This window comes from Salipiger sp. PrR003, from assembly GCF_010500785.1.
Classification (GTDB): domain Bacteria; phylum Pseudomonadota; class Alphaproteobacteria; order Rhodobacterales; family Rhodobacteraceae; genus Salipiger; species Salipiger pacificus_A.
In genome coordinates this window covers 1-44690 of sequence record NZ_JAAGOV010000057.1, presented here as the reverse complement: position 1 = coordinate 44690, position 44690 = coordinate 1, and the positions used below count along the sequence as shown (strand labels likewise).

General features: G+C 66.5%; 45 protein-coding genes and 1 pseudogene. 19 read left to right on the top strand and 27 right to left on the bottom strand.

Going from position 1 to position 44690, the window contains the following annotated elements:
- The 3 genes from G0D83_RS21205 to G0D83_RS21195 all read left to right on the top strand — a co-directional run.
- The coding region (locus G0D83_RS21205; RefSeq protein WP_203595634.1) for a hypothetical protein at positions 1 to 696 on the top strand (696 nt) is incomplete at its 5' end.
- A gap of 183 nt (positions 697 to 879) precedes the next feature.
- Positions 880 to 1281 carry a cytochrome c gene (locus G0D83_RS21200; protein ID WP_164196683.1) on the top strand — a complete coding sequence of 134 codons (402 nt, stop codon included), beginning with the start codon at positions 880 to 882 and terminating at the stop codon, positions 1279 to 1281.
- A gap of 118 nt (positions 1282 to 1399) precedes the next feature.
- Entirely contained in the window at positions 1400 to 1597 is a 198-nt protein-coding gene (locus tag G0D83_RS21195) for a CsbD family protein (protein ID WP_108968524.1), read from the top strand.
- Between the two features lie 71 nt (positions 1598 to 1668).
- Here G0D83_RS21195 and G0D83_RS21190 read toward each other — a convergent pair whose 3' ends face one another.
- Positions 1669 to 2355: a hypothetical protein gene (locus G0D83_RS21190; protein ID WP_203595046.1), complete on the bottom strand. Its 687-nt coding sequence runs from the start codon at positions 2353 to 2355 to the stop codon at positions 1669 to 1671.
- Positions 2356 to 2396: 41 nt separating this feature from the next.
- Positions 2397 to 3101 carry a DUF1194 domain-containing protein gene (locus G0D83_RS21185; protein ID WP_164196682.1) on the bottom strand — a complete coding sequence of 235 codons (705 nt, stop codon included), beginning with the start codon at positions 3099 to 3101 and terminating at the stop codon, positions 2397 to 2399.
- Between the two features lie 194 nt (positions 3102 to 3295).
- Between G0D83_RS21185 and G0D83_RS21180 the strand changes: the two genes are divergently transcribed.
- Entirely contained in the window at positions 3296 to 3634 is a 339-nt protein-coding gene (locus tag G0D83_RS21180; protein ID WP_108968528.1) for a hypothetical protein, read from the top strand.
- Here G0D83_RS21180 and G0D83_RS21175 read toward each other — a convergent pair.
- From G0D83_RS21175 to G0D83_RS21145, 7 genes and pseudogenes are all read right to left on the bottom strand, one after another.
- Entirely contained in the window at positions 3619 to 3840 is a 222-nt protein-coding gene (locus G0D83_RS21175) for a hypothetical protein (protein WP_108968530.1), read from the bottom strand. The two genes, G0D83_RS21180 and G0D83_RS21175, sit on opposite strands and share 16 nt — an antisense overlap.
- 112 nt (positions 3841 to 3952) lie before the next feature.
- Complete coding sequence (parE, locus tag G0D83_RS21170) at positions 3953 to 5911, bottom strand: DNA topoisomerase IV subunit B (protein WP_164196681.1); 1959 nt, start codon at positions 5909 to 5911, stop codon at positions 3953 to 3955.
- Positions 5912 to 6013: 102 nt separating this feature from the next.
- Entirely contained in the window at positions 6014 to 6208 is a 195-nt protein-coding gene (locus G0D83_RS21165) for a hypothetical protein (protein ID WP_235940192.1), read from the bottom strand.
- Between the two features lie 296 nt (positions 6209 to 6504).
- Positions 6505 to 7140 carry an outer membrane protein gene (locus G0D83_RS21160; RefSeq protein WP_235958164.1) on the bottom strand — a complete coding sequence of 212 codons (636 nt, stop codon included), beginning with the start codon at positions 7138 to 7140 and terminating at the stop codon, positions 6505 to 6507.
- Positions 7141 to 7653: 513 nt separating this feature from the next.
- A pseudogene (locus G0D83_RS21155) lies at positions 7654 to 8006 on the bottom strand (transposase); the annotation flags it as partial.
- 81 nt (positions 8007 to 8087) lie between these two features.
- Positions 8088 to 8588 (bottom strand): dihydrofolate reductase, encoded by a 501-nt coding sequence (locus G0D83_RS21150; protein ID WP_108968535.1) that lies wholly within the window; start codon positions 8586 to 8588, stop codon positions 8088 to 8090.
- Complete coding sequence (locus G0D83_RS21145; protein WP_164196680.1) at positions 8588 to 9418, bottom strand: thymidylate synthase; 831 nt, start codon at positions 9416 to 9418, stop codon at positions 8588 to 8590. Before G0D83_RS21145 ends, G0D83_RS21150 begins: the two co-directional genes overlap by 1 nt.
- A gap of 248 nt (positions 9419 to 9666) precedes the next feature.
- Here G0D83_RS21145 and G0D83_RS21140 point away from each other — a divergent pair, with 248 nt between their 5' ends.
- The 5 genes from G0D83_RS21140 to htpX all read left to right on the top strand — a co-directional run bounded on the left by G0D83_RS21140 (position 9667) and on the right by htpX (position 14560).
- The gene (locus G0D83_RS21140; RefSeq protein ID WP_164196679.1) at positions 9667 to 10740 is read left to right on the top strand and encodes a hypothetical protein; all 1074 of its coding nucleotides are present in this window, start codon (positions 9667 to 9669) and stop codon (positions 10738 to 10740) included.
- A 9-nt stretch (positions 10741 to 10749) separates the two neighbouring features.
- Positions 10750 to 12195 carry a hypothetical protein gene (locus tag G0D83_RS21135; RefSeq protein WP_164196678.1) on the top strand — a complete coding sequence of 482 codons (1446 nt, stop codon included), beginning with the start codon at positions 10750 to 10752 and terminating at the stop codon, positions 12193 to 12195.
- Between the two features lie 77 nt (positions 12196 to 12272).
- Complete coding sequence (locus tag G0D83_RS21130) at positions 12273 to 12707, top strand: VOC family protein (protein WP_095883302.1); 435 nt, start codon at positions 12273 to 12275, stop codon at positions 12705 to 12707.
- Positions 12708 to 12711: 4 nt separating this feature from the next.
- Positions 12712 to 13449, top strand: a complete 738-nt coding sequence (locus G0D83_RS21125; protein WP_164196677.1) for a DUF1194 domain-containing protein — start codon at positions 12712 to 12714, stop codon at positions 13447 to 13449.
- 79 nt (positions 13450 to 13528) lie between these two features.
- Complete coding sequence (htpX, locus tag G0D83_RS21120; RefSeq protein ID WP_164196676.1) at positions 13529 to 14560, top strand: zinc metalloprotease HtpX; 1032 nt, start codon at positions 13529 to 13531, stop codon at positions 14558 to 14560.
- A 31-nt stretch (positions 14561 to 14591) separates the two neighbouring features.
- On the opposite strand, the gene G0D83_RS21115 is transcribed toward htpX, so the two are convergent.
- From G0D83_RS21115 to G0D83_RS21105, 3 genes are all read right to left on the bottom strand, one after another.
- A complete protein-coding gene (locus G0D83_RS21115; RefSeq protein ID WP_108969856.1) occupies positions 14592 to 15089 on the bottom strand; it encodes a winged helix DNA-binding protein in 498 nt (165 codons plus the stop codon).
- A 151-nt stretch (positions 15090 to 15240) separates the two neighbouring features.
- Positions 15241 to 15516 (bottom strand): succinate dehydrogenase assembly factor 2, encoded by a 276-nt coding sequence (locus G0D83_RS21110; RefSeq protein WP_108968547.1) that lies wholly within the window; start codon positions 15514 to 15516, stop codon positions 15241 to 15243.
- A 1-nt stretch (position 15517) separates the two neighbouring features.
- A complete protein-coding gene (locus G0D83_RS21105) occupies positions 15518 to 15913 on the bottom strand; it encodes a helix-turn-helix domain-containing protein (protein WP_108968548.1) in 396 nt (131 codons plus the stop codon).
- Between the two features lie 114 nt (positions 15914 to 16027).
- On the opposite strand from G0D83_RS21105, the gene G0D83_RS21100 reads away from it, so the two are divergent.
- Both G0D83_RS21100 and G0D83_RS21095 read left to right on the top strand, forming a co-directional pair.
- Positions 16028 to 17230 carry a pyridoxal phosphate-dependent aminotransferase gene (locus tag G0D83_RS21100; protein ID WP_164196675.1) on the top strand — a complete coding sequence of 401 codons (1203 nt, stop codon included), beginning with the start codon at positions 16028 to 16030 and terminating at the stop codon, positions 17228 to 17230.
- Positions 17230 to 17634 (top strand): hypothetical protein, encoded by a 405-nt coding sequence (locus G0D83_RS21095; protein ID WP_164196674.1) that lies wholly within the window; start codon positions 17230 to 17232, stop codon positions 17632 to 17634. Before G0D83_RS21100 ends, G0D83_RS21095 begins: the two co-directional genes overlap by 1 nt.
- Before the next feature lie 21 nt (positions 17635 to 17655).
- Here G0D83_RS21095 and G0D83_RS21090 read toward each other — a convergent pair whose 3' ends face one another.
- Positions 17656 to 18591, bottom strand: a complete 936-nt coding sequence (locus tag G0D83_RS21090; protein WP_164196673.1) for a LysR family transcriptional regulator — start codon at positions 18589 to 18591, stop codon at positions 17656 to 17658.
- Between the two features lie 178 nt (positions 18592 to 18769).
- Here G0D83_RS21090 and betC point away from each other — a divergent pair, with 178 nt between their 5' ends.
- The 4 genes from betC to G0D83_RS21070 all read left to right on the top strand — a co-directional run bounded on the left by betC (position 18770) and on the right by G0D83_RS21070 (position 23506).
- Complete coding sequence (betC, locus tag G0D83_RS21085; RefSeq protein WP_164196672.1) at positions 18770 to 20293, top strand: choline-sulfatase; 1524 nt, start codon at positions 18770 to 18772, stop codon at positions 20291 to 20293.
- 105 nt (positions 20294 to 20398) lie between these two features.
- Positions 20399 to 22060 carry a BCCT family transporter gene (locus G0D83_RS21080; protein ID WP_164196671.1) on the top strand — a complete coding sequence of 554 codons (1662 nt, stop codon included), beginning with the start codon at positions 20399 to 20401 and terminating at the stop codon, positions 22058 to 22060.
- 223 nt (positions 22061 to 22283) lie between these two features.
- The gene (locus tag G0D83_RS21075; protein ID WP_164196670.1) at positions 22284 to 22616 is read left to right on the top strand and encodes a hypothetical protein; all 333 of its coding nucleotides are present in this window, start codon (positions 22284 to 22286) and stop codon (positions 22614 to 22616) included.
- A gap of 98 nt (positions 22617 to 22714) precedes the next feature.
- Positions 22715 to 23506, top strand: a complete 792-nt coding sequence (locus G0D83_RS21070; protein WP_108968562.1) for an inositol monophosphatase family protein — start codon at positions 22715 to 22717, stop codon at positions 23504 to 23506.
- 117 nt (positions 23507 to 23623) lie between these two features.
- Here G0D83_RS21070 and G0D83_RS21065 read toward each other — a convergent pair whose 3' ends face one another.
- From G0D83_RS21065 to G0D83_RS21045, 5 genes are all read right to left on the bottom strand, one after another.
- Positions 23624 to 24007 carry a GFA family protein gene (locus G0D83_RS21065; protein WP_164196669.1) on the bottom strand — a complete coding sequence of 128 codons (384 nt, stop codon included), beginning with the start codon at positions 24005 to 24007 and terminating at the stop codon, positions 23624 to 23626.
- Positions 23992 to 24768 (bottom strand): rhomboid family intramembrane serine protease, encoded by a 777-nt coding sequence (locus G0D83_RS21060; RefSeq protein WP_164196668.1) that lies wholly within the window; start codon positions 24766 to 24768, stop codon positions 23992 to 23994. Before G0D83_RS21060 ends, G0D83_RS21065 begins: the two co-directional genes overlap by 16 nt.
- A gap of 231 nt (positions 24769 to 24999) precedes the next feature.
- Positions 25000 to 25428: a universal stress protein gene (locus G0D83_RS21055; RefSeq protein WP_164196667.1), complete on the bottom strand. Its 429-nt coding sequence runs from the start codon at positions 25426 to 25428 to the stop codon at positions 25000 to 25002.
- Positions 25429 to 25439: 11 nt separating this feature from the next.
- Positions 25440 to 28091: a TRAP transporter permease gene (locus tag G0D83_RS21050; RefSeq protein ID WP_108968569.1), complete on the bottom strand. Its 2652-nt coding sequence runs from the start codon at positions 28089 to 28091 to the stop codon at positions 25440 to 25442.
- Positions 28092 to 28178: 87 nt separating this feature from the next.
- On the bottom strand, positions 28179 to 29150 hold the full coding sequence (locus G0D83_RS21045) for a TAXI family TRAP transporter solute-binding subunit (protein WP_164196666.1): 972 nt from the start codon (positions 29148 to 29150) through the stop codon (positions 28179 to 28181).
- A gap of 286 nt (positions 29151 to 29436) precedes the next feature.
- Between G0D83_RS21045 and G0D83_RS21040 the strand changes: the two genes are divergently transcribed.
- Positions 29437 to 30168, top strand: a complete 732-nt coding sequence (locus tag G0D83_RS21040) for a MurR/RpiR family transcriptional regulator (protein WP_370457292.1) — start codon at positions 29437 to 29439, stop codon at positions 30166 to 30168.
- Positions 30169 to 30309: 141 nt separating this feature from the next.
- Here G0D83_RS21040 and G0D83_RS21035 read toward each other — a convergent pair whose 3' ends face one another.
- From G0D83_RS21035 to G0D83_RS21010, 6 genes are all read right to left on the bottom strand, one after another.
- Complete coding sequence (locus G0D83_RS21035; RefSeq protein WP_164196664.1) at positions 30310 to 31899, bottom strand: gamma-glutamyltransferase family protein; 1590 nt, start codon at positions 31897 to 31899, stop codon at positions 30310 to 30312.
- 78 nt (positions 31900 to 31977) lie between these two features.
- A complete protein-coding gene (locus G0D83_RS21030) occupies positions 31978 to 32991 on the bottom strand; it encodes an ABC transporter ATP-binding protein (RefSeq protein ID WP_164196663.1) in 1014 nt (337 codons plus the stop codon).
- Complete coding sequence (locus tag G0D83_RS21025) at positions 32988 to 33968, bottom strand: ABC transporter ATP-binding protein (RefSeq protein WP_235940191.1); 981 nt, start codon at positions 33966 to 33968, stop codon at positions 32988 to 32990. The genes G0D83_RS21030 and G0D83_RS21025 overlap by 4 nt, the downstream gene beginning before the upstream one ends.
- The gene (locus G0D83_RS21020; RefSeq protein ID WP_164196662.1) at positions 33965 to 34873 is read right to left on the bottom strand and encodes an ABC transporter permease; all 909 of its coding nucleotides are present in this window, start codon (positions 34871 to 34873) and stop codon (positions 33965 to 33967) included. The genes G0D83_RS21025 and G0D83_RS21020 overlap by 4 nt, the downstream gene beginning before the upstream one ends.
- Positions 34870 to 35823, bottom strand: a complete 954-nt coding sequence (locus G0D83_RS21015; protein WP_235940190.1) for an ABC transporter permease — start codon at positions 35821 to 35823, stop codon at positions 34870 to 34872. Before G0D83_RS21015 ends, G0D83_RS21020 begins: the two co-directional genes overlap by 4 nt.
- Positions 35823 to 37430 (bottom strand): ABC transporter substrate-binding protein, encoded by a 1608-nt coding sequence (locus G0D83_RS21010; RefSeq protein WP_164196661.1) that lies wholly within the window; start codon positions 37428 to 37430, stop codon positions 35823 to 35825. The genes G0D83_RS21015 and G0D83_RS21010 overlap by 1 nt, the downstream gene beginning before the upstream one ends.
- A gap of 220 nt (positions 37431 to 37650) precedes the next feature.
- Between G0D83_RS21010 and G0D83_RS21005 the strand changes: the two genes are divergently transcribed.
- The 3 genes from G0D83_RS21005 (at position 37651) to G0D83_RS20995 (ending at position 39576) form a co-directional block, all read left to right on the top strand.
- Entirely contained in the window at positions 37651 to 38295 is a 645-nt protein-coding gene (locus tag G0D83_RS21005) for a GntR family transcriptional regulator (protein ID WP_108968583.1), read from the top strand.
- Positions 38296 to 38398: 103 nt separating this feature from the next.
- A complete protein-coding gene (locus tag G0D83_RS21000) occupies positions 38399 to 38998 on the top strand; it encodes a HupE/UreJ family protein (protein WP_164196660.1) in 600 nt (199 codons plus the stop codon).
- Positions 38995 to 39576: a hypothetical protein gene (locus tag G0D83_RS20995; RefSeq protein ID WP_164196659.1), complete on the top strand. Its 582-nt coding sequence runs from the start codon at positions 38995 to 38997 to the stop codon at positions 39574 to 39576. Before G0D83_RS21000 ends, G0D83_RS20995 begins: the two co-directional genes overlap by 4 nt.
- A gap of 4 nt (positions 39577 to 39580) precedes the next feature.
- Here the strand turns inward: G0D83_RS20995 and G0D83_RS20990 are convergent, their stop codons facing one another.
- The 3 genes from G0D83_RS20990 to G0D83_RS20980 are packed head-to-tail and all read right to left on the bottom strand — an operon-like array spanning position 39581 to position 43998.
- Entirely contained in the window at positions 39581 to 39973 is a 393-nt protein-coding gene (locus G0D83_RS20990; protein WP_164196658.1) for a response regulator, read from the bottom strand.
- Positions 39954 to 43400, bottom strand: coding sequence for a chemotaxis protein CheB (locus tag G0D83_RS20985; RefSeq protein ID WP_164196657.1), 3447 nt, complete (start codon positions 43398 to 43400; stop codon positions 39954 to 39956). Before G0D83_RS20985 ends, G0D83_RS20990 begins: the two co-directional genes overlap by 20 nt.
- Before the next feature lie 49 nt (positions 43401 to 43449).
- Entirely contained in the window at positions 43450 to 43998 is a 549-nt protein-coding gene (locus G0D83_RS20980; RefSeq protein ID WP_164196656.1) for a PAS domain-containing protein, read from the bottom strand.
- Between the last annotated feature and the right edge of the window lie 692 nt (positions 43999 to 44690).

The following is a 44690-nucleotide window of genomic DNA, read 5'->3' as shown; positions in this document are numbered from 1 at the left end:
GCCTCGAGCATCGACGTGAGCGACATCACGGTGACCGGCCCGGGCGGTGCCCTGTCGGTGACCGGGGTGAGCGTCAATGTCGGCACCGACGGCAGCCCGCGCAGCGCTACCTACACGGTGGCGGCGCCGGGCGGGACCTGGGACACCGCCGACAACGGCGCCTACACGGTGGCGTTGCAGGCGGGGCAAGTGGTTGACACCAGCGGCAACGCCGTGGCGGCGAACGGAGCTCTGACCAGCTTCAACGTCGCGGTGCCGGTCACCCCGCCGCCAAGCGCGGACCCGGTGCGCGTGGAAGCCGAGGCGATGGACCTTCAGGGCTTCCAGGTCCTGAACAACGGCCACGGCTCGAACGACCAGCTGATCCAGGCCACCGGGAGCGGGCCGCATGTGGCGGGCTTCGGCTTCAGCGGCGCAACGGGGCTCTACAACATCAAGATGGGTTATTTCGACGAATCCGACGGGCAGTCGCAGCTCTCGCTGCTGCTGAACGGCGAGGCGGTCGACAGCTTCATCTGGGATGCGGATGCAGGCGCCTCGATCGTCAACGAGACGTCCTACGCCGAACGCGAGATCACCGGTCTCGCAATCGAGGCAGGGGACCGGCTGGAGTTCTCGGGCATGCCGGACGGGGGCGAGCCGCTGCGCATCGACTTCCTGGAGTATGTCTTCGTCAGCGACCTGCCGACGATCTGACCAAGGGCGGGGGCCGCGGGAGCGGCGCTCGCCTCACAACCACAGGCCAAGCCTCTTTCTGGCGCCGGGTTCGCTTCGAGCCCGGCGCCAAGTTCTTCTGCGGCGATCGCGCTGCGGCTTGACGCCGATCAAGGTGGACGCAGCGCCACAGGCGCAGGATCGGGGCAGAGAGGGGGCCCGACCATGCCGATCGTTTTCTTCCGAGCCACGCTCTTGGCCGTCGTCCTGCCGCTTGGCACTGCGCTGGCGCAGGACGCCGACCGCGGGGCGGCGCTCTACACTGAATATTGCGCCACCTGCCACGGGCTTGACGGGCGCGGCGATGGGCCGATGGCGGGGGTGCTGATGATCAAGCCGGTCAACCTGACCGAGCTCGGTGCCGCCAATGGCGGCAGCTTCCCGATGGAGCGGGTAATCAAGCGCATCGACGGGCGCGATCCGCTCGTCAGCCACGGCTCGCCCATGCCGGTTTACGGCCAGTTTTTCGGCTACGACGCCGAGGCGGCGCTGGAGGGCGGCGCATCCACGGTGCAGCCGGTGGCCGATCTCGTGGCCTATTTGAAGGAAATCCAGCGCGCTGAGTGAGTCAGGGTAGCAATTGGGCGGAGTGGCGCTCAGCCGCGCGAAACCTGCGCGGAGGATGCGGAACCCCAGCCCGGCCTCGGGGGTTTCATTTGCAGACGTAACCTCAGGAGGACCCGCTATGAACTGGGACCAAATCGAAGGCAACTGGAAGGAATTCAAGGGCAAGGCCCGCGAGCAGTGGGGCGAGCTGACCGATGACGAGGTTCAGCAGGCCGAAGGCGACCGCGAGCAACTTGCCGGCCTGATCCAGAAGAAATACGGCGTCGCCAAGGAAGAGGCCGAAAGACAGGTCTCTGCCTGGCAGAACGACCTCTGATCGCGCGAGGCGATCGCTAATAGCAACGTCAGCGGGGCCTTACGGTCCCGCTTTTTTGTGCGTCTCCCGGGTCAGTGGCAGATGTTCTCGATTTCGGCCCCCTTCCAGGGGATCACCACGTCGGTGCCACCCAGCGCAGCGTCCAGCCCGCCGATCGGCATGGCCTCCGAGATCATTGCCCGCAGCCGCGCGGTGCGTGGCGCCTCGGGGTCGAGCAATTGGCAGCAGACGTACTCCTCGACGATGGCACCTTGCTGTTCGTAGCCGTGATCGAGGAACCGCGCCGAAGTGTCCGGGTCGATCAGATAGGGATCGACATGGGTCTGGTGCTCGGTGGCGGCCTTCAGCGGCGTGTAGCCGGTGCGCTTGCGGTTTTGCCATTGCCAGACATGGGTCATCTCATGCGCGAAGAGCATCGCGGCGTAGAGATTCACCCGCTCGGGATAGCGGGGCAGGTAATCGTCGAGGTAGACATCCTCTCGGTAGAAGATGTGGTTGAACAGCGTCAGCGCCGCCGGCGAGACGGTGACGGTTTCGCCCGAGGAGGGCGGCCAGATTCGCTCGGTGCAGGCAAGCCGGGGCCGGATCGGCCGCTCGAAGGTCACCGCGCGCGACGCGAGCCCGTCGTGAAAGCGCACCCGGCCCGTGTCGAGCTGGGGCCCCTGCATGGCTTCGAGAAAGCTGGTCTCATTGTCGGTGAGCGGGCGCCCGCAGCCGGAGAGGGCGGACAGGAGCAACAGGCAGAACAGGATACGCATGGACGCAGCGTGCGCTACTTTTCCGCTTTTATGCAAGGGGGTTACTCCGCCGCCGCGAAAGTCTCTCCGGGCAGGGAGGAGATCTCGAGGATGAGCTTCTTCTTCACCGCCTCGGCAAAGCTGTCGCGGGTGTCAGCGGTGACCACGAAGGCGCCCGTGCCGCCGATGATCAGTTCCTCGTAAAGCGTTTCGAGCCCGCCCTCGGCGCGACCCGGATCATCGGGGCGCAGGATGGGCAGGGCATTGATCGTCACTCCGGCCTGCACCACCTGCGCGCGGGCCTGCTCGATGCTCGGGCCGGCCCAACTGTTGGCGCTGTCGCCCGAGAAGTCGATCACCCGGCGCCAGCCGTTGATCTCGTTCTCTTCCATCAACCGCAGCCCTTCGAGCAGTGCCGCGCCGATGGCATTGCGCCCGTAGGCCTGCCGCGGCTGGTCCAGCAGCGCGGCAGCAAAGCCCCGCGCCGCCTCGGGTCCGTCGATCAGCGTCCAGTCCACCACCTGCGCCTGGTTGGCGGCCCATTCCACGTAGGTCACCGCGATATGGCCATATGCGGTGCCGGCAATGACTGCGAGCACCTCGGGGTCGGTGATCGCCTGGGCGTAGCCCTCGCGCTGGAATTGCAGTTCGCCGGGGGTGATCGAGCCGGAAGCGTCGGCCAGCAGCACGAGTTCCAGATCGGTGTCCTGAGCGAGGGCGGGAGCGGCAGGGCAGGCAAGGGCGAGGCTCAGGACCAGGGGACGCATCTACGGCTCCTTGCGTTGCAGGCACGGTCACCAGCCTGCCACCGCTCGGATACAAAAGAAAGTCACAGGCCCGTAGGCCACGGCAAGATTGCACCGTCGCGCCGGATGCGGCACTCTGGCGGTGTGCGGTCTGGCCTTTGGCTCCGACAGGGATGCAGGCCGTCGCACCGGAGGATCACCGTGGGACTCGCCAGATGACCAGCCCCGAGAAATCGCTGCTAGCCGCCGAGCTCGCGCTTGGCCTGCTGCCCGCGAAGGAGCAGGACGAAGGTCTGCGTGCCGTGGCACGCGACCCCGAGCTTCTGCGCGAGATGGATTTCTGGCAGAGCCGCTTCATCGGCTTCATGGGGCCGGTCGAGGACGAGGTTCCGCCGCCCCGGGTCTTCACCGCGCTGCAGGCTCGGCTTTTCGGAGACGCGGAACCGCGCAGCGTCTGGCGCGACCTCCTTGCCCCCGAGAACCGCGGTCTTTTGGTGCTGGTTCTCGCGGTGAAGCTGGGCGTGATTGCGCTGGTGCTCTACGCGCTCTTCTGAGCCGACAGGCTGTCACCGCCGAGCGCGCGGCCGAGCGTCATCCAAATCGCGATCGCGGCGACCACGGTCGCAAGCAGGGCCACCAGCAGCAGCTCGAGGTGGCCCGCGACGCCATTCGTGAGCGCATAGATCACGAGGGCAACGAGAGGGATATGAACCAGCGCGAAGCTGGTGATCTGAAGGCGCAGGAGCGTCGTTTTGGTCATGGGGCTCGGCGTTCGTCTGTCGTGAATGGAACAGCCATAGGGTGTGCCATACGCGGGCGGAAAACAACCACCTTGGGTGCATCTTCCCCGCCGCGCGCGGGCTTGCGCCGGCTCAGACGTCCAGTTCTTCCACGAACCGCGCGTTTTCCTGGATATACTGGAAGCGCAACTCGGGCTTTTTGCCCATCAGCCGCTCCACCAGATCGCCGGTCTCGCCGGGTTCGTCCTCGTCGATGGTGACGCGGATCAGCTTGCGCGTCGCCGGATCCATCGTCGTTTCCTTGAGGTCCTTGGCGTCCATCTCGCCCAGACCCTTGAAGCGCTGCACGTCGATCTTGCCCTTGCCGCCGAGGCCTTTGGCCAGCATGGCCTCCTTCTCGGCGTCATCGGCGACATAGATGCGGCGGGCGCCCTGGGTCAGCCGGTAGAGCGGCGGGCAGGCAAGATAGAGGTGGCCATTGTCGATCAGCGGCCGCATCTGTGTGAAGAAGAAGGTCATCAGCAGCGAGGCGATATGCGCGCCGTCGACGTCCGCGTCGGTCATGATGATGATTTTCTCGTAGCGCAGGTCATCGACGTTGAACTTCGTACCGATCCCGACGCCGAGCGCCTCGCAGAGGTCGCGGATTTCGGCGTTGGAGCCCAGTTTGTTCGAGGCTGCGCCGAGCACGTTGAGGATCTTGCCCTTCAGCGGCAGCAGCGCCTGGGTCTCGCGGAAGCGCGCGCCCTTGGCCGAGCCGCCGGCCGAGTCACCCTCGACGATGAAAAGCTCGGTGCCCTCGCGGCTCTTGGCGGTACAGTCGGTCAGCTTGCCCGGCAGGCGCAGCTTCTTGGTGGCCGACTTGCGGGCGGTTTCCTTTTCCTGACGGCGGCGCAGCCGCTCCTCGGCGCGCAGCACGAGGAAGTCGAGGATCGCGCCCGCCGACTTGGTGTCGGAGGCCAGCCAGTTGTCGAAGTGGTCGCGCACCGCGCCTTCGACAAGGCGCTGCGCCTCGGTGGTGGCAAGGCGGTCCTTGGTCTGGCCGACGAACTCGGGCTCGCGGATGAAGCAGGACACCAGCGCGCAGCCGCCGGTCATCAGGTCATCGCGGGTGATGTTGTTGGCCTTCTTGTTGCTGACCAACTCGCCGTAGGCGCGGATGCCCTTGAGGATCGCGGCCCAGAAGCCCGCCTCATGGGTGCCGCCCTCGGGGGTGGGAACCGTGTTGCAGTAGGACTGGATGAAGCCGTCGCGCGACGGGGTCCAGTTGATCGCCCATTCCACCTTGCCCGGTGCGTTGAACTTCTCGCGGAAGTCGACGGTGCCCGAGAAGGGCTTGTCGGCATAGGTACTGGCGCTGCCGAGGCTCTCGGTCAGGTAGTCGGCGAGGCCGCCGGGGAAGTGGAAGGTCGCCTCCATCGGCGTGTCGCCGTCGGGGATGGCGGACTTCCAGCGGATCTCGACGCCCGAGAAGAGATACGCCTTGGAGCGCACCATCTTCAGCATGCGCGAGGGCTTGAAGCGGTGGTGGCCGAAGATCTCCTCGTCGGCGTGGAAGGTCACCGTGGTGCCGCGGCGGTTCGGCGCGGCGCCAACCTTCTCGACCGAGCCCTGAGGGATGCCGCGCGAGAAGCGTTGTTCGAAGAGTTCCTTGTTGCGCGCCACCTGCACGACCATGGAGTCCGACAGCGCGTTGACCACCGAGGCGCCGACGCCGTGCAGGCCGCCCGAGGTCTCATAGGCGTCGCCCGAGAACTTGCCGCCTGCGTGCAGCGTGCAGAGGATCACCTCGAGCGCCGACTTGCCCGGGAACTTGGGGTGCGGGTCGATCGGGATGCCGCGGCCGTTGTCGCGGATCGAGACGGAATAATCGGCGTGCAGTTCGACCTCGATGCGGTTGGCATGGCCGGCCACCGCTTCGTCCATCGAGTTGTCGAGGATCTCCGCCACCATGTGGTGCAGCGCCCGCTCGTCGGTGCCACCGATGTACATGCCGGGGCGTTTCCGCACCGGTTCGAGCCCCTCGAGAACCTCGATCGAAGAGGCGTCATAGGAAGCGGATTCGGTTGCGGCGAGGAGGTCGTCGGCCATGTGTTGCTGCTCGTTCCCGGATTCTGGTTGCTGCCAACTATGGCAGAGCGCGGCTTGCGGGAAAAGCCCCGCACCCCATCATCATGGGGATGACGCTGAGGATCAGGCCGGATCTTGTGGTTCCATGCGCGACCAATGGGCGCCCATGGCGACAATGCAGGAGGTTCCGGAGGCATAGGTGATGACCATCGTCCAGTTGTCGCGCGGGTCGAGCCAGAGCTCAAGCACTTCGTCCGGGCTGCGCAGGCCGGTGGAGGTAAGCGTCGCGCCCTGCTGGCGTTTCAGGCGCTGCGTCATGCGCGATGAGGGTTCGCAGATCACCTCGGCAATGGGTGAGGTGGCCGCGGCGGGAAGGCCACAGAGGCTGCCGGACAGGGCGGCCGCACAGGCCGCGACAATCGCCGGAAGGGGAATCGAAACGCTGCGCCACATGCGGGAGAGTGTAACGTCTTCATGACGAAATCCCTAATACGGGAGGGGTGGCTGCGAAAAGTTTCGTCGGGCGCAGGAGCCCGCGGGAAAAACGAAATGCCCGGCCTCATCACGAGGCCGGGCATCGGTCGCAGGGCCAGCGGCCCCGCAACGCGTCTGGATCAGAAGCGGTAGTTCAGCGAGACGTTGAACTGGGTGTTCTTCAGTTCCATGTCGTCGGCGTCGAAGTCGGTGAACTCGTTGTAGGTGATCTCGGTGCCGACGGTCCAGTTGTCGGTCAGGAAGGTTTCGGTGCCGATCCCTGCGAAGTAACCGTTGGAGTCGCCTCCGTCGATGTCACCACCGCTGGTGAACGCCTTGGCATAGCCGCCCGTGCCGTACACCATGGTGTTGCCCATGTCGTAGCCGGCGCGAAGGCCTGCGCGCATGATGCCGTCGAGGTCGCCGGCCGCGCCGAGGTCTGCGTCGCTCCAGTCGTACTGGAGGCCGCCGCCCATGACCCAGTTGCCGAAGTCGTAGTCATAGTACGTCTTCAGGCCGTAGGTCATCGCTTCTTCGTAGTCGTCCGGGGTGCCATCGGTGTCGAAGGCGCCGTAGCCCAGCTGAACACCGCCGGAGAAGCCGGTCCAGTCACGGCCAGCTGCGACGGGCACGGGAACCGGGGTCACGACGGGCTCGACAACGGTGGGTGCGATGCTGCCGGCGAACGCCGGAACTGCCACGGTGCCTGCCAGGAGGGCCGGGAGGGCGATGCGTGCGAGTTTCATTGGGTCTGCTCCAATTTCTTCATGTTTCATCATGTGTTGTCCACTCTCGTTTCGGAGCGTGTGACTGAGGATACAACCAAACTTTCGTCCGGAACGATCCACACATAGTGGTCACATGAACGTGCTGTGGCGGAACCACCACGAAAAACGCCCTCTTCGCGGGGGCTCGGCCAAATGCAGCCGTAGCGTGAGCGCCGACAGGCAAAAACTGGCTCATGATTGCAGGGGCTTGGAACCTTTTTTGGCCGGGGGACGCAGCGTCAACGTCAGGATTCACACGGCCCCGTGAGCAGCGCGAGAGCCGGCGACCCGCCCGGCAGCGCATTTCACACGACTCAGGCACCCCCGCAGGCACCGGCCACGCGCGCTTGCGGCTTAGGGGGTCGAGGAAGAGGCGCGGCGGGAGGCGAAGGAATGGGGCGACGGGCGCAAGGGGCCCTTTTGCACATTCGCCTGATGGCTGGGGCTCCCCTTTCCCCGGACGGATATATCCCGCGGCTTGCGTGGCGGAGATGTCCGCTGCCCGGCAGTGTATTGCGAAGCAATGTCACGAGAGGAAATCAACAGATGACGCAGGCCCTTGGACCCGCGATGTGGGATTTTGACAGCCAGAGTCTTCTGAGCGCGCGACCGCGTGCCGAACTCGGGCACCGTCCAATCGAGACCGACCCGCCGCAGCTAGCTTTCCACGAAGCCTGCCGTCTGGCGGAGGGCCATGCCGAACAGCACTTTGATCGAAAGGCAGATCTGGATCGCGGCATCGCTATGTGGTCGCTGGGCCGGTCGGTGCGGCATCCCAGGTCACAGTGGGATCGAACCAAACGGTCAGCGAACCTCGGCGCTTGAACGCTTCAGTAGGGTGGCCGGTCGCTGGTCCTGTAGGTCCGGGGCGTGGGTCATTCCATGCATCTCAGCGAACACGCTGGATTCACGAGATGAATCCTCCACGCGATTTGTGGAGCAGAGCCAGCCCGACGTCATCTGGGTTCGGGGTTGTCTGCAAATGGCCTTACCAACTCTCGCACCACACAGCGCGGCCCCTCACCGCCCAATTCCTTGCACCCCAATTCACGCCACTCCGCCTCGTCGAAGGCCGGGAAGAAGGCGTCCGCCCCCTCGACCTCGAGGTCGACCTCCGTGACGAGCAGCCGGTCGGCCTTGGGCAGCAGCCCCTCGTACACCGTTGTCCCGCCCATGCCGTAGACCCGGAAATAGCCCAACTCGCGCGCCAGATCCAAAGCCTCGTCCAGCGAGCCCACCACGTGCTCGGTCAGCGAGCTGTCCCGAGAGACCACGATATTGAGACGGTTCTTCAGGGGTTTGACCGGCAGGCTCTCCCAGGTGCGGCGGCCCATGATGAGCGCGCCGCCCGAGGTCTCGCGCTGGAACATCTTGAGGTCCTCGGGCGAGAACCAGGGGATGTCATTGTCTCGGCCGATGGCGCCGTTGCGGGCGCGGGCGACGATCAGGCTCAGCATCAGACCGCCACCGGTGCCTTGATCGCGGGCTCGGGCGCGTAGTTCTCGATGATGAAATCGTCGAAGCGGAAGTCGAAGAGCGAGGGCACATCGCGCGCGAGGCGCAGCGTCGGCAGCGCGTGCGGTGTGCGCGCAAGCTGTGTTTCCACCTGCTCGAGGTGGTTGAGATAGATATGCGCGTCGCCGATCGAGTGGATGAAATCGCCGGGTTCGTAGCCGGTCACATGCGCCAGCATCACCGTCAGCAGCGCGTAGGAGGCGATGTTGAACGGCACGCCGAGGAACATGTCCGCCGAGCGCTGGTAGAGCTGCAGGTGCAGCTTGCCGCCGATGATCCGCACCTGCCAGAGCGTGTGGCAGGGGGGCAGGGCCATCTGCCCGATCTCGCCGGGGTTCCAGGCCGAGACGATGAGCCGGCGGCTGTCGGGGCTCGTCTTGATCATCTCGACGAGCTGGGCGATCTGGTCGACCTCGCCGAGCAGAAGGCGGGTCGCGCCATCGTCGCCGATCTCTTCGCGGATGGTCGGGAAGTGGCGCCACTGGTGGCCGTAGACCGGGCCGAGATCGCCGTTCTCGTCGGCCCATTCGTCCCAGATCGAAACGCCGTTGTCCTTGAGATACTTGATATTGGTGTCACCGGCGAGGAACCACAGCAGTTCGTGGATGATCGAGCGCAGGTGCAGCTTCTTGGTGGTCACCAGCGGGAAACCCTCGGCGAGCGGGTAGCGACACTGCATTCCGAAATAGGAGATGGTGCCGGTGCCGGTGCGGTCGGTCGAGCGGGTGCCAAGATCGCGCACGGTGCGCAGGGCGTCGAGATACTGGCGCATGGGGCCTCCGGGCTGGTCGTGTTGCCCCTCCGAGATAGCGGATCAGGGCGGCGAGGCAAAGGCGGATCCGCCGGTTTTTGGCAAGATGTTGGGGAAAGGCGGGACCGGCGGGCGATATGCTGTGGCGGCAGATTTGTCTCACTTCGGCGTCAATGCTGTTTGCATCAGGGGTTGAACGTTGCTCGGTGATCAGGTGGCTCGCTAGAAAATACCAAAGAGTTTCAACGCGCAGTTTACGGGGCAGTTCTATGGAGAAGGTCTGGATCGCGGCGGCTTTTGCCGGGCTTTTGGCGGGCTGTGGAAGCAGCGGCAGCAGCAACGACGATTGCGTCCGGGACAACCCGCTGCAGGCGTGCGAGGACACCAGCAGTGATGGCACCGACGGGACCGACGAGGACGGCACCGACGGGACTGACGACACGGTGGATTCCGGCAGCACGAGGACTCCCGAGGACATTGAGGCCACCGTCGCCAGCTTCAGCTTTGCCTCCGACATGAGCGCGCTCACCGTTCAGATCAACGGATTGGACACCAGCCCGGTCAGTGCCGTCTACGAACGCAACGACCGGCTCACCGAGGTGATGGGGCTCGACGACTACGTGGCCTACTCGGTGCAGGAGGATCCGCTGGATCGATTTTTCCTGGCTCTTGGCGGCATGAGCCCTGACGAGAGTGTTTCGGCGGTTGCCGTAGGTGACGGTGGCCAGTTCAATACGGTCTTCCAGGACGGCTACTATCGCCGTGTCGGAGCTTTTGATCCGCCCGACTTCGAGAGCGATCCTGCGTCGGGGCAGGTCTCCTACGTTGGGAACTATGCCGCGGTGACGAACGTGGTCACCCGCGATGGTCTGGATCTGAAACCGGTCGGCACCCTGCCGGATGATTATGCAGAACTCGACCTGCCGGGGCAGCCGGTTCCGATGACCGGCGTGATCTTCCTCAATGTCAACTTTGCCGAAGCCGCGCTCAACGGACAAATCCTGAACCGGAAGATGTACGATCCGCGCGACGTCCGACCCGAAGGCGTCAGCGGGGTCACCAGTGTCGGCAACATCATCCTCGAAGAGGGGGTGATCGACGAGATCGGTGAGTTTGCGGGCAATGGCGTCTTCACCGACGATTCTGCCGCAGGGACGTTCAGCGGTGTCTTTGGCGGCGAAGGCGCGGCCTATGCAGCGGGCAATACCGAACTCTCGTGGTCGATCTCTTCTCTCTTCGGAGAGGACGGTGATTACGACGTGAAGGAAGTCGGCATGTTTGTCCTGACCCAATGCGGCAAGTCCGGCGCACGCGAAGACATCTGCAGCCTCGTCGCCCACTAAGGCCCGACGTTGGAACTGCATAGCTTGCGCCATGCGGCGATCGCCGTTTCCGCCGCCCTGTTTTTCACCTGTCAGGATGGGGCGCTGGCTGAGCCGTCCGCGCAGACCACCTCCGCGGCCGTCTCCTCCGAAGCGGCCTCGGCGCTTGCTGGCATGACCCTGAGCGCCGCGCAGATGCGCATCGCCGCGCTGCGGGCGGTGCAGACGGGGCATTATGCGCTGGCGGCGGAGCTTGGCGGGCTGCTGCTGCGGGCCGATCCCTCGGACCCCTACGGCCATTTCGTCATCGCCCAGGCCGAGCTGCGCCGTGGCAATACCACCGCCGCGCGCAAGGCGGCCCGGCAGACGCTGCGCTATGCCCGAACCGACGTGCAGAAACACGAGGCGGCGCGGGTCATGGCGGCAGCCTATGCGCAAGACGAGAGTTACTTCCTGTCGCAGCTCTGGATGCGCCGCGCAATGATGGACGTGCCCAGCGAGGCGCTCGGGCGGCGCGCGGGGCGCGAATACAAGGCATCGCGCACCCTGTCGCGGCTCAGCCTGTCGCTCGAGCTCTCGGCCGCTCCCTCGTCGAACGTCAACGGCGGCGCGTCGGAAGAGATCAGCACCGTCGATGGGCTGCCCTTGGTCGGCATCCTCTCGCCCTCGGCACAGGCTCTCTCGGGGTTTTCCGCGCGCGGCGCGCTCTCGCTGGGCTACGCGGTGCAGCGCGGGCCGACGTCCGAGACCACGCTGCGCGGCTACGGCACGCTGCGGCGGGTCTGGCTCAGCGATGAGGCGCGGGACAAGGCCCCGAGCGTCGAGAATTCCGACTTCGGCGCCTCTTCGATGGAGATCGGCCTGCAGCACCGGCGCCGGCTCGGCGACAAGGGGCCGGTGGTGTCTGGCAGCGCCACGCTCGGACGTGCCTGGCAAGGCGGGCGGCACAGCTACGACTACCGCCGCGCCGCGTTCAGTCTCGTGCAGCCGCTGGGAGTGGTCACCGCGCTGACCGCCGGCCTGTCGTGGCAGCACCAGCAGGATGCGGATACCGCTTACAATGATGTCGATACGGTCGGCTACCAGCTCGGGGTGATCCATGATCTGGGAACGCCGGGAACGGTTTCGGCCATGCTGATCGGCGGCACGGCGGAGTCGCAGAATGGCCAGATCACCCGTGACACTCGCGGGCTGCGGCTTGGCTACGAGCCTGGTGCGCCGCTGGGACCGCTGCGCCTGTCCTTTGCTGTCTCGGCCTTCGAACACCGCTACCCCGAGTACCGCGTGCTCTTCCCGGTGCCCGGCGGGCGCGCGGACCAGGTCTGGCGGGCCGAGATGCAGGTCACATTCGAAAAGCTCGATTACGCCGGGTTCGTGCCGGTGCTCGATCTCAGCGCCGAGCGCTCCGAGAGCAACGTGAGCCGGTTCGAGACCGAGACCCTGGCCCTCAGCCTCGGCTTCAAGTCGCGCTTCTGAACGTGAAGTCTCGACAAGTGGGCGCGGCCTGCTAGCCTAGGGGTCAAAGACCCAAGACTAAGAGGAAAGGGCAAGAAATGCCGATCCGCTATCTGCACACAATGGTTCGCGTGAAGGATCTCGATAAATCCATCGCATTTTACGAGTTGCTGGGGCTGAAGGAGCGCCGCCGCACGGAAAGCGAGAAGGGTCGCTTCACCCTGGTCTTCCTCTGCCCGCCCGATCAGGACGATGGCACGGCCGACGTGGAACTAACCTACAACTGGGACGGCGACGAGGGGCTGCCGTCGGATTCGCGGCACTTCGGGCATCTTGCCTATTCCGTGCCGGACATCTACGCGGCCTGCCAGGCGCTCATGGACGCCGGGGTGACGATCAACCGCCCGCCGCGCGACGGCCACATGGCCTTCGTGCGCTCGCCTGACAACGTGTCGATCGAGCTGCTGCAGCAGGGCGATGCCAAGGAACCGGCGGAACCCTGGGCGAGCATGCCCAACACCGGCCACTGGTAAGCGCATGGGCGGGCGTCTTGCCGCGACGCTCACTCTGGGGCTGGGCCTCTGGTCCGGCTCCGCAGCCATGGCGCAGGAGTCGTCCTGCCGGCTTGCACTGCTGCTGGCGCTCGATGTCTCCTCCTCGGTCGATGATCAAGAGTACCGGCTGCAAAAGGAGGGGCTCGCGGGGGCGCTGCGCGATCCCGACGTGCGCCGCGCGATCCTCGAGGGCGGCGGCGGCGTGGCGCTTTCGGCCTATGAATGGAGCGGGCGCAACCAGTCGCAGCTGGTGCTCGACTGGACCATGCTGCGCGACGAGGCGACGATCGACGCTGTGGTGGTGCGGCTCCTCAGCGCGCCGCGCAGCTACAACCGCTATCCCACCGCCATGGGCTACGCGCTTGGCTTCGGCGCTGGCATCCTCGAGGCCGCCCCGGATTGCGAGCGGCAAGTGATCGATGTCTCGGGCGACGGGATCACCAACGACGGATTTCGCCCGCAGCAGGCCTACAGCCATTACCCCTTCGAGGGTGTGACGGTGAACGGGCTGGCGGTGATGGGTTCGGACCCGCGGGTGGTCGAGTATTTCGAGGGCGAGGTGCGGCACGGGCCGGGCGCCTTCGTCGAGGTGGCGTCGGGTTACAGGGATTTCCTGCGCGCCATGTCGCGCAAGCTTTTCCGCGAGCTCAATGACATGATGGTGGGCGAATTGGTGCCCATCCCCGGCCCCGAGGGGCCCCTCGACTCGGCGCTGCGCTGAGCCCGGCTTGGTTCGGCATGGCCGCGGGCCTATATGTCGAGCAAGACGCTCCCCCGATCCAGCCTGACGGAGACACGCCATGGGATATGCGAAGACAGCCCTTCTGATGGCCGCGATGACGGCCCTCTTCATGGGGCTCGGCTACCTGATCGGCGGCAGCTCCGGCATGGTGATCGCGTTGATCTTCGCCGGGGGGATGAACGTCTTCACCTGGTGGAACTCCGACAAGATGGTGCTGCGTATGCACGGCGCGCAGCCGCTTTCGCCGGGTGATCGCTTCGGGCTGCACGACATGGTGGCGCAGTTGGCGCGGAACGCCGGGCTGCCGATGCCCAAGGTCTACCTGATGGACACCCCGCAGCCCAACGCCTTTGCCACCGGGCGCAACCCGCAGAACGCCGCGGTGGCGGTGACCACGGGGCTGCTGCGCAGCCTCTCTCGGGAGGAGCTTGCGGGGGTGGTGGCGCATGAGCTGGCGCATATCCGGAACCACGATACGGCGATCATGACCGTCACCGCGACCTTTGCCGGGGCGATCTCGATGCTGGCCAACTTCGCCTTCTTCTTCGGCGGCTCGCGTGACGAGAACCGCATGGGGATTGTCGGCACGTTGGCGATGATGTTTCTCGCGCCAATGGCGGCGGGGCTGGTGCAGATGGCGATCAGCCGGACGCGCGAATATGCCGCCGATAAGGCCGGGGCCGAGATCTGCGGCAATCCGCTGTGGCTGGCCTCGGCGCTGGGGCAGATCCAGCGCGGGGCGTCGCGGATCGACAACTTGCGGGCCGAGGCGAACCCGGCCACCGCGCATATGTTCATCATCAACCCGCTTCACATGCACAAGCGCGACAACCTCTTCGCCACGCACCCGTCGACCGAGAACCGCATCGCGGCGCTGCAGGCGCTTGCGGCACGGGGCGGCCATGGTCAGCCGCGCGGCGCGCAGCGCGGCGGCATCTCCGGCGACTGGGCTGGGGCGGGCGGCGAGTTCGACGGTCGGGCCGAGGGCCGCGAGGTGGTCGAGGATGATCCGCGCAAATCCAGTGTCGCGGGGCGTCCGCGTCCGGTACCGCGCAAGCGGCGTGAGGGGGACGAAGGGCCCTGGAGCTGACCCTCACCGGTGCTGGTGGCGGTCGTCCGACCTAGTAGATGTAGCGGATCTGATCCGTCCAGAACCGCTCCAGCCTCCGCAGCCCGCTGTTGACGTCCTCGAGCCCCTGCAGATCGAGGATCTGACGCGCCTCGATGCCTTCGGAATGGCGTTGGAACAGATCGTCGACCAAGGCGCGGATATTGCGCCCCTTCTCGGTCAGTCGCACCCGCACCGAACGGCGGTCGATTTCGCAGCGCTGGTGGTGCATGTAGCCCATGTCGACCAGCTTCTTGAGATTGTAGCTGACGTTCGAGCCCTGGTAGTAGCCGCGCGATTTGAGCTCGCCGGCCGTCACCTCATTGTCGCCGATGTTGAACAGCAGCAGCGCCTGCACCGCGTTGATCTCGAGGATGCCGACGCGCTCGAACTCATCCTTGATCACGTCGAGCAGCAATCGGTGCAGCCGTTCGAGCAGCGAAAGGGACTCGAGGTAGCCCGCCACGTAGCCGGTGGCGGGTTTTCTTCCAAGGGGGGCGTGGATGCTCATGATCGTCTCCGCCAGTGCCATGCGGCCCAATGCCGAATGACCGAAGGTTCTGGAGCGAAAAGACCAAGAAGTGGTTAAATCTAGTCACATGTGGCGAAAAGCGCGGAGGCCGCGCCTTTCGATCTCGGCGTCGGCCAGTCCGGCCCGGGTCTCAGCCGTTCGCGGCGACCCTGGCGATCTCGGCGATCAGCGGGCGCAGTTCCTCGGGCGCGGGGCGCTGGCCGGAAATCCACTGGTAGAGATCGGGGTCATACTCGTCGAGCAGCGCCTCGTAGGCGTCGAGCTCGGCCTCGGTCATCACCTCGAGCCGGGCATCGGTGTAGCGCACGAGGATGATGTCCATCTCCTTGGTGCCGCGGCGCATCGAGCGCATGCGCAGCCGCTTGAGCCGGTGTTCGCGGGTCTCGCCAGTGAGTTCTGCCGTCATCTCAGGCCCCTTCCTTGAGCATCTTGCGCAATTTCTTCTCGAGGCGGCCCAGACGCTCGCCCGTCGCGCGCATTTCGCCGCGCAGGGCGCGAAGTTCAAGCAGCGTTTCGTCCAGATCGGGGGAAATCTGCGGCTCTTCCGCGTCCGGGGCCGAGACGCCGTCGCCCTCGCCGGTGATCAGCCAGACCATGGGCACCCCCAGCAGGCCGGCCAGCATCTGCAGCCGGTTCGCGCGTGGCTCCGAGAGGTCGTTCTCCCAGCCCTGCAGCGTCTTCAGCCGTACGCCGAGCCGCCGTGCCAGCGCCTCCTGCTCCATGCCGGCGGCCTCTCGGGCGGCGGCGAGCCGGTCGCCGAAGGTGGCCGCATCGGGGCCGTACCAATCGTTGTCGTCGATCATGACTCTCCTTTCGCGGCATTCGTGCCACCGGGGCCGGCGACGCGGGGGAAGCCGCTTGAACGGTGTCGGGGCGCAGCCTATGACATGAGGCGCAGCAATACAAACGGTGCCATAATGCCCTTTCTTTCCGAGACCCTCTCCCGCGTGAAACCCTCGCCGACCGTGGCAGTGACCCAGCTTGCCAACGAGCTGAAGGCGGCTGGGAAGGACGTGATCGGCCTTGGCGCCGGGGAGCCGGATTTCGACACGCCCGAGCACATCCGGAACGCGGCGAAGGCGGCCATCGACGCGGGCAAGACCCGCTACACTGCCCCCGACGGCATCATCGAGCTGAAGCAGGCGATCTGCGCCAAGTTCGCCCGCGAGAACGGGCTGAGCTACGTGCCGTCGCAGATCTCGGTCTCGACCGGGGGCAAGCAGGTGCTGTTCAACGCCTTCCTCGCCACGCTGAACCCCGGCGACGAGGTGATCATCCCCGCGCCTTACTGGGTGAGCTATCCCGACATGGTGCGCCTCGGTCAGGGCGAGCCGGTGATCATCGAGGGCGCGCCGGAGCGCGGCTACAAGATCACCCCCGACCAGCTCGAGGCGGCGATCACCCCCAGGACCAAGTGGTTCCTGTTTAACTCGCCGTCGAACCCCACCGGCGCGGGCTACTCGCGCGCCGAGCTGAAGGCGCTGACCGACGTGCTGATGAAGCACCCGCACGTTTGGATCATGTCCGACGACATGTACGAGCACCTCGCCTATGACGGTTTCGAGTTCTGCACCCCGGCCGAGGTCGAGCCGGCGCTCTACGAGCGCACTTTGACCTGCAACGGCGTGTCGAAAGCCTATGCGATGACCGGCTGGCGCATCGGCTACGCGGGTGGCCCCGAGCAGCTGATCGCCGCCATGCGCAAGATCCAGTCGCAGAGCACCACCAACCCCTGCTCGATCAGCCAGTGGGCGGCGGTCGAGGCGCTGAACGGGCCGCAGGAGTTCCTCGGCGAATGGGTCGAGGTGTTCAAGCGTCGCCGCGACCTCGTGGTCGAGGCGTTGAACGCCATCGACGGCATCACCTGCCCGACCCCCGAGGGCGCCTTCTACGTCTACCCGACCATCAACGGCCTGCTGGGCAAGACCTCGGCAGGTGGTCGCAAGATCGACACCGACGAGGATTTCGCGACGGCGCTGCTGGAGGAAAACGGCGTCGCCGTGGTCTTCGGCGCGGCCTTCGGCCTGTCGCCCGCGTTCCGCATCTCTTACGCCACCTCGGACGCGGCGCTGACCGAAGCCTGCAAGCGTATCGCGGCCTTCTGCGAAGGCCTCAGCTGATGGCCGGGGCGCTGCCGGAGTTCTTTTTCCGGACTCGCGACAACGGGGCCCTCGTGTTCCGCGTGGACAGCGAGAACCGGCAGCGCCGCATCGAGATGACCCAGATCGCCGTCGTCAACCTCGGCAAGGGCGAGGTGCGCGCCCATGGCGAGCACCAGCTCACCCCCGAGGAACTGGCGGCGATCGGCGCTTGGATCGAAGAGCGCAAGGCGCTGCTGGCGCGGCGCGGCCTCGACGAGATGCAACGCACCGTCGACCAGCTCAATGCCGCCGCGCAATGGGCGCAGTCCAAGGCCTCCGACGCCGAACTGGACGCGCTCACCGACGCGCTGCTGCTGGCCATGCACGACCTGCGCGGCGTGCTGGTGCGCCGCCGGGCCGAGAAGCTCAGCCGCGAGGGCTGAGCCCGGCGACTCGGCAGCAATTCACCCGCTGAAATTGTCGCGGATCCAGGCGTAGACCGCGCGCAGCTCTTCGCCCGGCTGGCGGGCGAGCATTCGCAGCATGTAGCCATGTCCGCTCTCGAGCTCGGCCCGTGCGGCGGCGGGCAGGGCGGGCACCAGCGCCCCGGTCTCCAGCCGGCTGTCGACCAGCCCGCGCCAGCCGAGCGCCACGCCCAGCCCCTTTTCCGCCGCCTGGATCACGTGGTCGTAGCTGTTGAAGCTGATCCGCTCGCCGCCTCCGCGCACCTCTGGTTCCGGCCCGAGCTGCGCCAGCCAGCTGCTCCAGGTGAACCAGGGTGCGCCGTGCTCCGAGGTCAGCTCGATGAGCGGTAGCCCCTGCAGCGGGTCCGGGCGACCAAGACCCGGATGCGCCGCGAGGAAGCCGGGGCTGCAGACGGCCATGACCCGCTCGGGAAAGAGACAGCAGGTGCGCTCGCTTTCCTCCTGCCGTGGCTCCATGCGGATCCGCAGGTCAGCTTCGCGATCGGCGCCGGCCTCGGGCAGTTGCCGCGTCAGCAGCGAGAGGCCGAGCTCGGGGAAGGCGGCGCAAAGCGAAGGAAAGACCGGCAGGAAGCGCAGGCTGGCAAAGGCGAGGTCGGTCTCGATCACCACCGTCCGGCGGCGGGCGGGGCGCTGGAACCGGGCAAAGCCGGCGGCGGCCTCGCCGAGATGCGGGGCCAGCGCCGCGCGGAGCGCCTGCCCGTCGCGGGTCAGCGCAACGCCGCGCCGCTCGCGCCGCAGCAGGCCCTTCCCGAGCGCTTCCTCGAGCGACTTCATCCGCTGGCTCAGACGCGGCTGCGAGAGCCCCGCCAACTCGGCGGCGCGCGAGAGCTGGCCGCAGTCCGCCACCAGCAGGAAGAGGCTGAGATCGGCGCTGTAGCGCGCGAAGGTGCCATAAGGATTATCAATGTCAGGCATTAGGTGATTTCGTGATGCTTATTGTCTGAAGTCAACTACTCTCTTCAAAACTTATATCAGCACACAATGCGCAATCGCTGCGCGCCCCGCTTTTCCAACGGGCGGGCCGGGCGGCGTTGCGACAGAGACGCCCGCCCTTTGGCGGGCGCAACGCCGCGTGGAAAGGACAGCGCCCCGCATGAGCCAGACGAGCCGACCGAACATCCTGATCTTCATGGTCGACCAGCTGAACGGGACCCTGTTCCCCGACGGGCCAGCCGAGTGGCTGCACGCCCCCAACCTCAAGGCGCTGGCGGCGCGCTCGACCCGCTTCCGCAATGCCTACACCGCCTCTCCGCTCTGCGCGCCGGGCCGGGCGAGCTACATGTCGGGCCAGCTGCCCTCGCGCACCGGGGTCTACGACAATGCCGCCGAATTCGCCTCGTCGATCCCCACCTACGCGCACCATCTGCGCCGCGCGGGCTACCAGACCTGCCTCTCGGGCAAGATGCATTTCGTCGGACCGGACCAGCTGCACGGCTTCGAGGAACGGCTGACCACCGACATCTACCCGCCCGATTTCGGCTGGACCCCGGACTACCGCAAGCCCGGCGAGCGCATCGACTGGTGGTATCACAACATGGGCTCGGTCACCGGTTCGGGCGTCGCCGAGATTTCCAACCAGATGGAGTATGACGACGAGGTCGCCTACAACGCCACGCGCAAGGTCTACGATCTTGGCCGCGGCCATGACGACCGGCCGTGGTGCCTGACCGTCAGCTTCACCCACCCGCATGATCCCTACGTGGCGCGGCGCAAGTACTGGGACCTCTACGAGGACTGCGAGCACCTGCTTCCCGAGGTCGGGACAATCCCCTACGAAGAGCACGACCCGCATTCGCAGCGCATCTTCGACGCCAACGACTGGCGCAGCTTCGAGCTGACCGAAGACGACGTGCGCCGCTCGCGCCGCGCCTATTTCGCCAATATCTCCTATCTCGACGACAAGATCGGCGAGGTCATGGAGGCGCTGCGCGGCACCCGGCAGGAAGAGAACACCATCATCCTGCTTGTCTCGGATCACGGCGACATGCTCGGCAATCGCGGGCTCTGGTTCAAGATGTCCTTCTTCGAAGGCTCGTCCCGCGTGCCGATGATGATCGCCGCGCCGCAGATGGCGCCGGGCCGGGTCGACACGCCGGTCAGCAACATCGACGTCTGCCCCACGCTCTGCGACCTCGCCGGCGTGGCAATGGACGAGATCGCCCCCTGGACCGATGGCGAAAGCCTCGTGCCGCTGGGGCAGGGCGGGGCGCGCGGCACGCCGGTCGCCATGGAGTACGCCGCCGAGGCCTCTTACGCGCCGCTGGTCTGTCTGCGGCAAGGGCGCTGGAAGTACATCCGCTGCGCGCTAGATCCCGATCTCCTGTTTGATCTCGAGACGGACCCGCACGAATTGACCAACTTCGCCGAAGACCCGCAGCACGCGGCAACGCTGGGCACCTTCCGCACCGCCGCCGATGCCCGATGGGATCTCGCCCGGTTCGACGCCGAGGTGCGCCAGAGCCAGGCCCGGCGCTGGATCGTCTACGAGGCGCTGCGCAACGGCAGCTATTTCCCCTGGGACTTCCAGCCGCTGCAGAAGGCCTCGGAGCGGTACATGCGCAACCACATGGATCTCAACGTTGTCGAGGAGAACGCGCGCTTCCCCCGCGGTGAGTGACGCAGCGACCTTGACGCGATTTCGGTCCGACCCATCAAAACCCGGCCGCCAATGGGCGCTGCGGCCGGAGTAAACCCAACGCCCGACCAACAGGGACAGAGCCGCATGGCGAAAATTGAACCTCCTCTCTCAGACCTGCCGATCAAGACCGCCGACAAGGGTTTCTACAACGGCTTCTCGCTCGACGTGACCGTGACCTCCAAGCTTGCCGTGGGCGGGTTGGTGCTCTGGGCCGTCGCCTTCCCCGAGCAGGCGGGCGGCGTGCTCGGCGGGCTCAACACCTTCATTCTGGCGAACTTCGCCAGCTGGTACATCTACGTGATGGCCTTCTTCGTGCTGGTCTGCCTGGCGCTGGCGATCTGGCCTGCGGCCGGCAAGCTCAAGCTCGGGCATGACGACGAAACCCCCGAGTTCGACAACTTCTCGTGGTTCTCCATGATGTTCGGCGCGGGCATCGGGGTCGGCATGCTGACCTGGGCGGTGGCCGAGCCGATCTACCACTTCCGCAACAACCCCGAGGTGATCCAAGGGCTCGCGGAGGGCGAAAGCGTGAACAACTTCATGAACGCCTACCAATACAGCTACCTGCACTGGGGCTTCTCTGCCTGGTCCTCCTACGCCATCGCCGGTCTGGCGCTGGGGTATTTTACCTACCGCCGCGGCCTGCCGCTGACCATCCGCTCGTCGCTGACGCCGCTCTTCGGCTCGGCGCTCTCGGGCCCCCTTGGCCACATTGTCGACATCGTCGCGGTGATCGCCACCATCCTCGGCGTCGCTCAGACGCTCGGCTTCGGCGTCGAGCAGTTCGTCGCCGGAATGAGCAAGATCGGCATCGGCGACTGGCTCGTCACAGCCGAGGGCAACGCTTCGCCCGCCGGCATCATCGTGGCTCTGGTGGTGATCATGGGCGCCTCAACCCTCTCGGCGCTCTCGGGCGTGGGCAAGGGCATCAAGTGGCTGTCCAACATCAACATGGGGCTGTCGATCTTCCTGCTGGCCTTCCTGATGATCTTCGGCTCCACCTGGTTCGGCATGCAGGCGCTCTTTCTCGGCATGATCGACTACATCATCGCGCTGCCGAAGATGCTGTTCACGGTCTACCGTCCAGACGGCACCGAGACCGGCGACGCGCTCTCGGGCTGGCAGGGCGCCTGGACGGTGTTCTACTGGGCCTGGTGGGTGGCCTTCGCCCCCTTCGTCGGTCTCTTCCTCGCCCGCATCTCGCGCGGCCGCACCATCCGCGAGTTCGTGCTGGGCGCGATGATCGTGCCGTCGATCATGTGCTTCGTGTGGTTCTCCTTCGCCGGCGGCACGGCCATCGAAATGGAACTCTCGGGGGTCGCAGACGGCGCGATCTTCGGCTCCACCGACGGCGCCAAGATCTTCACCATGACCGGCCTCATGCTGGGCGACGTGCTGGGGTGGTGCATGGCGGTGATCATCGTGATTCTGCTGATGACCTATCTCGTGACCTCGGCCGACTCGGCGGTGCTGATCGTCAACACCATCAACGCGGCGGGCGACGAGGGCCCGAAAGCGCGCCCGCACATCATCTTCTGGGGCGTCACGCTCGGCCTCGTGGTCGGGGCGTTGCTGCTGGTTGGCGGGCTGACCGCGATCCAGACCGCCATGGTGATCGGCGCGCTGCCCTTCTCGGTGGTGATGCTGCTGATGTGCCTCGGCTTGTTCAAGGCAATCTACCGCGACGGTCTGCGCGCGCGTCACGGCGTGCCCTCGGTGACCGTGGAGATGCCGCCCGCTGAATGAAGCGGATGCGGTCACAAGGGCCGGCCGGCGCAGCACTGCGCCGGCCGGTGGCGCTTCTCGCCTGCGCGCTGTTTCCCTACGGTGCGCAATTCGCCGGATAGCGCGGTGTTGTCGCTCTCGGTCCCAATGGTCCGGCAAAATGCGGCGAAAAATTGACATACTCTCGCCGCCTGCTAGCCTCGGGCCAAGAGGTTCCCGAAGTGCGGGTTTGTGAGGGATGAAGATGCGAGTTCTCAGCATTTGCGCCGCGGCAGCGGCATTGGTGGCCCTTGCGGGCGCAGCACAAGCGGGCAGCCAGGGATACCCCGGCGACATGTACATGCCCGGCTCCGCGGGCTTCGTGGCGGGCGCCGGCAACGCACAGCCGCTGGTACAGGCCTACCCCGGCCCCAGCATGTGCGCGGGCAAGCAACAGCCGGTGATCCTCGGCGGCCAGATCTGGTGCGGCACCCCCACCGGCGGCCTCTACGCGGAGCCTGCCCAAAGCGCCCGCCGCAGCACAATGGGTACGCAGGGCGCGCCGCTGCCGCGGGCCTATGTCCCGGCCGGCCAGTAAGGCGTCGCTTCGACGCACCTCCCAAGGCCATACGGACTTGGCTTTTTCCGGCGAGCCGCGTATACGCGCGGCTTGAACCAATTCCGGGAACCGTCGCCATGCAGGGCAGTGCCAATCTCAACATCATGATCAAGGCCGCGCGCAAGGCGGGTCGGTCGCTGGTCAAGGACTTCCGCGAGGTCGAGAACCTTCAGGTCTCGATGAAGGGTGCAGGCGACTTCGTGTCGCGCGCCGACATCGCCGCCGAGAAGATTCTCAAGGATGAGCTGCTGGGCGCGCGCCCGACCTACGGCTGGCTTGGGGAAGAGGGCGGTGGCCAGGACGGCGAAGATCCGACCCGCCGCTGGATCGTCGATCCGCTGGATGGCACCACCAACTTCCTGCATGGCCTGCCGCATTGGGCGATCTCCATCGCGCTCGAGCACAAGGGCAAGATCGTCGCTGGTGTGGTGTTCGATCCGGCCAAGGACGAGATGTTCTACGCCGAGAAGGGCGCCGGCGCCTGGCTCAACGACTCGCGCCGCCTGCGGGTCTCGGGCCGCCACCGCATGATCGAGGCGATCTTCGCCACGGGCGTGCCCTTCGCCGCGAAGAAGACCCTGCCGGCGACCCTCAAGGACCTCGCCCGCCTGATGCCCGAATGCGCCGGCGTGCGGCGCTGGGGGGCGGCGGCGCTCGATCTGGCCTATGTGGCCGCGGGCCGCTACGACGGCTACTGGGAGCGCGAGCTGAACATCTGGGACATCGCCGCGGGCGGTCTCATTGCCTCCGAGGCGGGCGCGCTGGTCGAAGGCATCCGTGAAGACCAGGACCCCTACGAGACGGGCTCGATCCTCTGCGCGAGCAACAATATCTTCGACGCCTTCGCCAAGACCATTCGCGAGGTCTGAAAAGGGCGCGCGCAGCCCGCGCAACCGCGGGCGACAGGAACAGGAAGGGAGCCGCAGGGCTCCCTTTTTTATTCGCGCTTGTTTTGAAGGAAAAATACGCCCGCCGAAGCCGCCCGCTCAACGGTCGGATGGATGGTTGACCCCGTCCGACCAGGGGATCGGCTCGTGCTCTGCCGGGTTTACCCCTTCGATGCCCCCCATGTTCACCCCGAACTCATTCGGGTTCGACCGGCGCCGGTGGTACATGTAGATGCCGCAGACCGAGCAGAAGTAGTGCTGCGCGGTGTTGGTGCCGAACTGGTAGAGCGTCATCTTGTCCGCGCCCTTCACCACCTCGACCCCGTCTTTCGGCGCGGTCACGGCGGCGGCGCCCCTGCGGCGGCAGAATGAGCAGTCGCAGCGACGGGCCGTGTTCAGCCCGTCCGCCAGCGTCACCCGCAACGCGCAGGCGCCGCAGTGGCAGGTGACGGTGACTGGCCCGCTCGTCAAACTCCCGACCATGGGCCCTTCCTTCCGTTCTGGCGTGTTCCGGCGCGCGGGATATGGGTGCGGCCGATGGCGTATTTGGCGGCGGGATGCGGTGGCTGGCCGTGGGTGCGGTTCCAGAACGCCGGGCCGCCCCGCGCCAGCCAGACCGGGGCGATCATGAGGAGGCCCGCGACGAAGCCGCCCACATGCGCCCAATAGGCAACGCCCCCCTCGGCCCCGGCGCTGCCGATGCCGCTGAAGATCTGCAACCCGAACCAGACCGCCAGCAGCAGCCAGGCGGGGATCGGTAGCACCTTGAAGATGATGATCAGGATGATGAGGATGTCGACCCGCGCCTTCGGAAAGAGCAGCAGGTAGGCGCCCATGACCCCGGCAATCGCCCCCGAGGCGCCGACCGTGGGCACCGCCGAGCCGGGATCGGCCAGATATTGCAGCAGCGCCGCTGCGACGCCCGAGGCGAGGTAGAAGAGCAGGTAGCGCAGGTGCCCCAGCATATCCTCGATATTGTCGCCGAAGATGAACAGGAACAACATGTTGCCGAAGAGATGCATGAGGCCGCCATGCAGGAACATCGAGGTGAGGATGCCGGTGTATCCGTAGCCCTGCGAGATATGCGCGGGGAAGAGCGCCCACCGCTCGAAGAAGGCATCGAGCGCGGCGGGGTCGGTGAACAGCACCCAGTACCCCAGGAAGATCACCGTGTTGGCGATGATCAGCGCGTATGTGACATAGGGCGTGCGCCCCGAGGGGTTGTGGTCTCGGATCGGGAACATGGATGTCAGAGTGACGCGCGCGGGCGGGTCGTCAAGGGCGGATCGGCCGGGCGCCTGGAAAAACCCTGCACACAGGCTGTCCCCGCCGCGGCCGGGCGGCAAATCTCCTCTTCGGACGCAAGCGCGGCGTAACCGTAGTTCTGCTTCACCGTCCTGAGGACGTGCGGGGTACCGGCCGGGGAGGCTGTACTTGGAAGCCCTCGCAGACAGATCCCTTTCAAAGGTCTTTGGTTATTCGCCGCGCACGACGAAGACAGATTGTTTGGCGTGGCGGACCACCCGGGCGGCGTTCGGCCCCAGAAGGTAGTCGGCAAGCTCGGGGGTGTGCGACGACAGGACGATGGCATCGGCCTTGAGCTTGTCTGCGGCGATGAGGATCTGGTCGTAGATGCGCCCGTGCAGCACGTGCGGATGCACCTCGACCGCGTCCGGCACGTTGGCGTTCACCCAGTCCTTGAGCTTGGCGCCGACCTCCTTGAGGGCGCCCTTCTCGAAGCCCTCTCGAAAGTAGCCCGAGACCATCGACATGCCGAAGTCGGGCAGCACGGTCACCACGTGCAGCACCATGCCCTCGCCGCCGAGGTGCAGGGCCGTCGGCAGCGCCCTGGCCCAGCTCGCGGGGGCCGAGAGATCGACGGGCAGAAGGATCGTCTTGTACATCGCAAGGCTCCTCAGAAGGCCGGCACGGTCTGGCGGCGGCGTTGCATCAGGATCACCAGCCCCAGCAGCAGCAGCGCGGGGATGTAGAAGAGCTGCGCCGGCAGCCGTTCCTGCGGGACCAGCACCGAGGCGATCTGCACCGGCTCGTCGGCGTAGAAGTCGAAGCTCGCCAGCTTCTCGGCGGTGGGGGTGCCGAACATCGGCTCGTCGAGCTTCACCACGTCGCCCTCGGGGAAGAGCATCAGGCCGGAATTGTCGATCCGCTCCTGCGCATTGGCACCATGGGCGTCCATCACCAGCGTCGTCGAGGCAGTCTCGCCGGTGTTGAAATCCGGCCCTTCGATTTCCAGCCGGATCCGGCTGCCCTCCGGCAGCTCGGCCAGCACCTGCTCGAACTCGGCCGGCGGGATGTTGTGGAAGGGGCTCTGCACCATGTTCAGCCAGACGTTGGGCACGAAGAGCGTGAAGGCCACCAGCAGCAGCGCCGCGCTCTCCCAAATGCGCGAGCGGGCGAAGAAATAGCCCTGCGTGGCGGCAGCGAAGAGCAGCATGGCGAAGGTCGCGACGATGAAGACGAAGACCGCATGCGCAATTCCCGTGGCGGTGCCGAGATCGACCCCGTAGAGGATCAACGTCGGGTTGAAGATGAACAGGAACGGCAGGGCGACGGTGCGCAGGCTGTAGAAAAAGGCGGTGAAGCCGGTCTTGATCGGATCACCCCCCGAAACCGCCGCGGCCGCGAAGGACGCAAGCCCCACGGGCGGCGTCACGTCGGCCATGATGCCGAAGTAGAAGACGAAGAGATGCGCCGCGATCAGGGGAACGATCAAGCCTTCCTGCGCGCCGAGCGAAACCACCACATTGGCCATCAGCGAGGACACCACGATGTAGTTCGCCGTGGTCGGCAAGCCCATGCCAAGGATCAGCGAGAAGACCCCGACGAGGATCAGCATGATGATCAGGCTGCCGCCCGAGAGCTGCTCGACGAGGCCCGCGAGCTCTGTGCCGATGGGCGTCTTGGTGACCGTGGCGACGATGATCCCCGCCGCCGCCGTGGCGACGCCGATGCCGATCATGTTCCGCGCTCCGGCGATGAGACCGTCGATCAGGTCCTGCCAGCCGTTGCGGAATTCCTCGGCCACGCGGGCGCCTTCGCCGCGCAGGATGGCCTTGAGCGGACGCTGGGTGATGATGATCAGAAGCATCAGCGCGGTGGCGTAGAAGGCGGATTTCGCCGGGCTCTGCCGCTCGACCATCAGGAACCAGACCAGCACGATGATCGGCAGGATGTAGTGCAGCCCGGTGGCATAGACTTCGCCCACGGTGGGCAGCTTGATGTTGGGATCGCTGGGGTCGTCCACCTCGAGATCGGGGCGGCGCGCGGCGATGGCGAGAAGCCAGAGATAGACCGCGGCCAGCACCACCATCATGATCGGACCCGACAGTCCGGGGGCGACCGACTTCAGCGCGCCGACCGCGTAGATCAGCGCGGTGAAGCCCGCGCCGGCGACGGCAAATCCGATGAAGAACTTGAGGATCATGCCGCCGAAGGACTTGGCCTCGCCAAGGGCGGGCATGTTCTTCTTCAGCGCTTCGAGGTGCACGATGTAGACCAGCGCGATGTAGGAGATCACCGCCGGGATGAAGGCGTGCTTGATCACCTCGACGTAAGAGATCCCGATGAACTCGACCATCAGGAAGGCAGCGGCGCCCATCACCGGCGGCATGATCTGGCCGTTGACCGACGAGGCAACCTCGACCGAACCGGCCTGTTCGCTGGTGAAGCCGACGCGCTTCATCAGCGGGATGGTGAAGGTGCCGGTGGTGACCACATTTGCGATCGACGAGCCCGAGATAAGGCCGGTCATGGCAGAGCCGACAACCGCGGCCTTCGCAGGGCCGCCGCGCAGGTGGCCGAGCCCGGCGAAGGCGAGCTTGATGAAGTAATTGCCCGCGCCGGCCTTATCCAGCAGCGAGCCGAAGAGCACGAAGAGGAAGACGAACGCCGTTGAGACCCCGAGCGGGATGCCGAAGACGCCTGCGGTGTCGAGCCATTGCGCGTTGATGAGCGCGGTGAAGGACAGCCCCTCGTGCTCGATCAGCTCGGGGATCAGCCAGCCGGTGCCCATGTAAGCGTAAAGCAGGAAGAGCGCGCCGACGATGGTCAGCGCCGGACCCAGTGCGCGGCGGCTGGCCTCGAGAAGGATGACAAGGCCGACGGCCCCGATGATCACCTGGAACTGCGTGGGAAGCCCCGAGCGGGCGGTCAGCGCGAGTTCCTTGGAGAAGAGAAAAACGTAGAAGGCGCAGAAGCCGCCGATGGCCATGAGGATCCAGTCGGTCAGCGGCACGCGATCGCGGGGCGAGGATTTCAGCGCCGGATAGGCGAGGAAGGCCAGCAGGATGGCGAAGGTCAGGTGGATCGGCCGGGTCTGCGACGAGTTGAGCGCCGGCAGCACGTCGGCGAACCAGAGCTGCGGCTGCGCGATCCAGAGCTGGAACAGCGACCAGGCCAGCGCGAGACCCGCGATGAGCATGCCGACAAACCGGTTCGTCGGGGCCCGCGCGCCGCTGTCGGTGCTGGCAACGAGATCCTGCAGTTCTTCGTCGCTGAACTGGCGACCGCCGTGGTCGGGACCGGTCTGCTGTGGGTGGTCGGTCATGCTGCGCGCCCCTCTGATGCCGCCTTCCGGAAAGGCCCGGGCGCCTGCGCAGCGCCCGGGCCGGGTTTCATACGCGGAGCCGCGATCTTACTCGATCAGGCCGGCTTCGCGGAAGTAGCGCTCGGCCCCGGCGTGCAGCGGCGCCGAGAGACCCGCGGTTGCCATCTCTTTCGGGTCGAGGTTGGCAAAGGCCGGGTGCAGGCCGCGGAACTGGTCCATGTTGTCAAAGATCGCCTTGACCACCTGGTAGACGACTTCTTCCGGCACATCCGCGGAGGTCACGAAGGTCGCGCCGACGCCGAAGGTGTGGGTGTCCTCGTCATTGCCGCGGTACATGCCGCCGGGGATGGTGGCGGTGCGGTAGAAGGGGTTGTCGGCGACCAGCTCGTCAACCGCTTCGCCCTCGACGTCGACCAGCACGGAGTCGCAGGCGGTGGTGGCTTCCTGGATCGAGCCCGACGGGTGTCCGACGGTGTAGACCATCGCGTCGATGTTGTTGTCGCAGAGCGCCTGGGACTGCTCGGCCGCCTGCAGCTCGGAGGCGACGGCGAAATCGTCCATGGTCCAGCCCAGCTTGTCCATCAGCACTTCCATGGTGCCGCGCTGGCCGGAGCCGGGGTTGCCGACGTTGACGCGCTTGCCCTTGAGATCCTCGAAGGTCTCGATGCCGGCATCGGCACGGGCAACCACGGTGAAGGGCTCGGGGTGGACGGAGAAGACGGCGCGCAGGCCCTCGAACGGCCCCTGTTCCTCGAAGCGCGAGGTGCCGTTGTAGGCGTGGTACTGCCAGTCGGACTGGGCGACGCCGAATTCCAGCTCGCCGCCGCGGATGGCGTTGATGTTGAACACCGAGCCGCCGGTGGATTCGACGCCGCAGCGGATCCCGTGCTCGGAGCGACCGCGGTTCACCAGACGGCAGATCGCGCCGCCGGTCGGGTAGTAGACGCCAGTGACGCCGCCGGTGCCGATCGAGATGAACGTCTGCTCCTGCGCGGTGGCTGCGCTCGCGCCGATCGCGGTGGCGGCGGCCACGAGGGCGCCGATGAGGGGTTTGGTCATGTCGTGTGTCTCCCTGGAAAGTGTCCGAGATTCGGCTCTCGCGTGTCAGTGAAACATTTCATTGCGAAGGGTCAAGTTAAACAATACAAATGTATCACGCCTGCCAACCCCACGACCTAAGTCGAAACCCCTTCGAGTAAAGACCCGGGAGGCCGAACTGCCGACAGCTTCTTCGCTAGACGATCTGGCCCGCGCGCTGCGCCAGCTCGGCCGCAGCGGCACACCGCGCGTCGCGGCGCTGGCACGCTGGGCGTCGGATCAACCCGAAGAGATCGCGTTGAATTCCGTGCGAAGCCTCGCCGAGCGCTCGGGGGCCAATGCCAACACGGTGGTGCGCCTGTCACAGGCGCTTGGGTTTGCGGGGTACGAAGCCTGCCGCAATGCCTTTCAGGATGCGCTGCGGCAGGGCGGCGAGTTCTATGGCAAGCGGGCGGAGGAGCTTTCGGGTCGGGACAGCGCCTCGGTGCTCGATGCGATCCGCGAGGCGGGGCACCGCAACCTAGAGTCGGCCTTTACCCCCGAGAGCCGGGTGGCGATAGACAAGGCCGCGCGGATCATGCTCGAGGCGCGGCAGGTCTACGTGGTGGGGGTCCGCAGCTGCTACGCGATTGCCGACTACCTCGGCTATACTGCCCGCATGGCCTTCGACAATTTCGCGCCGCGGGCGGGCACGCCGGGGGACATCCGCGACCGGATCGCCCTGGCGGGGCCCGGCGACGTGGTCCTGTCGATCAGCTTCCGGCATTACTCGGTCGAGACCATCGCGGCGCATGACCTGGCGCTGCGCCAGGGGGCGCGGACGGTTGCCATCACCGACGATCCCCGGGGGCCTCTGGCGCGTGGGGCAGAGGTGGTGATGCTGCCCGAGATGCACGGGCCGCAGCCCTTGCCGAGCATGATCGGCGCCTTTGCCCTGGCCGAAGCGCTGGTGGCGAGCATGGTGGTGCAATCGGACCGGGCGCTGGGGAACATCACCCGCTTCGAGCAGCGGCTGCACGAGGCGGGGGCATATCTCTAGGCTTTCGAAAGCAGGGCGCCAAGATCCTCGGCCTCAGCTCCCTTCGCGCGCCAGCGCTCCCTTCGGGACGAGCCGGGGCCGCAAAGAAAGACACCGCGCCGGAGGGGCGCGATGCTGTGGGGCCTTCGTCTCTGGCTTGGCTCAGAAGCCGAGCGCCATCCCGTCCTTGCGACTGTCGCTGCCGCCAGAGAGCAGGCCGGTCTCGGCGTCGATGCGGATCGCCTGACTGCCGCCGATCGGGCTGGTCATCACCTTGAGCTTGTGGCCGCGTTTTTCCAACTCGGCGCGGGCGTCGGCCGACACACCCGGCTCGACCTGCAACTCGCCGTCATGGGCGAAGCTGCGCGGTGCATCCATCGCCGCCTGCAGGTCGAGGCCGAGATCGAGCACCCCCGACAGGAAGGCCGCATGGCCGGCCGCCTGATACTGTCCGCCCATGACGCCGAAGGGCATGACCACCTCGCCGTCCTTGCGCAGCATGCCGGGGATAATGGTGTGCATCGGGCGTTTCTTCGGCGCGATGGCGTTGGGGTGACCCTCGATCAGCCGGAACGACGCGCCGCGCGAGTGGAAGAGCACGCCGGTCTCGGGGTCGAGCCGGGTCGAGCCGAAACCGTGGAAGATCGAGTTGATGAAGGACAGCGCGTTGCCCTCGGCATCGACCACGCAGAGATAGATCGTGTCCTTGTGCTCGGGCTCGTCCCAGAGGGCGGGCTCCATGGCGCGGGTCATGTCGATGCGCGCGGCGAGGGTGTCGACCACCTCGTCCGAGAGCAGCGTATCGACCACGTCCGGGCAGCTGGCCGGGTCGGCGATCAGCGCGTCGCGGTGGTGGTAGGCGAGCTTGGTGGCCTCGGCGTGCAGGTGGATGCGGTCCGCCTCGGACATCTGACGGCCCATGTCGAACTTCGACAGGATGCGCAGGATCAGCAGCGCGGCGAGGCCCTGGCCGTTGGGCGGGCATTCGATCACCTCATGACCGGCGTAGCTGGCCGAGATCGGGTCGGTCCAGAAGGCCTGGTCGGTGGCCTCGTGGAAGTCCTGGGTCGTATGCAGCCCGCCGAGCGACTGCAGGTGGGTGGCCATCTTCGCGGCGGTCTCGCCCTGGTAGAAGCCTGCGGCGCCCTTGGAGGCGATCTCGCGCAGGCGGTCCGCCAGCAAGGGCTGGGCGTGGCGTTCACCCGCGACGGGAGCGCGGCCGTTCGGCAAGAAGACCTTGGCGGCGTGCTCGTCCTTTCCGACCAGCTCGGCAGCCTCGGCCCAGTCCTGCGCGACGCGCGGGGTCACCGCGTAGCCGTTCTCGGCATAGCCGATGGCGCGGGCGAAGAGCCGCTCGAGCGGCATCGTGCCATGGTCGGCATGCAGCAGGCACCAGGCCGAGATGGCCCCGGGGATGGTCACCGAATGCGGGCTGGTCTGGGGAATTTCATCGCCGAGGCCCGCCTCCTTCAGCGCCGCGACCGTGGCGGCGGCCGGGGCGCGGCCCGAGCCGTTCAGCGCCTTCACCGGACCGCCCTTCGGCGCGTAAAGCGCGAAGCAGTCACCGCCGATGCCGGTCATCAGCGGATCGACCACGCATTGCACCGCCACGGCGGCGAGGGCCGCATCGACGGCGCTGCCGCCAGCCGAGAGGATCTCAATACCGGCTGCCGTCGAGAGCGGATGCGAGGTGGCAATCATCGCCTGCGAGGCCAGCGTGCTGGGGCGTTTGGCGGAGAAGAAGTCGAACATTCTTGGATCGTCCTGTCGGATATAAAAAGTGCCGAGATTTAGTTGTCCGTGAGTGATGGCGGTCTCGGCAGAGTCTCGTCAAGTGTCTGATGGGGAAAGCGGGTGCAGGCAGGCCACGGCGCGGCCCGTTCCCAGCGTTCCCAGTTGCGGGTCGCGGGTGCGACAATCGTCCTGCGCCATGGGGCAGCGGGTTGAGAAGCGGCAGCCCTTCGGCAGGTCAAGCGGGCTCGGGATTTCGCCGGGCAGCGGCTCGGGGATCGGCTCGAAGAAGCGCGGCGCGGCGCCCCGAAGGGCGGCGGCGTAGGGGTGCGCCGGAGCGTTCAGCACGGCGTCGGTCGGGCCGGTCTCGACGATGCGGCCAAGGTACATGATGGCGATCTGCTCGCAGAGATAGCTCGCCACGCCAAGATCGTGGGTGATGAAGACCAGCGTGAGGCCCATCTCCTGCTGCAGTTTGCGCAGCAGCGTCAGGAGCTGCGCCTGGGTCGACACGTCAAGGCCCGAGACCGCTTCGTCCGCCACCAGCACCGAGGGCTCGGAGGCCAGCGCGCGGGCGATGGCGACGCGGCGCACCTGCCCTCCGGAAAGGCCCGACGGGTAGCGCTTGGCGGCATCGGCGGGCAGGCCGACGCGCTCCAGCAGGTCGGCCACGCGGGTCTCTTCCTGCGCCTTCGGCACAATGCCGAAGTGGCGCAGCGGCTCGGCGATCAGCGCGCCGACGGTCATCCGCGGGTCGAGCGAGCTGCGGGCGTCCTGGTAGACCATTGCGACGTCGCGGGCGAAGCGCGTGCCTTCGGCGCGTACCTCGCGGATCGGGCGGCCGTGATAGAGCGCGCGGCCACCGCTCGGCGCGTCGAGCCCCAGCAGCATGCGCAGCAGGGTGGACTTGCCCGAGCCGCTTTCGCCGACAAACGCCAGCGAGGCCCCCTTTTCGACGCTGAGCCGGACGCCGTCAAGGGCACGCAGCCCGACCTTCTCGCGGGTGAAACGGCGGCCCGGCGGGCGGATCTGGAAGACCTTCTCGACCTCGATCAGCTCGAAGACGGGGGCGGTGCGGGACGGGGCTGCCGGGGCGGCGGTATCAAGCATCATTCCGGGTTCCAGCAGGCAAAGAGGTGGTCGCGCGCGTCGCTGCGCGCGGGATCGGCGGGGGTGAGCGGCGGCGCTTCGCGCGCGCATCGGTCCAGCGCGCGGGGGCAGCGGGTGGCGAAACGGCATCCGGCGGGCATCTGGTCGTGCGAGGGCACGGTGCCTTCGGGCGCCTGCAGATCCTTGCGCCCGATCTCGAGCACGCAGCTTTCGAGCTGGCGGGTATAGGGATGCCTGTGGCGCTTCAGCACCTCCTCGGAGGGGCCGGATTCGACCACCTGTCCGGCGTAGAGCACCACGATCCGGTCGCAGGACTGGCTGGCCAGCGCCAGATCGTGCAGCACGAAGATGCAGCTCGCGCCGCGTTCGCGGGTGAGCTTCAGGATCAGCCGGATGATCTGCGCCTGGATGGTCACGTCGAGCGCCGAGGTCGGCTCGTCGGCGAGCAGCAGGTCGGGGTTGCAGGCGAGCGCGATGGCCACCATCACCCGCTGCTGCATCCCGCCCGAGAGCTGGTGCGGAAAGGCCGAGAGCCGCGCTTCGGCGTCGTTGATGCCCACTTGAGTGAAAAGCTCAATCGCGCGGATGCGGGCCTCGCTGCGCGATAGGCCGAGGTTGCGGCGCAGCGTGGTGATCAGTTGCCGGCCCACGGTATAGGCCGGGTTCAGCGCCGCGCCGGCGTCCTGGAAGATCATCGACAGGCGCTGGCCGCGCAGCTTCACCATCTCGCGCTTGCGCATCGACAGCAGGTCGCCCGCCCCCTGGAGATCTGCGGTGCCCTCGACCTCGGCCCCGTCGAGAAGCTGCATGAGCGCGGTGGCGATGGTCGACTTGCCCGCGCCGCTCTCGCCCACCAGCGCCAGCGTCTCACCCTTGGCGAGCGAGAGGCTCACCCGGTCGAGGATCTTTGCCGGACCGCGGTGCACGGTCAGCTCCGAGACGTTCAGCAGCGCCTCGGCGTTGATCTGTTGCAACATCATGCGCCCCTCCGGCTCTTGGGGTCGTATTCCTCGCGGATGCCGTCGCCGACGATCGACAGGGCGATCAACAGCAGAGCGAGCGCGAAGCCGGGCATGGCCGACATCCACGGCGCGAAGCTGACGAAGTCACGGCCCTCGGCGATCATCAGCCCCCAGTCGGGGGTCGGGGGTGTCACGCCGATGCCGAGGAACGACAGCGAGGACGACACGAGGATGGCCTCGGAGATGCGGATGGTGACCTGCACGGCGAGCGGGAAAACCACGTTTGGCAGGATGTGGCGGCGGATCACCTGCAGCGAGGGGATCGACATCAGCTGTGCCGCTTCGACGAAGCCCTGCACCTTCACCTGCATGACGTCGGCGCGGACGGTGCGCGAGAAGGGCCCGATCATCGACAGGCCCACGGCGATCACCACCTTGTCGACGCCCTGTCCCAGGATGGCGATGAAGGCGACGGCAAGGATCAGCGAGGGCAGGGCGAGGATGGAATCGATGAGCCGCATCAGCGACCATTCCACCCAGCCGCCCGAAAGCCCGGCGGCAAGGCCGATCACCAGCCCTCCGGCGGCGCCGATCAGCACCGAGAAGAGGCCAATCACCAGCGCATAGCGGGCGCCATAGATGACCCGCGACAGTATGTCCTGCCCGTAGCTGTCGGTGCCCAGTGGATGCGCGCCCGAAGGCGGCTGCATCATGGCGTCCATCGACTGCATCACCGGATCGTAGGGCGCAACATGCGGCGCGAAGATCGCGGCCAGCAGGTAGGCGGCGGCGATGACCAGCGCGACGGTGAAGAAGGGGCGGCGCACGAAGATCGAGCGGCGCTTGCGGCTCTGCGCCTGCGGTGCCGGCCCGGCGGGCGGCAGCGTCGCGGGGGCCGGGGCGTTGGTGGCCTCTGCGCTCATTTGCGGTCTCTCAATCTGGGGTCGAGGATCGGATAGGAGAGGTCGACCAGCAGGTTGACCCCGATGAAGAGGAAGGCGGTCATCATCACTCCGGCCTGCACCACCATGTACTCGCGCCCCAGCACCGCCGAGGTCAGCATCTGGCCTATGCCCGGCAGGTTGAAGACGGTCTCGGTCAGCACCGTGCCCTGCAGCAGCGTGCCGAGCTGCAGCCCGAGGATGGTGACCAGCGGCATGGCGATGTTGCGCACGCCGTGCACCCAGATCACCCGCCAGCCGGGCTCGCCGCGCGCGCGGGCGGCGGCGATATAGGGCTGGTCGAGCACCTCGATCAGCGTGGCGCGGGTCAGGCGCGTGATCATCGCGATGAAGTAGGTGGAAAGCGTCAGACCCGGCAGGATCATGTGGTAGACGCCGGTCCAGAAGTCCTCCCAGGGCGAGACATAGCCCATCACCGGGAACCAGCCGAGCCGCACCCCGAAGAACCAGATCAGCAGGATGCCAAGCAGGAAGGACGGAAAGGCGGTGCCGGTCAGGGCAAAGACCGCCGAACCCGCATCGAAGGCGGTGTCCTTCTTGACCGCCGAGAGAACCCCCAGCGGCACGCCGATCAGCACCGCGAAGACGAGCGAGAAGCTCGCCAGCGTCAGCGTCACCGGCAGCGCTTCCTTGAAGGCATAGGTGAAGATGTCGGTGCGGGCGACGAAGGAGGTGCCCCAGTCGCCCTGCACGAAGTTCTTTGCCCAATCGGCGTATTGCGCCAGGAAGGGCCGGTCCAGACCCATTTCGGCGGTGAGCGACTCGTAGGACTCCTGCGAGTATTCCGAGCCGAGCATGATCTGCACCGGGTCGCCCGGCGCCAGCTTCAGCAGACCGAAGGTGGCGACCGAGACGATGAACAGCACGACGAGCGTCTGCCCGAGCTTTCCGAGGGTCTGGACCAGCAGCATCAGGCGAGGCTCACCGTATGCAGGTTCACGAGGTCGGCGGGGATGTAGTTGAAGCCCTGCACCTTGTCCGAGAAGACCTTGTAGATCGGCATATGCGCCATGATCGCGATCGGCGCCTCATCCATCAGCAGATCCTCTGCCGCATAGTAGAGCTTGGCCCGCTCCTCTGTTTCCAGGATCACCTGCGCCTGCTTGCACAGGTCGTCGAACTCGGTGTTGACCCAGCCGCAGAAGTTCCAGGCGCCGTCCGACTTGAACTCGGGGTAGATCGTCTCGTCGGGGTCGAGGTCGGCCACCCATTCGAAGTCGTAGAGGTCGAAGTCGCCCTCGTTGCGGCGCTTGACCCAGGCGGCGGGCTCGATCAGCTCGAGCTTCACCTTGATGCCGATCTCGGCCAGCATCGGCGCCACGGTCTGCGCGATGCGCGTGCCGACCGGGCCGCGCTCGGCCATCATGTAGGTCACTTCGATCTCGTCCTGGTTTTCCGCCTTGGCGCGGAATTCCTTGGCCTTGTCGAGGTCGAACCACTGGCCGCGGCCCGAGGTGGCGATCTCGGGGTCGAAGAAGCCGCTCATCGGCGGGGAGATCGGGGTATAGGCCTGCTGGGCACGGCCGAAGTAGGCCTGTTTCACCAGCTTTTCGCGGTCCAGCGCCCAGGCGACGGCGCGGCGCAGGTTGATGTCGGTGAAGGGGCCTTTCTTGCAGTTCATGCCGACGAAGGTGTAGTTGCCCTCGATCTCGCCGTAGAGCTTCGCCTTGGGGAAGGCGTCGACTTGGTCGACCAGCTGCATCGGGCAGTCGGTCATGCCGTGGATCTGGCCCGACATCAGCGCGGCGAGCGCGGTCGAGGCCTCGTTCATCAGCACGAAGGTGACGCGCTCGAGCTTTGGCATGTCCGGCTCGAAGTACTCGGTGTTGGCCTCGAGCTCGATGGCGTCATTCTCGCGCCAGGACACGAACTTGAACGGGCCGGTGCCAACCGGGTTGCGGCCGTAATCGGTGCCGTATTTCTGCGCGGCGGCGGGGCTGACGATGGTGCCGGCGCGGCCGGTCGAGCCGTTAAGCGCCACGGGCAGGAAGGCATAGGGTTGCGAGAAGTGCAGCTTGACGGTCAGATCGTCGACGATCTCGATCTCTTCCAGAAGCTCCAGCTTCCAGGCGTGCGGCGACTTGGGCTCGCCTTCTTTCACCCGCAGCAGCGAGAACTTCACCGCCTCGGCGTCGCAGGGGGTGCCGTCGTGGAACTTGACGCCCTCGCGCAGCTTGAAGACGTGGGTCTTGTCGTCCTCGAGATCCCAGGTCTCGGCCAGATCGGGCTCGAAGGTCACCTGCTCGCCGTCATAGGAGATCTTCAGAAGGCCATTGTGGATGTTGTTGATGATCTGGATCGCCGACAGGAAGCCGGTGAAATGCGGATCAAGCGTGTCGATCACCTTGACCGAGGCGATCTTGAGGTGTCCGCTCTGCTGGGCGCGGGCAATCCCGGGGAAGGATCCCGCGCTCGTCGCGGCGACGATGCCGGCGCCGAGACCCTTGAGCACGGCGCGACGGCCGAGCCGGGCCGAGAGGCGCTCGGCCAGCACTTTCTTGTGGTCGACTTGCGTCATGTCTTGTCTCTCCTGTTGGCATGGTCTCCTCCCATGTCGAAACAAACCCATCGGGCCCCGCCTGTCCGGTTGTCCCGGCTCTGAGGTGCTAACAGCCCAATTGGACGGCGTTTTTTCGTGTTTCCTCCTGTACCGACCTGTTGTCTCGTGATTTCAGGTTGTGAGGACATGTATACATAAGCAAGATAAAAGTGTTCATTTCGACGGGGGCGGGGCGCATATGATTATTCGGACGGCAGAAAGCATTTTCGACAGTCTGGTGGATCAGATCGTGGCAGGGCGGATGAAGCCCGGAGAGCCGCTGGCCGAGCAGGCGCTGGCCGAGCAGTTCGGCGTCTCGCGCACCCCGGTCCGCGAGGCCCTGCACCGGCTCGAACAGGCCAACCTCGCCGAGCGCGGCGCGCGGCGCGCTTTCGTGGTGCGCCAGATGAAGGCCAGCGATCTCGCCGAACTGTTCGAAGCGGTGGGAGAGGTGGAAAGCGTGCTGGCCGCGCTGGCGGCGCACCGGATGACCGAGATCGAGCGGCGCCACATGCTGGCCATCCTTGAGGAAGGCAAGACCTGCGGCGAAGACCCGGAGCGCTACGGGCTGATCAACGCGCGGTTCCATGCGGCGCTGACGACCGGCGCGCGCAATGCCGCGCTGGCCTCGGTGCTGGACGAGCTGAACCTGCGCACCCAAGCGTGGAGGGAGGCGAACTTCCACGTGGATGCCTCGCGCCTATCGAGCTCGCGCGCCGAGCATGACGCCATCGCCGAGGCGATCATGCGGCAGGACGCCGAGGCCGCGCGCGGGCTGATGCGCAGCCATGTCGCCGCTTCCTATATGGTTCTAGCCGACATCCTGTCGCGCCGCGGGGACTGAGGCCGCCGCGCGCGCGACCCGGCAGAAATCCCCTCGCCACAGGCACAGGGGCATGGCACTCTCAGGGCGGGTCACCTATTTCGATGCCTGAAAGGATTTTGCCATGCATTCCAGACATCTCTGTGCGGTTCTGATCGCGCTCACCGTCGTGGCTCTCGGCTCGGGATCGCCGGCGCTGGCCCATTCGGGGGATGCTGCCGCGGGGGGCTTCGTGACGGGCTTCCTGCACCCGATCCTCGGCTGGGACCACGTGATCGCCATGGTGGCGGTGGGGCTCTGGGGCGCCTTTCTCGGCGCGCCCGCGGTCTGGCTGCTGCCGGTGACCTTCCCGCTGGTCATGGCGCTTGGCGGGATGTTGGGCGCGGCGGGGGTGCCGCTGCCGGGGATCGAGACGGGGATCGCCGCCTCGGGTCTGGTGATCGGGCTTGCGGTGCTCTTCGCGGCGCGTCCGCCGCTGCCAGTGGCGGCCGCGATCGTCGCGGTCTTCGCGATCTTCCACGGCCATGCCCATGGGACCGAGATGCCCGGTGCGGTGAGCCCACTGGCCTATGCGGGCGGCTTCGTGATCGGCACCGGGCTTTTGCACCTCTGCGGCATCGCCTTCGGAATGCTGACCCGCTCGCGCCCCGGCACGCTGGCCGTGCGCGGCGCTGGCGGGGTGATCGCGGCACTCGGCGCGGGCTTCCTGACCGGCGCGCTGTGAGGCGGACGGCCCTCGCGGCGGTCGCTGCGCTTGCGCTGACGCCGGGGGCCGCGCTCGCGCATGACGCCTTCGGAGACCTCGGGCCGTTCTACTCGGGGCTGCTGCATCCGGTGATGGCGCCGCTGCAGACGCTTCTGCTTGTGGCCGTGGCGCTGCTTCTGGCTCGGCAGCCGCTGGCCTCGGTGCGGCGCGCCTATCCGGCGCTGGTGCTGGCGGGGGCGGCGGGACTCGTGCTGCACGGGGTCTGGCCGGAGGTCGCGACGTCGATGCGGATCGGTGCCCTTCTGGCCATTGCGCTGGGGGCGCTGGCGCTATGGGGGATCGCGCTGCCGGGGGCATTGCTCGCGGCGCTCGCCATGGCGGGCGCTGCGCTTGCGGCGCTCTCGGGGGATGCGCCGTCGGCCACGCGCGAGGGGTTGCTCGGCGCGCTCGGCGGCGTCCTCGGGATCGCCGCCTTCGTGCTGCTTATGTGGGGTGCGCTCGACCTGCTGCAAGCGCGGTTGGGGCGGATCTCAGGCGCAGTCTGCGCCGCATGGCTCATTGCGATCGGCGGCATGGCGGCGGTGCTGCCAGGCTGACCGCTCAGGCGGCGCCCACGGTCTCGGCAGTCTGCAGGGCCGTGCGCAGCCCGGCAGGGTTGATCGGCTTCAGGCAGCATCCGGCCTGCGGGTACTTGGCGTGGATCTCGTCGTCGTAGACATGGCCCGACTGGAACACCAGCCCCACGCCCATGTCGCGCAGCCGATCCGCGAGGGGGAAGACCTCGCCATCCTTCAGGCGCACGTCCAGAAGAGCGATGTCGGGTCGCTGGTCTCCCAGCGCGGCAAAGGCCTCGCGCAACCCGGGGAAGGGGCCGATCACCTCGTAGCCGAAGTCCTCGACCAGCATCTGCAGGTCCATGGCGACGATCACCTCGTCTTCGCAAATCATAACACGGCCTCGGGTCGTGGTCGTCTCACCGCTCGTCAGGGACATAACGCAGCACCATCCTTCTTTCGTAGTCGCTGAAGTCTACGGACACCGTTCCGCCCAGCTGAACCGCAGAAAGCTGGACCAGCGTCGAGCCGAAGCCCGCTGCTCCGTCGTCTGGTTCAACCCGCGCTTCGTGAATTTCGTTCCACACCAGTTCGACAAATCTTCCGTCGCGGCGCCACGAGACCTCGAGCCGCCCCGGCGTGTGGCCCAGAACGCCGTATTTCGCCGCATTGGTCGACCATTCGTGCAGCAGGAGCGAGAGCGAGGTAAGCTCCTGCGTGGCCACCGGGATCTCGGGGCCGCCGGGGCTCAGCTCCTGGTCGCTGCGGTAGGGCGCGAGCGAGGCGCGGATCGCGTCCTCGAGCCCGAATTTGCGTCCGCTCGGGGTCTTCTGCGTGAGGTCATGCGAGCGTGCGAGGGCGTTGATCCGGGTCTGAACCCCCTCGACGAGGTCCGGCACATTCTCGGCCCGCCGCCCTGCCATCCGCACCATGCTCGAGATGATCGAGAACATGTTCTTCACGCGGTGGTTCATCTCGCGCAGCATCATCTCGCGCACGTCCTTGGCGTCCTGCTCCTTGGTGACATCAAAGAGCACGCCGAGTACCCGCTCGGCGTGCGGCGTGGCAATGCGGCGGCCGACGATCTCGATCGAGCGCGCATGCGCGCCGAGCCCGCTGAGCCGGGCCACCACGTCGATGGGTTCGCCGCGGTCGATGGCCGCCTCGATGGCGGCGCGCACGTCGTCCCGGCTGTCTTCGACGATCGATTGCAGCAGCCGCTCAAGGGGCTGGGTGTGATCCTCGACCCCGAGCAGGGCGCAGCCAGAGTCGTCCAGCGTGACCGTGCCGCCGCGCGGATCGCACTCCCAGACCGCCATCCCTGAAACATCCAGCGCCAGCCGCAGCCGTTCGCCCTCGTGCTTGAGCGCCGTCTCGAGACGCAAGGCATCGGTCACCTCGGTGAAGACCAGCGTGGCGCCGTTGAGGTGGCCGTCGCGGCTGCGATAGGGGGTGATGACCAGCGACCAGGTGCGCGACTCGCTCCGGTCGCTGACCCGCATGTGGCCCAGCTCGCCGGTACGCATCACGTCTGAAATGGCCTGCAGCACCTCTTCGTTGCGGCGCAGCGAAGAGGTCACCTCGGCCAGCGGTCGGCCCCGGTCGGCTCCGCGGAAGGGATAGATCGACTGGATGGCGTCGGTGAAGTTGCGGATCGCCATCTTGGAGTCGACCACCACCAGCGGCAGTGCCGTGGAGGCGAAGAAGTTCGACAGGTCGGCATTGGCCACCGAAAGCTCGTCGACCTTGCTCTTGAGCTCGTCGTTGACCGTCGAGAGCTCCTCGTTGGTCGACTGCAGCTCCTCGTTCATCGACATCATTTCTTCGTTGGAGCTTTTCAGCTCTTCGTTCGCGGTCTCCAGTTCCTCGACCGTGGTGTGGAGCCGGGCCCGGGTGTCGCGCAACTCGTGTTCGAGGCTCTGCACGTGGCTGTCGGTGGAATCGAGTTCCTCGAACGCGTCATCCTCCAGTGCCTCGAAGCGGTCGCGTTCGCGGAACACCAGAAGGATGCTGCCATCTTCCAGAGGGTCGGCGATCAGATCGAAGGCTTGCGTGCCGAACTCGGAGCGCGCCGAGAGATCCCGCGAAATCGTGCGCTTCTTGCTGCGTGCCACCTGCCGCAGGATCGCCGAAAGCGCCTCGCGCACGCCGGAGCGGGCGAGCGAGGGGGCGAAATTCTCGCTTTCGGGGCCGGGCGTGACCTCGAGGTATTTGCCGAGCCGCCCGGTGGACCGCAGGATCTCGCCGCGCACGGTGACCCGCAGTGTGGGCGGGGCGTAGACCGAGAGGATGCGCTCGGCCACGTCGCTTTCCTGCCAGTCGAGACGGGCAGGGGGCTCGGCGTTGTCGGCGGCGTGGCGGCGGCCCGACGGTTGGCTGCGCTGCGCGCTGCGCAGGTGCAGCGGGTACTCGGGGCGGCCAGTGTTGCGCTGGAAGATGCGCGCGCCCTGGTCGAGCGGCTTGAAGACATGGTCGTGCCGGCCCACCGTCTCGGACGGACCAAGGAACAGCGTCGCGCCGGGCTTGAGGGCGTAATGGAAGATCGGCAGGGCGGTCGATTGCAACTGGTCGCCGAAGTAGATCAGCAAGTTGCGGCAGGACAGAAGGTCTATGTTCGAGAACGGCGGGTCACGGACAATGGAATGCACCGAGAAGCGGATCATGTCGCGGATCTTGGCCGACATGCGGAAGCGCCCGTCGAGCGCAACGGTATAAAGGTCGCGCATCTCCTCGGGGATGTCGGCCAGGGCCGACTGCGGGTAAACCGCCTCGCGGGCGATGCGCAGCATCTGCTCGTCGATGTCGGTGGCGAAGATCTGGATCTTCGCCGAGCGCTTTTGCTTGCGTGCCTCCTCGGCGAACATCATCGCGAAGGTATAGGCTTCCTCGCCGCTGGAGCAGCCCGGGATCCAGACGCGGATCTCGTCCTCGTTGCCGGCGTTGCGTATCAGCGGCGCCACGGCCAGCTCGCGCAGGCGTTCGAAATGCTCAGGATCGCGGAAGAAACGGGTGACGTTGATCAGCAGCTCGCGGAAGAGGATTTCGCATTCGCGGGAATCCGAGCGCACCCGCTTGAGGTAGGCGCTTGCGTCGTCGAGATCGAGCACCTGGATACGCCGCTGCACGCGTCGGATCAGCGTCGACTTCTTGTAGCCCGAGAAATCATGCCCGACGAAGTTGCGCACCACCCCGCAGATGTCCTCGAGATGCGCCTCGACCGTATTGGCGAGTTGGCGGTCGGCGGTGTCGACCAGCGTGTGCGCATAGAATTGCTCGATCGCCTCGACGATCTCGCCAGGACGGCGGACGAAATCCACCAGCCCGGTGGCCTGGGCCGAGGTCGGCATGCCATCGTATTTCGCGGTGTCAGGCTCCTGCACGAGGCACAGCCCGCCATGCTCCTTGATCGCCCGCAGCCCGGCGCTGCCGTCGGCGCCGGTGCCCGAGAGGATCACGCAGGCAGCAAAGCGCCCCTGGTCGAGCGCGAGGCTCTCGAAGAAGTCGTCGATCGGCCGGCGAAGGCCGCGCGGCTGCGCGAACTCGGTGAGGTTCAGCACCCCTTTGGTGACCGAGAGCCCGTGGCCGGGCGGGATGATGTAGACATTGCCCGCGGTGATCCTCTCGCCGCCCGAGGCCTGGCGCACGCGCAGCTCCGTATGGCGTGCGAGCAACTCGGCCAGCAGACTCTCGTGGTTCGGATCGAGGTGCTGGATGACCACATAGGCGAGGTTGCTCGAGGCGCGTGCCGCGGTCAGCATTTCGCGGATCGCCTCCAGCCCGCCCGCCGAGGCGCCGATACCGACGATGCACAGGCGCTCGCTGTCGCCCTTCCCGGCCTGCGCCTGTTGCGCCTCCTTGTCCTTCATGCCTGCTCTTTCCTCGGCGATGCGGCCAGGCGGCCCGCCGGCTTGCGTGTCAGTCTTCGTCGGTGTCGAGGGAGAGCCGCGCCAGAAGGGCAACGGACTCCGAAATCATTTGTGCCGAGCCGATGATCGCCAACCCGAATTCGCGGCTGATCTGCTCGAGATCGTCGAGGGTGCGGGTCAACTCCATGTCGTTCTGCGGCAGCTTGTTGCGGCGCATCGCGGTCGTCATGTCGAACTGCGAGGCGAGCAGGAAGCGCGGGCTTTCGTCGCGGTCGAGGAGCCGCGTCATGAAGACGAAGTTGAAGAAGCTCGTGCCGTCCTTGCGGTAGTTGAGGATCGGGAAGCGGCCGCTGTGCGGCTCTTTGCCGCGCACAAACTCACGCAGGGGGCGGCGCATCTCCTCGGTCGTGTCCGCGCCCTGCAGGAACCGGCAATTGTGCCCGATCACCTCGTCGGCGGCATAGCCGGTGAGCGTGCAGAAGGCCTCGTTCACCAGGACCAGCGGGGCGTCTTCGCCGATCCGCGACACGGCAAGGGCAACGCGCGCGGAGCGCATGTAATCGCCGAGGGGTTTGGGAAGGCTGTCTTGGGCTGTCATCTCGGCAGTGTGTCTGGTCGGCGGTGGGGCTGGCAAGAGGGCGGATTGGCGGCGCGCGGGCGGGCTGCCGTAAAGATGCACTGCGGCGGCCACAAGGCAAGACGGCCTCCACCAGAATTTGTCACGACGACTCGCGGCGGACAGCGCTGACCCACGTTCCCTGGGGTGCGAGTCCTCGGGGAGCCGGTCCTCACGGGTGGCGCTCATGGGATGTGCCTGCGTTGTGCCTTGGCGACACTGCGCGAGTCCCATCCGACTCGGCCAAGCTTGGGTGCGAGTGTGGACACCCTTGTTGATAACTCTGTGGGCGTCGCAAGATGTGGGTTTCGGGGCGTTTGGCGGACCCTGCGGAAGCCGCGCCGTCGGGTGGGGATGCACAGAAAAATAGAAACGTATCTTGTTGTTATTGCGCAGTTATCCAGGAATCTCGCAAAAACTTCGGTCTCTTCGGAAAAATCCGCTTGCAGGCCCCGGGGGGTATCCGTAAAAGGCCCCTCACCGGCGGCGCTGAGGCGCACGACGGGACGCCAGACGGGGCGGCGGCGAGCGGAAACGCGGGGCTGGCGCAGACGAGGCGGACAGGAAATTCGAGAGACGGGCAGGCGGGCGCGCCGGAAGTTAGGGCGCACTGGTCTGGTTTTGTCTCTCACGCTCTTTGACATCGCAGATATCTGAAGAGATATGCGGGCGGC

Bases quoted from the DNA above. Each gene is read 5' to 3' on its own strand.
- G0D83_RS21115 (WP_108969856.1), bottom strand. From the start codon at position 15,089: ATGAGCATCCACGCCCCCCTTGGAAGAAAACCCGCCACCGGCTACGTG.
- G0D83_RS21200 (WP_164196683.1), top strand. From the start codon at position 880: ATGCCGATCGTTTTCTTCCGAGCCACGCTCTTGGCCGTCGTCCTGCCG.
- G0D83_RS21070 (WP_108968562.1), top strand. From the start codon at position 22,715: ATGCAGGGCAGTGCCAATCTCAACATCATGATCAAGGCCGCGCGCAAG.
- G0D83_RS21035 (WP_164196664.1), bottom strand. From the start codon at position 31,899: ATGTTCGACTTCTTCTCCGCCAAACGCCCCAGCACGCTGGCCTCGCAG.
- G0D83_RS21030 (WP_164196663.1), bottom strand. From the start codon at position 32,991: ATGATGCTTGATACCGCCGCCCCGGCAGCCCCGTCCCGCACCGCCCCC.
- G0D83_RS20985 (WP_164196657.1), bottom strand. From the start codon at position 43,400: ATGAAGGACAAGGAGGCGCAACAGGCGCAGGCCGGGAAGGGCGACAGC.
- G0D83_RS21110 (WP_108968547.1), bottom strand. From the start codon at position 15,516: ATGACGGCAGAACTCACTGGCGAGACCCGCGAACACCGGCTCAAGCGG.
- G0D83_RS20980 (WP_164196656.1), bottom strand. From the start codon at position 43,998: ATGACAGCCCAAGACAGCCTTCCCAAACCCCTCGGCGATTACATGCGC.
- G0D83_RS21050 (WP_108968569.1), bottom strand. From the start codon at position 28,091: ATGACCGACCACCCACAGCAGACCGGTCCCGACCACGGCGGTCGCCAG.
- htpX (WP_164196676.1), top strand. From the start codon at position 13,529: ATGGGATATGCGAAGACAGCCCTTCTGATGGCCGCGATGACGGCCCTC.
- G0D83_RS21195 (WP_108968524.1), top strand. From the start codon at position 1,400: ATGAACTGGGACCAAATCGAAGGCAACTGGAAGGAATTCAAGGGCAAG.
- G0D83_RS21190 (WP_203595046.1), bottom strand. From the start codon at position 2,355: ATGCGTATCCTGTTCTGCCTGTTGCTCCTGTCCGCCCTCTCCGGCTGC.
- G0D83_RS21000 (WP_164196660.1), top strand. From the start codon at position 38,399: ATGCATTCCAGACATCTCTGTGCGGTTCTGATCGCGCTCACCGTCGTG.
- G0D83_RS21145 (WP_164196680.1), bottom strand. From the start codon at position 9,418: ATGCGCCAGTATCTCGACGCCCTGCGCACCGTGCGCGATCTTGGCACC.
- G0D83_RS21185 (WP_164196682.1), bottom strand. From the start codon at position 3,101: ATGCGTCCCCTGGTCCTGAGCCTCGCCCTTGCCTGCCCTGCCGCTCCC.
- G0D83_RS21015 (WP_235940190.1), bottom strand. From the start codon at position 35,823: ATGCTGCTGGTCCAGACCCTCGGAAAGCTCGGGCAGACGCTCGTCGTG.
- G0D83_RS21165 (WP_235940192.1), bottom strand. From the start codon at position 6,208: ATGACGCAGCGCCTGAAACGCCAGCAGGGCGCGACGCTTACCTCCACC.
- G0D83_RS20990 (WP_164196658.1), bottom strand. From the start codon at position 39,973: ATGTCCCTGACGAGCGGTGAGACGACCACGACCCGAGGCCGTGTTATG.
- G0D83_RS21105 (WP_108968548.1), bottom strand. From the start codon at position 15,913: ATGATCGACGACAACGATTGGTACGGCCCCGATGCGGCCACCTTCGGC.
- G0D83_RS21080 (WP_164196671.1), top strand. From the start codon at position 20,399: ATGGCGAAAATTGAACCTCCTCTCTCAGACCTGCCGATCAAGACCGCC.
- G0D83_RS21140 (WP_164196679.1), top strand. From the start codon at position 9,667: ATGGAGAAGGTCTGGATCGCGGCGGCTTTTGCCGGGCTTTTGGCGGGC.
- G0D83_RS21010 (WP_164196661.1), bottom strand. From the start codon at position 37,430: ATGACGCAAGTCGACCACAAGAAAGTGCTGGCCGAGCGCCTCTCGGCC.
- G0D83_RS21045 (WP_164196666.1), bottom strand. From the start codon at position 29,150: ATGACCAAACCCCTCATCGGCGCCCTCGTGGCCGCCGCCACCGCGATC.
- G0D83_RS21055 (WP_164196667.1), bottom strand. From the start codon at position 25,428: ATGTACAAGACGATCCTTCTGCCCGTCGATCTCTCGGCCCCCGCGAGC.
- betC (WP_164196672.1), top strand. From the start codon at position 18,770: ATGAGCCAGACGAGCCGACCGAACATCCTGATCTTCATGGTCGACCAG.
- G0D83_RS21160 (WP_235958164.1), bottom strand. From the start codon at position 7,140: ATGAAACATGAAGAAATTGGAGCAGACCCAATGAAACTCGCACGCATC.
- parE (WP_164196681.1), bottom strand. From the start codon at position 5,911: ATGGCCGACGACCTCCTCGCCGCAACCGAATCCGCTTCCTATGACGCC.
- G0D83_RS21125 (WP_164196677.1), top strand. From the start codon at position 12,712: ATGGGCGGGCGTCTTGCCGCGACGCTCACTCTGGGGCTGGGCCTCTGG.
- G0D83_RS21150 (WP_108968535.1), bottom strand. From the start codon at position 8,588: ATGCTGAGCCTGATCGTCGCCCGCGCCCGCAACGGCGCCATCGGCCGA.
- G0D83_RS21005 (WP_108968583.1), top strand. From the start codon at position 37,651: ATGATTATTCGGACGGCAGAAAGCATTTTCGACAGTCTGGTGGATCAG.
- G0D83_RS21100 (WP_164196675.1), top strand. From the start codon at position 16,028: ATGCCCTTTCTTTCCGAGACCCTCTCCCGCGTGAAACCCTCGCCGACC.
- G0D83_RS21090 (WP_164196673.1), bottom strand. From the start codon at position 18,591: ATGCCTGACATTGATAATCCTTATGGCACCTTCGCGCGCTACAGCGCC.
- G0D83_RS21075 (WP_164196670.1), top strand. From the start codon at position 22,284: ATGCGAGTTCTCAGCATTTGCGCCGCGGCAGCGGCATTGGTGGCCCTT.
- G0D83_RS21130 (WP_095883302.1), top strand. From the start codon at position 12,273: ATGCCGATCCGCTATCTGCACACAATGGTTCGCGTGAAGGATCTCGAT.
- G0D83_RS21065 (WP_164196669.1), bottom strand. From the start codon at position 24,007: ATGGTCGGGAGTTTGACGAGCGGGCCAGTCACCGTCACCTGCCACTGC.
- G0D83_RS21060 (WP_164196668.1), bottom strand. From the start codon at position 24,768: ATGTTCCCGATCCGAGACCACAACCCCTCGGGGCGCACGCCCTATGTC.
- G0D83_RS21095 (WP_164196674.1), top strand. From the start codon at position 17,230: ATGGCCGGGGCGCTGCCGGAGTTCTTTTTCCGGACTCGCGACAACGGG.
- G0D83_RS21025 (WP_235940191.1), bottom strand. From the start codon at position 33,968: ATGATGTTGCAACAGATCAACGCCGAGGCGCTGCTGAACGTCTCGGAG.
- G0D83_RS21175 (WP_108968530.1), bottom strand. From the start codon at position 3,840: ATGACCAAAACGACGCTCCTGCGCCTTCAGATCACCAGCTTCGCGCTG.
- G0D83_RS21180 (WP_108968528.1), top strand. From the start codon at position 3,296: ATGACCAGCCCCGAGAAATCGCTGCTAGCCGCCGAGCTCGCGCTTGGC.
- G0D83_RS21020 (WP_164196662.1), bottom strand. From the start codon at position 34,873: ATGAGCGCAGAGGCCACCAACGCCCCGGCCCCCGCGACGCTGCCGCCC.